A 56,735-nucleotide genomic window follows, 5' to 3' on the forward strand; every position below is an offset into this window, starting at 1 on the left:
TCGCCAACAATTCAAGCGGGTTCTTTTTATGGCGGGAACATTTACATGTACGGAACAAGTGCAACTATTAAAACCATGGATGATCCAAATGCGATAACCGAAATAACTCATATTTACAATGGTTCTATATCCCAAAGGAAATATGCTGCACCCGGTGACTACGAAAATGTCAGAGAAAGCAATATAAGATCCGGAAGGTTTGAGATTTCAAACGGAACAGGCATAAGGGAATCGCTGAGAGATAATGACATTGAATATCATATTGACGGAAGCCTTTTTCCTTATGAATACAAGTACGAAGCGGGAGATACAATCCTTGAATCTGGCCTATTGGCTTCTGACATTGTGGGTCTTAAAGATTCTATGGATGGAGACATAACGGGATGGCCTATGTATATTCATGCCGACAGGTTAGGAATCGGACTAAGTAAAGCAAACTCAACAGACCCTGAATATACCGGGCTTTTGCTTGATATTAGACAAGAACGTCTAACAACGACAAAACGAACACAGCTTTCTTCTCCAAACGGGATGAAATTTAACATTCTGAACTCAGGAGACTTTACTTTTCAAGGGAAAACCCATATTGATGCAGATAGCGATTTACTGCAACTTCATGGCGCTACACATTGTTATATTGAGTTTTTCAAAGGCACAACGACAAGAAGCGCTTATTTTGGATTTGGTAGCTCAACTTCTGATGAATTCGCATTTGTGAACGAAAGATCTGGCGGGAATATATTCATTAGAACAGCCACAGGCGCTCAATTATTGCTTACTGCTGACAATGAGCAGAGATTTCCGAAGTTATACAATAAAACAACAACAGGCGGGGCAAATGTTCATGTTAATTCCAGCGGTTATCTTTGGCGTTCTTCCTCTGCTCGGAAGTACAAGCTTCAGGAAGAAGCAATTGATCTTGAAGAAGCTAAAAAGATTCTGAATGTTGATCCTAAAACATGGTACGACAAATACTCGGCTGAAAAGTATGCGGATCTCCTAACAGAAGAATCCAAAGGGGCAGAGATTGATTGGGATGAAGTGGGCGTGTCTGACGTTATAAGAATTCCCGGATTGGTTGCTGAAGATCTTATTGAAGCGGGGCTTGAAAGATTTGCGGTATACGGCCCTCCAAATGAAAACGGTGAAAGAGAACTTGAAGAAGTTCAATATGACAGAATCCCTGTTTTATACATTCCTTTAATCAGAGAATTGTTTAACAGGGTTGAAGTATTAGAATCTAAAATTGCAAAGGATGGTATCCAATGAGCGAACAAAAACAAACAATTTCTATAGATCCTTATCTTCAAAATGAACTTGGAAAACTAAAATACGAAAATATAATCTTGAAGGCACAATTTGATAATGTGGTTTCTCAAAACAATGAATTGCAGCAGAAAATCCAGGAACTTGAAAACAAACTTATTGAATCCAAGGAAGTCAAGGATATAGAAGAACCTAAAAATTAAGGGTTCTTTTTTATTTCCTTCAAGGGAGGGAATATATGTGACACAAGAGGCGATACAAGTAAACACATATAATCAAGAACTTGCTGAATTGAAGGGTGATATAAAGGATATTGAGCTCCGTGTTAACAAATTGGAAAGAGTAACAGATCGGCATGATCAGCAGATTACTTCCATAAATGAAAAGCTCAATAAAATTGATGAAAATACAACATGGATCAAAAGAACAATTACAGGAGCTATTATTACAGCGATTTGCACCGGTATTATCGGGGGAGCAATCGCTATTTTTTATAACGTTTTAAGAGGAGGACAATAAATTGATAAATTGGAAGGTACGCTTAAAAAATCCTGTGTTTCTTGCACAATTATTTCTAGCTTTTTTTGCACCAATACTAGGATACTATGGTTTGACTGCACAGGACCTCACTACTTGGGGTTCTGTTTTTAATTTGCTGGTCGGAGCTTATTCTAATCCATATGTTTTACTGCTGATAGTGGTGAGTGTGTGGAATGCTTTAAATGATCCTACAACAAAAGGAATAGAGGATAGTCAACAAGCAAAACATTATCAATGGCCTAAATAAGGTGCCCTTTTGGGTGGCTTTTCTTATTCCTTAAAGGGGGTGAGGGTCATGTGAGTAAAGGACAGCAGTACAAGTAGTTAATAGATTTGTGAATAAAAATATTATTAGAGGTGATTTAAATATGGTAAAACTTTTTATTGATCCAGGTCACGGCGGCACTGATCCAGGTGCAGTAGGAAATGGTCTTCAGGAAAAGAATTTAACACTTCAAATCGCTACACGTATAAAAGATATTCTAACCCTTGAATATGATAATATTTCCATCCGTATGAGCCGAACTGGAGATCAAACAGTATCTTTATCTGAGCGTACAAATGCTGCCAATGCATGGGGAGCTGATTTCTTCTTGTCAGTTCATATTAATGCTGGTGGGGGAACAGGATATGAAGATTATGTTTATCCAGGAGTCGGGGCTCCAACAACCACTTATCAAAATAACATTCATGCAGAGGTAATGAAGCTGGTTGATTTTTATGATCGCGGTAAAAAGCAGGCAAACTTCCATGTCCTAAGGGAAACCAATATGCCAGCTTTATTAACTGAAAATGGCTTTATCGATAATGCCAATGATGCTGACAATTTAAAATCAAGCACCTTTATTGAGAATCTTGCACGTGGCCATGTGAATGGAATTGTTAAGAGCTTTAATCTTCCTAAGAAGAACTCAGCAGTTTACCATACTGTTGTTTCTGGAGATACAGTATATTCTCTAAGTAGAACTTACGGTAGTAATATCCAGCAGATTAGGGATTGGAATAACCTTGATGCAGACTATACTATCTATGTTGGTCAGCGCATACGTGTTAAATAATAAACAAACCCTTTTCAATCGAGAGAGGTTACGGAATATCATGCCCGTTGTGGTTTAGCTATTGATGGAATTGCAGACAAGAATACTTGGTGCAAGATATCTTAAAAGTAAGTGGAAAGATGAGCCTTGGATGTATAGTCCAGGGTTTATTTTATTTAGGAATATAAAAATGTGCCACTTTGGAACATCTTAATAATTCAAGAGCCCTTTGTGTTATTTTTAGCGTATTAGTTGTTTATAAAGGAGGCACGGGAGATGTTAAATCTTCTGTATACAGTTGCATGCCTGGCAGTAACAACATTTTTCGGCGTATTGGTGTGGTATTTGATCTCATTGGGGGAGAGCGGAGTTGCTGTGGTAGCTTCAATTATATGGTTTGGATTCATTGTCTGGTTCTTGACCTTGATAGAAAGAGAAGACCGGGGAAACGATAGTTCGCTTTTGGGCAATCAATATTAAAGGCCCTTCTCAATCGAGAGGGGCCTCTTAATCAAATGAAAATTTTTACAAAGTGTATTCACAATACATTGAAGCTTTTAGATTGGGAACAATATTATACAAGTTCATTCAAAGGAAGTGAGACTTTTGAGATTTTCTAAAACAACAGGCAACATTACATATTTAGGATATTCTGCGATAATTTTAACAACAATATATACCATCATTATTACAGTTTTAGGTCTTAAAACCATGCAGATGGTAAAGTGCATTTATGAAACTCAAAAAAGGAATGAATAGGATAAGTATTTGATACATGAGGTGATTTTGTGGAAGAGAATAAATTAAAACTCACATCTTCCGAGATAGGTACACTATGGGGAGAATATATGAATGGTACATTGGTAGACGTGGTAAATCGATATATGGTCACTATTATTGACGATGAAACAATAAAAAACATTTTTGAGGATGCTATTAATACATTTGAAAAACAGAAGAATCAAGTCGTAACCTTTTTGGAGAAAGAGGGGTTCCCAATTCCAATAGGATTTACTGAATCTGACCTCTATAAAGGCAAACAAAGATTGTTCACGGATATTTTTTGCTTGAATTATTTACATATCATGACGTTACATGGATTGCTAGGACACAGCACTGCATTAGGTGTTTCCGTTAGAAAAGACTTAAGGGACTTTTATGATTCTTGTGATACCGATGCAAAAATAATGTATCATCGAACAATTGAGTTATTGCTTGAGAAAGGAAACTTCCAAAGAGATCCTTTGTTTTATCCTGCTAAAAACCCTGAATATGTAACAAGCCAAGATTTTACTGATGGATATTTCGGAAAGGGCAGAAAATTAGCCTCTACAGAAATCATTAGCATTTCATTAAATCTTAAAAAAAGCATTATGGCTAAAACCCTTTCTATCGCTTTCAGTCAAGTTGCTCAATCGAAAGATGTTAGGAAGTTTTTAACCGATTCAGAGAAAACAGCTGATGCCCAAATAAAAACATTTTCAAAGATCATGCAAGGAGATAATTTACCCGTTCCGAAATCTTGGGAAACAGAAGTGACAACTTCAACGGATTCTCCTTTCTCCGATAAGCTAATGCTGTATCACATAGGATTCCTATATCAAGCTTCTCAAAACTACCATGGGGCAGGACTAGCTTCGGCTATGCGAACAGACCTTGTAACTACTTATGAAGCCACAATTCTCAAAAATCTTATGGTTACAAAGAAATGGTTTGATCTTATGGTTAAGAATAATTGGTTAGAACAGCCGCCACTTGCTCCAAATAGAAGTGAATTAGCAAAAGAAGTATAAATATAAAAGCCCTTCTCAATTGAGAGGGGCGTTAATTTCAGTGCATTATAACATGTTTAAATTGGCTATACCACTTTTGGTTCCTCATGACAACAGCCTCAAATTTCCCTCTATCTTCAATCTCACCTTGCGGCAGATAGTTACAATCTGCATGTATAATTCCTTTAAAGGTACCGTCCATCACAACATCAACACCTGTTTTAAATACGACATGGCAATGAGGATTAATGCTTTTTGAACTTTCAATTTTATCCCTCCCCTGACAATAATTGGCTAGGTATAAGGAAAGTCCTTGTGTCTAATTTGTGAAAAATTTCAAATAATTTCAATATTTTAACTCGAGTTTTCTACTACTGCGTATAAATTCTTCCCTGAAACAAAAACTAAAAGAAATGATTAAAGGGTAGGTCACAAATGAAAAGCAAAAATGTCTTCCTAGATTATCAGGAAATAAGAACCGTACTTAATGACTCGCCAGATTTGATGTGTAGAAAAATGGAATTGGGAAGGCAAACTATTCATATCGTTTTTATGAAGAATTTAATTAATCAGGAAGTCCTAAATGAATATGTTATTAAATACATGCAAACAATTCCAGAAAAACACTTAAATTACACTTATTTGGTTAATAACATACCAATTGAGGAAATAAAAACTGAAATTAAAGGGAATGAATTTATCTCATCTCTTTTAAAAGGGTTCTCTTATATTTATTTCTTGAATGAGAAAAAAGGTTTTATAGTTAATTGCAATAATACTCTTGAAAGATCCATTGAGAAGGCAGAAACAGAATCATTAGTATATGGACCTAAGATATCCTTTACAGAGTCATTGTCATCAAATATCAAGATTATCAGGCAAAACCTTAATGATTATAATTTGTGTACTGATAGCTTAACGATTGGGGAACGTGTTAAGAAGGAAGTAAGAATCGTATATATAAAAGATATTGCAAATGATGAAACACTAAATAACTTTAAAGAAAGATTAGAAAAAATAAAACCTGATAATATTAATGACAGTTCAGTTTTAGCGCAATGCCTAGAAGACGATCACTACACATTTTTTCCGCAGCTTCTATTAACAGAATTACCCGATCGATTTATTTACTCGATTTTGAACGGACGAATTGGTGTATTTATGGATGGCAGTCCAGTAGCTATTATTGGGCCAGCTAACTTTTTTTCGTTCTTTGAATCAACAGAAGATATCTATTTAAGATGGTCGCTAAGTACATTTATACGATTTACTCGAATTTTTGCTATGATAGTATCTTTATTTTTAACTGCATTCTATGTAGCTACAATGACCTATCATTTTGAACTGATACCTTCTAAATTGTTGATTATAATAGGACAATCGCGCTCACAAGTTCCTTTTCCACCTTTAATAGAAGCTCTTTTACTTGAATTATTAATTGAATTACTTAGAGAAGCTGGTGCACGACTCCCTTCTAAAGTAGGTCAAACAATGGGGATTGTTGGAGGAATTGTTGTAGGCCAAGCTACAGTTGAGGCAGGTTTAACAAGTAATATTTTAATTATTATTGTTGCCTTCAGTGCACTAGGGGCTTTTCTGGCTCCTATTTATGAAATGGGTACTGCTATTCGAATAGCAAGATTTCCATGTATTATTTTAGCTGGTTTATGGGGTTTGAATGGGATTATGATTAGTGTTTGTATACTAATGGTTCATTTGTTAAAGCTTACGTCTTTAAATAAGCCCTATCTTGCGCCATTATATCCGTTCAGAAAGGAGGATTTAAAATACTTTCTATTTCGGCTCCCCCACCATTCTTATACCAAACGCCCTGTAGTCAATCGCACAAAAGATACAATTCGAATAAGGGAGAGGTAATAAAAAGTTCATATTCACATGAAATTTGAGGTGGAAAATGAAGTCAAATGCCATTGTCAATGCCTTTATGGCCTTTTTTATTATACACACATCTCAATTTGGTATGGGTATCCTTGGTGCTCCAAGGATCGTTTACTTAGAATCTAAGAAAGATGCTTGGATTTCGGTTTTACTGTCTGGTATAGCAATTAGCTTTATAACTTGGATAATGATATCCATACTTAAACAGAATGAAAATCGTACGCTATTTGAAATACATGAAAATTTATTTGGACGTATTTTTGGCAGCATTATTAATGTCGTAATTGTCGTTTACTTTATGGCAGTTTATTATTCAATCACCATAAGTTATGTTGAACTATCACTTACTTGGGGTTATGAAGGTCTCTATGAATGGGTCGGTGTCCTGTCATTAGTTTTGATAACAATTTATGGTGTGTCTGGGGGATTCAGAGTTGTTGCTGGTATTTGTTTTTTATCTTTTATTATTGTCATATGGATGTTATTCGTATTGTATCAACCTCTTCAAAGTTTAAATCTCGATAGAATATTACCCATTTTATCGACTAGTCCGACTGAAATTATGAATGGAGTCTACAAAAGTACCTATACAATGTTAGGCTTCGAGGCGTTACTTTTTCTTTTTCCATTTTTCAAGGAGAAAAATAAAGTCCACTTATACAGTCAACTGGCAATATGGTTTACAACATTTCTTGTTTTAATCATTACCATTTTCTCTATATTGTTTTTTAGCTCAAAAGAATTAGAGGTAAATATCTGGCCATTTGTCAGCATTATCAGTACTATGCGTTTTCCGTTTATTGAGCGCTTTGAATTTATAGTAGTTCCAATATGGATAATCGTAATTTTTCCTAACTTGTGTATATCGTTATTTTTATCTTCTAATGGTGTTAAACAGATTTTTCGCATAAAGCAGAAATATGGAATATGGATAATTTCAATTATCATTTTTATCTGCAGTTTTTTTATCACCAAAAGAGTTGATAATGATTATTTTATAGATAAAGTTGCTCAAATTGGATTTTTTTTATGGTTTGTATACCCTGTAGTTTTATATGGCATCATTACCATTAAATCAAAAATCGTTGGTCGTTCATAAGGGGAGTTGAAATAATGAAATTAAGATTCTTTATTTTGGTTTGTACCCTTATCTGTACTTCATGTGTGCCCCCAAGCAAAATAATCGAGATGCAGGGTATTTCAACAATTCTTGGTTTTGACTTACTTGAGGATGAGACTTACAAAGGCACAATAAGTCTTTTGCAATTTGACCCTTCACAGGGAAAGACAAGTACTACCATTTCTGCTGAGGGTTCTACCAGTAAAGAAATTCGACAAAGGCTGGAGCAGCAAACAAGTCATGACATTTCCTCTGGACAATTAAGAACCATCTTATTTGATAAACAAATGGCAGAGGAAGGGATATTTTCATTTCTTGATACAATGCTAAGAGACACCAGCATAAATCCCCTTATATTCTTAGCGATCACAGACAAATCGGAGGAAACGATAAATAGTAAAGAATATGAAGAGTTTCCGGAAATGGGTTCCTATATGTATCAGTTACTGGACAAACATGAGAAAAAAGAAATGTTAATAAACTCTAACTTGCATGACTTTATTTCCGCATTATATGAGAGTGGCATTGATCCTACGCTACCTATTATAAAAAATATTAAAGGTGAAGCACCTTTTATAGAAGCAGTAGCATTATTCAGGGATGATAAAATGGTTGGTTCTATTTCTTTAATTAAAACCTTCTACATAAAATTATTCACTAACAAAAATGCTTTCTTAGGGGATTTAACCTTAACGATACCTTCTGATAAATTAGAGAAAACAGGAGTACTTATCTCTGAGAATGCAGAAAATGAAAAGTATAAAATTACCTTACACCCTATCAATTATCGCGGGAAAATTGAGGTAGTTAATAATGAAATAGTAAACTTAAACGCGTCTATTTCAGTTTCAATATTAGAAACTCAGCCATCCGCTTCCATAATTGATAAAGAATCAACAAGAAAATTAGAGCGCTTGATTGGTGAAGAACTTAATAATGAATTCGAGAAAATTCTTGAGGAATTAAAAATCTTAGAAACAGATCCAATAGGAATTGGAAGAAAAATAAAAAGTTTAAGGAAATATTCTCATTTAAGCAATGGAGAATTAAGTGAGAAGTATTCTGCACTAAAAATAAAGCCAAATATAACTGTAGAAATTAAGCGCCCTGGAGCAGTTAATTAGGAAAAAAATTCTTTCCGACCCCAAACCGACCCCAAACCGACCCCAAACTTAGAATTCTAAGGTTTGGAATAAACAATTTGAATAAAATAAAAAGCGCTAAACCCTTGATGTAAAAGGGTTTAGCGCTTTTCTTTTGTAGCGTCCCAGGCGAGATTCGAACTCACGACCTACAGCTTAGGAGGCAGTCTATGTCATTAATTAACTTTACCATTAGAACATCTTTATTAGGCAACTGTAATTATGTATTATTCAGGATTTGCAAGAGAGGTCTAAATTATGGGGTTTTAGACGAATTGTTTACGAAAACGGTCAACAACTTTCCGTTTTAAACCTACAAGAACATACTTCATTCCTGCTGAAGCCTTAATATGTAAGGATTTTCTTAATAACTTTATTGCTTCCGTGACTGTTTGCCACTTTGACAGGGAGAGGTCGGTGGTTCGATCCCAGCCGGAAGCAATAGGGTATTGGAAAGTCTGATTTAACTCTACCCACTTTTTGCCCATCTTTGCCCATATTTTCACTTCTTTATATATCGAATAGAATGTAAAAATATCAATATATCAATGTTTGATTTCTTTTATTTTCTTCTATTATATAGTCTGATTACTCCACTTATGAGATGGAGAAAATGTTTAAGAGGGTAATGTAGAAAAGAACGACGCTGAACCAGAGTGAACTGTGCCCCGATTTACGGACAGTTTAAAAAGCGCCTATGCGGCTAGTAAATGGCCCCGGTATTGCTCCGGGGTCATTTTATTTAAGCCCCATTGATAACGATGCTGGTTATATTCCTCAATCACTCGATCCACTTCTTTTCTAACATCTCCTAAATTATCTAATGATTTATACTCTGCTAAATCCTTAAAGTGCCCAAAGAAACTTTCCATTGGTGCGTTATCCCAACAGTTTCCCTTTCGGGACATCGATTGTATTAAGCCAAGTTCTTTTACTTTGCTTTGGAATTGGGGATGGGTATAGTGGAAACCTTGGTCAGAGTGCAGTATGGCTTCTGGATGAAAATGATCGCCAACAGCTTGTTTTAACTTTTTAAGCGTCTTATATACAATATCCATTTCTAACGAAGTGGATAGATGATAAGCGACAATTTCTTTGGTAGCTCCATCTTTTACGCAGGATAAGTATGCTTTTTGTCCCTTTCCGAAATAGAGATAAGTAATGTCAGTAAGCAGGACTTTTCCTGGTTCTTCTTGATTAAATTCTCGGTTAAGGAGGTTGGGACAAGATCGATGCTCATGGGTTGCCTTAGCCATTTTACGATAAGGATTGGCTTTCCTTACTTTTGTTACAAGATTATATTTTGCCATCAGACGCCTAATCTTTTTGTGGTTCATTACCGATGAATAATCATTCTCCATAATCATTTTGATCTGGAGGACACCTACTTTTTCTTTTTTACTTATGAATATTTCTCGAATTAACTCTATATCCAATTGATCCTTCTCGTCACGTTGTGCCCGTAATTGTGCTGCCTTCAGCCAATCATAGTAGCCACTTCGACTTACGCCTGCCAGTTCACACAGGTAGGAAACAGATTTTTTCAACTGATATGTTCTGATGGTTTTCTCAATTAAAGAAAACTTCTCAGCTGCCGTTAGAATCGTTTCTTCATCAACGCCTGCCTTTCTAGTTCTTCCAGCTTTTTTAAGAAGTCATTCTCTGCCTCAAGGAATTTAATCCTTGCCTCAGCCTTCCTTAGTTTCTCCTCAATGGAAAGTTGTTTAGAAGAAGGACGTCCAGTGCTCCCTTTACCTCGACGTTCCGTAAGGAAACCTTCCTCCCCGAACCTTTCGAATGTTTCTCTCCAACGCTTAAGACAACGTTTTGGCTGTTCCTTGCCAATCATCTCGAGATCAAAGCCTTGTTCAATAAAGATTTGCGATGGTGTTTTCCCACTTTTGTACTCCGCCACTGCTTTTATCTTAAATTCAGAACTATAGGAGATTGACCTCTCAGAAGCCCTCAAAACATTAGGATTCTTTTCAAGCTCTTTCATTTGGAATTCATTATAGATATTCTTACTCATAAAAAATCCTCCGCCTTATTCATTAAAACTATTGAAACACAAAAAACCCCAGAAAGGGGCACTTTTTTATCAGTGTCCACTATCTAGGGTATAGTTCAGAGTGGTTCGGCGTTTTTTTATACATAGACGACGATAATTATATTATGTAAACTAGATGGTGTTTGGTCCATAATTTTTTCTTTTTTCGCTCATAAAAACTTTATTTCGCTCAAAAGGTCAATATACAAAACAAAAAAGCATCCATTTCGCGGAATGGATGCTTTTCTTATAGCTTATCTCACTGCCGTATGCAGCTTATCAATAAATTGCAGGGCTTTTCCTGTTCCAACCGCTACAGATTCAAGCGGGCTTGGTGCAAGATGTACAGGGACTACAATTTCCTGTGAAAGCCATTCCTGCATGCCGTTTAAAAGGGCACCGCCGCCGGAAAGGATCACACCGCGGTCTACGATGTCTCCGCTGAGTTCAGCCGGGCTGTCTTCTAATGTTGCGCGGATTGCTTCAAGAATGTGAAGCAATGATTCTTTGATTGCATCACGGATTTCATAGGAAGTTAGAGTAATCGTCTTAGGCAGGCCGGTAACAAGGTCGCGGCCGCGCACTTCCATTGTCAGTTCTTCATGGTCAACCAGCGCGTAGCCGATTTCCATTTTAATATGTTCGGCTGTTCTCTCTCCGATCAGAACGTTGTATTCTTTACGTACATATTGAATAATATCATCGTCAAGTCTGTCGCCGCCAATCCGGATGGAATTGCAGGCTACCACTCCGCCGAAAGAGATGATGGCTACTTCTGTTGAGCCGCCGCCAATGTCAACAACCACGTTCGCAACAGGCTCATCGACAGGCATGCCTGAACCAATTGCTGCTGCTACAGGCTCTTCGATCAGATGTACTTTCTTCGCTCCCGCATTGCGGACAGCATCATGGATGGCTCTTCTTTCAACACTTGTCGAACCAGATGGCGTACAAACAACGACATTCGGCTTTCTGATTGCAAATCCTACTTTTTTCGATGCTTTTCGCATAACCTGGCGAAGCATTTCAGTAGTGGTGTCATAATCGGCAATAACCCCGTCTTTGAGCGGACGGATGGCAACGATGCGGCCTGGTGTTTTCCCGATCATTTCCTTTGCTTCTTTACCAACAGCTAACACTTTTTTCGTTTCTGTATCAATTGCTACTACAGAAGGTTCATTAAGGATGATGCCTTTTGTTTTGCTGTATACAAGGATATTAGCAGTTCCTAAGTCAATTCCAATTTCAGATGTATTTAACATGAATTCTTCACCCAATTTCAAATTTATATTGTAACAATATAACCTTCTAATAAATTAACATGATTTTGGGGGTTACCCTTTGTTTGTTATGGAATCGTTAATAAAATGTAATTTTATAAGAAAATTTTAGGAAACTTGTCGAATAGGATAGGTGAAACTTGTTCATAATGCATAAATGTTCTGTTTTTATAAAAAGAATGGTAAGATGATACCTGAAAAATTTTCCTGCTATATGGTAGGATAATAATTAGAATGGCAGTAAAGGCAGTGAACAGATGAGTGAAAAAGAAAAGCTTGCAGTGCTGATTGGCCCTACAGCTGTTGGAAAAACAAAATTAAGCATTCTTCTGGCGAAAAGATTTAATGCCGAGATCATCAGCGGAGATTCTATGCAAATATATAAAAGCATGGATATCGGCACGGCGAAAATTAAAGAAGAAGAAATGGAAGGAATTCCGCATCATCTAATTGACTTCAAAAATCCTGAAGATCCCTTTTCGGCAGCTGAATTTCAGGAACTGGTCCGCAGCAAAATCACAGAGATCACTTCAAGAGGCAAACTTCCAATGATCGTTGGAGGCACTGGATTATATATTCAATCCGTTATTTATGATTACCAATTTTCTGATGCCCCTTCAGATGAAGAATTCAGAAAAACTTTGGAGGAACGCGCCGAAAGGGAAGGGAACGATGCCCTTTTCAAGGAGCTTTTGGCCATAGACCCTGAAAGTGCGGAAAAAATTCACCCCAATAACATTCGAAGAGTGGTCAGGGCATTGGAAATTTACCATTGCACAGGGAAAACGATGTCTCAGTATCAGGAGAATCAGGATCCAGCACTTCTTTATGATACGGCGCTGATTGGGTTGACCATGGACCGGGATACCTTATATGAACGCATCAATCTCCGGGTTGAGATCATGATGAAGGAAGGCTTGCTTGAAGAGGTGAGAGCCCTGTATGATCTGGGATTAAAGGATTGCCAGTCCATACAGGCCATCGGATATAAAGAACTGTATGAATACTTTAATGGACGTGTATCACTGGAGGATGCCGTAGGAAATCTGAAGCAAAATTCAAGAAGATATGCAAAAAGGCAGCTAACATGGTTTCGAAACAAGATGAATGTGGAATGGTTTGATATGTCCGATACAGCCGACCCTCATGAGTTTGAAAAAAAATTCGCTGAAATTTCTGCTCATATTGAAGGAAAGCTGAAAATAAAATCGAATACATAATGATAGAGATAAAAGAGGAGGATTATAATGAAATCAGCAATCAATATTCAGGATCAGGTTCTTAATCAGCTACGCAAGGATAATATTAATTGTACTGTATTTTTGTTAAATGGATTCCAAATTAGAGGCCAAATCAAAGGCTTTGATAATTTCACGGTATTATTCGAGTCAGAAGGCAAGCAGCAGCTCGTTTATAAGCATGCCATTTCTACCTTCGTTCCACAGCGCAATGTTCAGCTGGATATGGAAAACCAGCAATAATATAAAAGTTGCACATGCACAAGAAAAGCCCGCTTTGATTGAAGCGGGCTATTTTCATATGCAAAGACAGCACAAATATTTTTAATGAAATGGAGGTTGGCTGAATACATATAGATATGAGAATTTATTGTAGATATGAGGGAGCCTGACTGCAGGGCTTGCTTCCCATGAACAGGCAGTATGCTCCCAGGTATCAGCAGCATCTTAAAGCGGAGGACAGCCCGAACAGGTGAAAATTTCACCTTATTTCTCGGGAAACCGCATGAACCGACACTCCTGCATCAGTGATTGCAGAAATGCGCGGGAATATGTCGGATTTTAGCCTAATAACCGTAAACTCGCGGATGCATATAGGCTTTTGTCACAACGATTACTTCTATGCGTATACTGTGCTAAGAATGTGAGGTGATAGCTTTTGGACCAGCCGATTCGCCTGAAGAATAACGGACAGATCAGCATCGTGCTCAATTCACAAAAGAGAAAAACATACACAAAAGAGCTTCCCGAATCCCAAGCGGCTCCAAAAGCCATTCCGCCTGAGCATACAGCTCTGAAAGAAATTGAAGAAGAACTTGGCGCTCTTGTGGGAATGGAAGAGATGAAGAAAATGATCAAGGAGATCTATGCGTGGATTTATGTGAATAAAAAGCGGGAGGAAGCCGGTCTCAAAGCTGGAAAGCAGGCATTGCATATGATGTTCAAAGGCAATCCCGGCACCGGTAAAACAACGGTTGCCCGATTAATAGGTAAGCTTTTTCAAAAAATGAATGTCCTGTCAAAAGGCCATTTGATTGAAGCTGAGCGGGCTGATCTTGTCGGTGAATATATTGGTCATACTGCCCAGAAGACAAGGGATCTGGTGAAAAAAGCGATAGGCGGGATCCTGTTCATCGATGAAGCATACTCTTTAGGAAGAGGCGGAGAAAAGGACTTTGGCAAGGAAGCCATTGACACTCTCGTAAAGCATATGGAAGACCGCCAGCATGAATTTATTCTGATACTGGCGGGCTACTCAAGAGAAATGAATCACTTCCTGACGCTGAATCCTGGTCTTCATTCCCGGTTCCCCCTGGTTGTTGACTTCCCTGACTACTCGATTGAGCAGCTGATGGAAATCGGCGAGCGGATGCTGAAGGAACGGGAATATACATTAAGCCACGAATCTGAAAAGAAGCTGAGAGAGCACTTACACTTTGTGAAAAATAATCTCAGTCCAAACAGTTTTTCGAATGGGCGCTATATCCGGAATATCATTGAAAAATCAATCCGGGCACAGGCCATGCGCCTATTAATGCAAAACAGCTATGACAAACATGATCTGATGACCATCAGAAGCAATGATTTGTTGTTTGAAGAAGCCGATTAAGGGGATATTGATATTGTAATAAAAAAGACAGTGTCAAAGAACATTGGCATTGTCTTTTTACTGAAGGAGGAATATAAAATGAATAATATTACGGTTTATACGACCAATACATGTCCTTACTGTACGATGGTGAAGAATTTTCTGGATGAGAAAGGGCTGGAGTATAAAGAGGTTAATGTGCAGAATGACCAGCGAGAGGCACAAAAACTGGTTGCAACCACTGAATGGCAATTGGGTCATTGGCTTTGATCCAAATACGATTATGGCGAATGTGAAGCAATAATATAAAGGGGGTCTGCTCGTGGATTGAGCAGGTCTTTTTTTTTTGAATTGTGAACTCTGCAAATAAAATTGCATACTAGCAAAAAAAGCAGCTGTATTCGCAAACTAATAGGAAATTTTGCAAAGAAAGTGCATGAACTTGCAAACAAACAGCTTAAACCGGCAAATAAATATCTATGTATAAGTTTAAAAATATATCAGGATAATCTGATGTTTTTGATTTTAAAGAAAGAATTTTCTAAAAACATTGACCGAACTTCCCGGGGGTGTTTTAATAATTATAGTGGTTGGGTCACCTAACCATTTATTCTGGAAGGAGCTTGAGAAAATGAAAATCCTAATTACTGAATTAATCTGGAAAGAAGGAATTGAAGAGTTAATAAACAATGGCTTCCAAGTGGATTATGACGAGAATCTGTGGAGTAAACGTGAAGAATTATTAAGAAAAATCAGCAATTACGATGGTTTAATTGTAAGAAATCAAACAATTGCAGATCAGGAATTAATGGCAGCTGGTCCTCAATTAAAGGTTATAGGCAGGCTTGGAGTTGGACTTGATAATATAGACACAGCATCAGCAAAGAAAATGGGAATCCCAGTGGTTTATGCTAAAAATGCCAATGCTACTTCGGTGGCCGAGTATGTGATGATGGCCATGTTAAGTGTTTCCCGGCCTCTTCATCTTGCTGATTATGATGTCAGGAACGGCAATTGGGATAGAAAAACATACACCGGCATGGAACTTGCGGGTAAAACGCTGGGCCTTATAGGATTAGGGGAAATCTCTCATCGCGTTGCTAAAAGAGCAATATCGTTTGGAATGAAAGTGGCTGGTTATGATCCCTTTATTGCGGATTATGATCACATTGTTTCTGAAACAGGGGTTCAAATAATAGAATCATTAGCAGATCTGCTTGCTGAATCTGATTTTATTTCATTGCATGTTCCGCTTACACCTTCAACCAAGTATTTAATCTCCGAGTCAGAACTTCATTCAATGAAGGTTTCTTCCTATATTATTAATACCTCCCGAGGCGGTATTATAAATGAACGTGATCTTGCAGCTGCTTTAACCAATGGTGCGATTGCAGGAGCGTTTCTGGATGTGCTTGAGACAGAACCAATCCTTCCGTCGAACAAACTATTGACATGCTCGAATGCTGTTATTACTCCGCACATTGCTGGTTTAACTGAAGAATCACAAATTAGAACTTCCTTATTGGTGGCAAAGGAAGTAGCAAAGGTTATGAAAAATCAGCCGTCATTATGTGTAATTTAAAAAAGTTTCCGAAAATTTAAATAAATAATTGACTTTAACATTTGGGAGTGGTTTAATTAACCTATAAATAGTGGTTGGGTCACCCAACCAAATACAAAAGGAGGCAATTGAATGAGTAATAACAGTCAATCTACAACTCTGGCAGACACGCATTCTCCTGAGTCTAAAGAGGTTAGCACACATAAGTTTTTAATTCATCATAAGGGAGATCATGTAGGGGTAGCGACTAGTCCAATAAAAGAAGGAGAACAGGTTATCGGAATCTTTATGGATGATAATTCTGAGGTGTCTGTAAAGTCTCGCGGGGATATTCCTTTAGGGCATAAAATTTCATTAGTAGACTTAAAGAGTAATCAGCCAGTCTTAAAATACGGAATTCAAATTGGCTTAACTACAACAGAATGGGCTGTAGGAGATTATGTCCATACTCATAATATTAAAACGGCGAGGTGGTAGAAATGAATAATACACTAATGGGTTACCGCAGAGAAAATGGAAAAGTTGGAATACGCAATCATGTCATCATTTTGCCTGTTGATGATATCTCAAATGCTGCCTGTGAGGCTGTTGCAAGACAAGTTCAAGGAACGATGGCACTTCCACACGCATATGGAAGACTCCAGTATGGACCGGACCTTGATCTTCATTTCAGAACAATGATAGGAACCGGCTCAAATCCAAATGTTGCAGCGGTTATTGTCATCGGCATTGAAGAAAACTGGTCCAAGAAGATCGCGGAAGGTATTGCAGAAACTGGCAAACCTGTATCCTATTTTTCTATCGAGGGAAATGGCGACTTTGAAACCATCCGTCAAGCATCATGGAAAGCAAAAGAGTATGTTCAATGGGCATCTGAACTGCAGAGAGAACCGATTGAACTAAAAGATTTAACGATCAGCATTAAGTGCGGGGAATCGGATACGACTACAGGACTGGGATCATGCCCAACAGTATCTCAGGCAGTTGACCGCCTGGTTGATGCCGGTGCGACGGTATTCTTTGGGGAAACATCTGAATTGACTGGTGGGGAGCATCTAATCGCACAAAGAATGGCAACTCCTGAACTTCATGAAAAGTTTATGGCTATTTATGAAGATTATGTTGGCGAAATCGAATCCAAAGGAGTAGATTTGCTAGGTTCACAGCCAACACAGGGAAATATTGCAGGAGGCCTATCAACTATAGAAGAAAAGGCTCTTGGTAATATCGCCAAAACAGGTACAAAGGAAGTAATTGGGGTCCTTGATCCGGCAGAAAATCCAGATAATGGCAATGGATTGTATTTTATGGATACTTCTTCTGCAGCCGCAGAATGCATTACGTTAATGGCAGCTGGCGGAGCAGTACTCCATCTTTTCCCAACAGGGCAGGGGAACATTATCGGAAATCCAATTGAGCCTGTTGTGAAAATTACCGCAAATCCCATAACTGCAGGAACAATGAGCGAGCATATTGATGTAGATGTACAGGGATTATTGTCCCGTCAGATTTCCCTGGAAGAAGCAGGCGACAAATTAATGGAAGTTATTTGCCGCACGGTAAATGGCCGCTTGACCAGTGCTGAAGCTTTGGGACATCGTGAATTTGTCATGACAAAACTATACCGAAGCGCCTGATTCAATTTCTCCCTGCACATTTTTGAGCAGGGAGAATCCTTTTTTAAAGAGAGTACAAAAAAAGGAGTTTAGACATGAACACATATAATGAGTCGGATCTAAAGGAATTCTGTGAAAAAGTTCTTGAAAAAATGGGAATGCCCAAAGATTATTCGGAAGTTGTCGCGGATTCACTGGTAAAAGCAAACCTAGAAGGCACGGATAGCCACGGGATCAGTAGACTTCCCATTTATGCCAAACGATTTATGGATAAAAGAATAAATGTAAATCCGGATATAAAAGTAACAAAAAAAGCCCCATCCGTGCTCCAGATTGATGGCGATAATGGCCTGGGCCATGTAGTCAGCTGGAAGGCAATTAGAGAAGGCATGGAAGCTGCAAAAGAAAATGGCACAGCAGCAATCGCAATTCGTAATAGCAATCATTTTGGGACTGCTGCGTATTTTTGCCAAATGGCATGCGAGCAGAATCTCGCATGTATAGGCTTTACTAATTCCCCGCCAGGGATTGCACCCTGGGGAGGGAAGGAAGCTTTCTTTGGCACCAACCCAATCGCCTTTGGCTTTCCAACTGGCAACGATCAGCCTGTAATTATTGATTTATCAACCAGTATAGTGGCCAGAGGGAAAATCATATTGGCCGCAAAGCAGGGGAATGAAATACCGGGTGACTGGGCAATTGATGAAGATGGGAATTCCACCAAGGATCCGGCGGCTGCCTTAAGAGGGTCTGTATTACCGCTTGGAGGAGCAAAAGGGGCTGCACTCGCGCTTGCTGTTGAGATATTAACTGGTGTACTTTCAGGAGCAGCATTTGGCCCCCATGTGAAAAATCTTTATGATGACAATGAAACAGAGAATGCGAATGTTGGACACTTCTTTTTGTTATTAGATATTAAAAAATTTATGGATTTAACACTGTTCTTTACCTCTATACAAAATCTGCTGCAGGAAATGAAAGAAGTTCCTAAGAAACCAGATGTAAGTGAAATACGCTATCCGGGAGAAAGAAGAAAAAGAGAAAGTGCCAGCAGGCTATTAACAGGTATTGAATTATCAGGCAATGTTGAACAGGAATTAAAAGATTTGGGGGAGAAGTTCAATATCCCGTTTCCTGAGGCAAGGTCACTTGATCATTCCAGTAAAAGCCTTTCTCTTTAATAAAAGCTGTATGGTGATTATTGACCCATCCAATTGGATGAGGCATATAAACACCATAACAGCTTTTTTTAGCTGGATAATGTATTTTGAGAAATCGAACATTCTACACTTTCAATATGGTCAATCATACGTTCCTGAGCCAACTCAATGTTGTTCTGTTTTATTGCCTCAAGAATCCTTTCGTGCTCCTGGACAGATTTTAAAGCACGGCCCGGAATGTTAATTGATTTTGTACGTGACTCTGACAGAAGATCGATTAAAAAGTGCATAATCCTTACTAGAACCACATTATTTGAATGATCAGCAAGCGTCATATGAAATTTATGGTCCAACTCAGCCAGACGGTCAAAATCCTGGTCACCGCTTACAATTTCGTTTGCTTCCTTTAGGATTTGATCTAATTGCTGAATAAGATCCGGGCTTGAATTCTCTATGGACCATTTTACTGTCCATTCCTCAAGAATTTTTCTGACGGAGAAGAAATCCTTAAATTGATCAGAGGATACAAAAAAAGCTTCAGTCATTTTTTGTATCTGCTGCTCAGGAGAAGCGACGAAGACCCCTGTTCCATGTTTGGCGGTTAAATAACCATATGCTTCGAGTATTTTATAGGCTTCCCTTACTGTATTTCTGCTGACAGAAAGCTCCATCCCCATTTCTCTTTCGCCGGGGATTTTTTCACCTGCTCTGTATTCGCCATTGTGGATCTTTTTCTTTATACTATCGGCTACCTGCTCCGAAATTCCTTTTCTATTAATGTCCAAATATACCCCTCCAAGCAAATTTACTGATGGGCTTTTTATATAGGAAAAATGGTTCAATGGCCCAACCTATTTTATTAAATCATTAACGGGTCAAGTAATCAACACCGCTATCTTAATTTTCTCAAAAAGGTAAATAGAGCTGCCTTCATAGGCAGCTTTAAATGAAATAAACGATTAAAAATCCCAAGGCTGCTAAGGCGGCAGCTCCGAAAGTTCCAGTAAAAATCACCTTGCTGTTTAACTTTTTAAATTCAGTATAATTAACTCCTAAACCTAAGCCTGCCATGGCCATGGATAATAAGAAGATACTTAGTGCGATCAGCATTTGGGTCATTCTATCAGATAATATGCCAGCCGTATTAACCAGGCACATAATCAGAAAGCCGAAGATGAACCAGGGGACCGGCAAATCTCTGAATCTTGTTTTTTGTTTCTTTAAGCTGTTCTTATTAAATATCACTCCAAGTATAATCGCTGCAGGAATTAATAATGCTACACGTCCCAGTTTTACCAGAATGGCAGTATCACTGCTCACATCTCCTCCTGGAGCAGAAGCTGCAATGACATGCGCAAGCTCATGCAAGGTTGCCCCTGTTAAAACTCCATAATCATAAGGGCTCAGGCCCAGTACGGGGAACAAAAAAGTATAAATGATTGTCACAATAGTACCCATAATGGCAATAAAAGCTACGGAGATAGCAGTAAACTCATTTTTAGCCCGGATCAGGGGGGCAACAGCAACTATGGCAGCAGCCCCGCATATTGCTGTTCCAACGGCAATCAGTGCTGATAAATGGCGGTCGATCGAGAGAAGTTTTCCGATATACATCATAAGGACAAGAGTGAAAGCGATTACAAGGATATCGACAATAATAAGAGAGAAACCAGCGGCAAAGATTTGTTCAACATTCAGTCTTAATCCCATCAGAATAATACCCGCACGAAGAAGAGTCTTGCTGCTGAATGTGATCCCTGCAGATGCATCGGCTGGTACATCCATTATTCCTTTCCAGCTCATGCCAAGCAGTATGGAAACAATCATAATTCCCATTACTGAAAAAACAGGCAATTTCGCTATGGAACCAGCTAATACAGCAAGTATTAAAGTTAGCAGGACTCCTTTTAGCCAGCCCTTTTGCAACTTTAGGGTTTTAATTTTTTTTCTTGTGTGAAGGGGAACTGTTTTTGCTTTATGCAGTTTTGTTGCTCCAGCATTGCTCAATCTTCTGCCTCCTTTTCCGCAAAATTGGTCCAATGGTCAGGAGACCCAACCAATATAATCTCATTTAAGCATTTTTAAAAAGAGTTATCAAGAAAAATATAAAAATTAAACAAAAAAATTTAGAAAGTATTGATTTTTTAGAAAATTATAAATAGAATATGGATAGTGGTTGGGTGACTGTACCATAACTTAAGTATTCTCCTTTAAGAAAAGTCAGTCCATAAAGATTTTAATAGATCAGCAGGCTAGTGAATAAAAAGGAGGAATTTTAAGTGAAAATCAATTTAGTCTAATCAATTAACAATATTAACAACTTATTTGTGTAGACCTGGCGGCGGTAAATCTGAGGATAATAGCAGTTTTTCAATCATGTATTTGTAAGGGCTTACAATATAGTGCGGGAGGCGAATTATATGAGAGTATACCTGTCTATCTTATCAATCCTATTGTTAATATTTGTGAGCGGCTGCTCCAGCAATGTTAATGGCAAAGAGCGGGATGCAGAATATGTTTTGAGACTGGGCCATCTTCAAACGGAAACTCACCCTTACCACAAAGGGGCATTGAAGTTTAAAGAACTGGTGGAAGAAAAATCTAACGGGAGGATAAGAATCGATATATTTCCAAGCAGCCAATTAGGAAATGGAAGAGACCAAATAGAAGGAGCGCAAATTGGCTCCATCCATTTTCATATTGGCTCAGTAGCACCAGTAACCAATTTCGCCCCTAAATTTAATTTGCTTAACCTTCCATATTTATTTGAAAGCCGGGAGCATGCTTTTCGGGTCCTGGATGGGGAGATCGGCAAAGAGATTGCTTCTGATTTAGAGAACAGGGGCCTTATCAACCTCGGCTATATGGAGAACGGCTGGAGGCATATGACGAATAATAAGAAACCCATTAAGACAAGTGCCGATGCAGCGAAATTAAAATTGAGGGTCCAGGAGTCACCTCCATACATCTCATTCATTAAAGCTCTTGGCTCAACTCCTGTTCCTGTTCCATTCGGTGAACTATATACTGCTTTGGAACAGAAAGTGGTCGACGGCCAGGAAAATCCCCTTGCGCAAATCTATTTAAATAAATTTCAAGAGGTGCAGAGCTATTTGACATTAACTGCCCATAACTATGATGCTGCTGTTTTTCTTATGAGTAAAACAACATTCGACACATTGCCTGAAGAACTGCAAAAGGCAGTATCTGAAGCCTCTGCAGAAGCAGTTGATTATGAACGCAAAGTAGCAATGGAGGATGAGAAAAAACTGTTGGAGGACCTTAAAAAGACGGAGATGGAAATTGAAGAAAATCCAGATTTGGATTCATTTAGAGAAGCAGTAAAGCCGGTTTATGAGGAATATGAAGAAACGATAGGAAAGGAACTGTTTGATAAGATAGAAAGCTTAAAATAAATGGCGGGGGTGTAGAAAAATGAGTGAATTTTTCAGGAAATTGAGTGACAAAGCGGATAAGATATCGAAAAAAATTGTTATCTTGTTTTTTGTCATTGCCTTTATCTCCACAGTGTATCAGGTATTTTCAAGATACGTCCTGCAAAGTGCGTTTGCAAAAAGTATACTCCCTTTTGCAGATTTCAGTATTTTCAACTTAACCTGGATTGAAGAACTTATCAGGTACATGTTTGTATGGATCGTGTTCTTAGGAATCGGAATCGTATATAAAAGCAAAGGGCATGCACAAGTAGAAATTCTCCATCATTATTTATCTGAAAAATGGAAAAGTAAAGTAATGCTGCTGGTTGAATGTATTAACAGTGCACTTTTTCTGTTTCTCATTATTTATGGATCAAGAATATTGAAGTTCTCCATTCAGCAGATTTCTCCTTCGCTTGGGCTGAATATGACTTTTATTTACGGAGCAGTCCTAGTCAGTTCAATTGTCTGTTTTGTTCACTCATCGGTCAATATTTTGGAGCTCCGCACTGCAAAAAGAGATGAAAGAGTGGTCGTTCAAGCAGAATCCCAAAATACAAATATGGGTTAGTTGAAAGGGAGGGAAATTGATGACGGTAGCAATAATAGTATTGGCTGTATTGTTTTTATTAATGATTCTGGGTGTGCCAATTGCAATATCTTTAATTATAGCTTCCATTTCCGGATTTATATCAAGCATATATTATATTCCTCTTGAAGTGGTTCCACAGCGTTTGATTACATCAGTTGATTCCTTTCCGCTGCTGGCAATTCCATTCTTCATGCTTACAGGGGAATTTATGATGTCAGGAAGCATGGGGAAAAGAATAGCAGCATTTGCTTTTGCTGCTGTGGGCTGGGTAAGGGCAGGTCTTGCACAGGTTTCAACCTTAACAAGTATGTTTTTTGCAGGGATATCCGGTTCAGGTGCTGCAGATACAGCTGCTGTAGGTAAAATGATGATACCGATGATGGAGTCAAAGGGATATGATAAAGGGTTTGCAGCTGCCACTGTTGCAAGTGCAGGAACAATAGCTGTGGTTATACCTCCATCCATTCCCATGATTGTATACGGTGTAACCGCAGGAGTATCCATAGGAGACCTGTTCACAGCAGGCATCATACCCGGGATATTAATAGGCTTGTCTTTAATGATGTTAAATTACTGGTTAACAAGGAAAAACAATTATTCTGAAGAAAAAAGGACATTCGAATTCACAACATTCCGGAAAACTTTATATGAAGGGATATTGGCTTTGCTCTTGCCGTTAATCATTATTTTTGGCATCAGGGGAGGGATCTTTACTCCTACTGAAGCCGGTGCAGTAGCAGCTGCATATGCTTTTATCATTAATAAGTTTGTTTATAAAGATATGGATTGGAAGGATATACCCGAAGCGTTTATAAACGCAGGAAAAATGTCTGCGATGGTTGTCTTTATTATAGCCGGGGCAAATTTATTCGGATGGTTATTAACGGCTGAACAAATTCCGCAGCAGCTTGCACAGCTTGTCATGAACGCAACAGAAAATAAATATTTGATACTATTTATCTTCAATATTATTTTCTTTATTGCAGGGTGCTTCCTGAACGCATCAGCAGCGATTACAATCCTAACGCCATTGCTTCTCCCGATTGCTCTCGGAGCAGGCATTGACCCGGTTTTCTTTGGATTAATCATGGTTGTTAACTTATCAATCGGTTTAATTACACCTCCAGTTGGATTGGATTTGTTTATAGTGAAGGGAATAGCTGAAGTTTCCTATGATAAATTAATAAAGGCTGTAATTCCTTTTATTGCTGTAATGGTTTTTGATTTATTTATTATTACTTATTTCCCTGCTATATCAATGTTTTTAACAACCCTATAAATATTAAAAAAAGCATCGGCTAGCCGATGCTTTTACTTGTTCCCAGCCTCTTAACCGGAAGCTTCCAATTATATGTGTAAGATAAAACCCGTAAAGCTGTAATAATAATGAACAAAGTGTAAAGTTCAAATGGTGCTGAGGCGATTCCGAGTCCGACTCCAAAACCGCAAAGGATAGCCCAGACCGCATAGATTTCAGACCGCAATACAAGCGGTTTTCTTCTTGCAAGAAGGTCACGGATGATGCCCCCTCCGCTTCCAGTCAATACAGCAGCCACAATTACGGCGCTTAAAGGATGGTTCATTTCCGTTGCGTACAGTGCTCCTTGGATGGCAAAGGCGGATAACCCGATTGCGTCAGTGAAATTGCCCCATCTTTGCCAGTGTTTGAGCAGGTTGTTCGGGAACAGCATTACTGCTGTGATGGATAAAAGGGCAATCTGAAAAAATAAACCCTGTTCCCAAAGGGCAGAGACAGGAACACCGATTAGCAGGTTTCGGATCGCTCCGCCGCCAAAAGCGGTGACAATCCCAAGGATATATACACCTAAAATATCATATTCTTCTTCCATCGCCACAATTGCACCGCTGACAGCGAAAGCAACAGTGCCGATCATACTTAAAACTTCCCATGTCATATGCCATTTCTCCTCTTGATGCAGATCTATAAATCTATTTAAGTTTAAGTTATTTAAAAACGTAAATTCTTTCCAAACAATATGATTTTAACACGGAAAAAAAGAAATACAACCATTTTTTTTATCATTTCAAATGGACGGTGCAAAGGCCTGTGATTAGCGGTAAAAATTAGTATTTGAATATGATTTTTGTTATGATGTTATCAATTAAAATAAGCATATGAAAGAGGGATGCTGGTTGGAACGTAAGCCAGATTATGAAAAAGTCATTCTTGTCGGCTGCCATACTGATGAAGATGACCAGCGGTTTGAATATTCAATGGAAGAATTGGAATCGCTGACTGAAACGGCAAACGGAAAAGTTTTAGCTTCGATTACTCAAAAAAGGGAACGAGTTCATCCGTCTACATATATAGGAAAGGGGAAAGTGGAGGAACTGGCTGCACTTCAGGAAGAAATGGAAGCAGATATTATCATTTTTAACGATGAGCTCTCACCAAGCCAGGTGCGCAACTTATCAGCAGATTTGGATGCCAGGATCATTGACCGCACACAGCTGATTTTAGATATCTTTGCGCAGAGGGCGCGCTCTAAAGAAGGGAAGCTGCAGGTCGAATTGGCACAGCTGCAGTATCTGCTGCCGCGCCTGTCAGGCCAGGGTGTTCAGCTTTCAAGACTTGGAGCGGGAATCGGCACAAGGGGACCAGGTGAGACCAAGCTTGAATCAGATCGCAGGCATATCCGCCGCCGTATTGATGATATTAAAACCCAGCTTTCCGTCATTGTGCAGCACCGTGACAGGTATCGTGAACGAAGGAAGAAAAACAAAGCATTTCAAATTGCACTTGTCGGCTACACAAATGCAGGTAAATCCACCATTTTTAACAGGCTGTCTGAGGCGGAATCCTATGAAGAGAACCAGTTGTTTGCCACACTTGATCCGATGACCCGCAAACTGATTTTGCCAAGCGGATTTATTACACTTGTGACAGACACGGTCGGTTTTATTCAGGATTTGCCGACTACTCTTATTGCAGCCTTCCGTTCCACTCTGGAAGAAGTTAATGAAGCAGATCTTCTTCTTCATGTGGTCGATATGTCCAATCCGGATTATTACCAGCATGAGCAGACAGTCAATAAACTGATAGAAGATTTGGAAAATGATAAAATACCGCAGCTGACGGTATATAATAAAAGAGATTTAAAGCATCCTGATTTTGTCCCGACTGCCAGAACAGAAACGATTCAGATCAGTGCCTTTGAAGAAGATGACCGCAATGAGCTGAAACGGAAAATCGAGCAGATGATTCTGGGAATGATGAAGCATTACCATGTGGAGGTGCCGTCAACAGAAGGAAAGCTGCTGTCGCAGCTCAAGAACGAAACCATCCTGCGGGAATTGACTTTCAACGAAGACAAAGAACTTTATGTTTGCAAGGGCTATTACCTCGAAGACCATCAGATTTCAGGGCCTTTAATGAAATATACCGTATAGTTAGGAGAACATCATGTTTCAACAGTTATCACAAGGGGAAAAGCTCCAGCCGATTGTAAAAGAAGTGGAGCAGCAAATTTCAGAGGTATTAAAGAGTATTGATGAGCGGATTGATGAGAATCAATTCCGTGTTTTAAAGAGCTTTCAAAATTTCAAAGTCAGCGATTCGCATTTCAATCCTTCAACCGGCTATGGTTATGATGATATCGGCCGGGATACGCTTGAGGGAATATATGCAGAAGTTTTCGGCGGGGAAGCAGGATTGGTCCGCCCGCAGATAATATCAGGCACGCATGCCATTTCCATTGCACTCTTTGGTGTACTGCGGCCAGGTGATGAATTGCTGTATATCACCGGCAAGCCATATGACACACTGGAAGAAATTGTTGGGATTCGGGGAACAGGTAACGGTTCGCTGAGAGAGTTCGGCATTGGATACAATAGCATCCCGCTGAACGAAGATGGAAGCATCGACTATCCTGCCGTTGAAAAAGCAATCAGACCGAACACGAAAATGATTGGTATCCAGCGTTCCAAAGGATATGCGACAAGACCTTCTTTTACAATTGAACAAATTGAAGAAATGATCCAGTTTGTAAAAGAAGTTAAGCCGGATACGATTGTGTTTGTTGACAATTGCTATGGTGAGTTTGTTGAAGACCGTGAGCCTTGCCATGTTGGGGCAGACTTGATGGCCGGGTCGCTCATCAAGAACCCTGGCGGCGGGATTGCAAAGACGGGCGGTTATATTGTCGGGAAGAAGGAATGGGTGGAAGCCTGCTCCTACCGAATGACTTCACCGGGAATTGGTGCAGAAGCGGGTGCGTCCCTTTACAGCCTTCAGGAAATGTATCAGGGCTTTTTCCTGGCTCCCCATGTTGTCGGCCAGGCGCTGAAAGGGGCTGTTTTTACAGCAGCGCTTCTTGAACGGCTTGGCATGAACTCCAACCCAAAGTGGGACAGTAATAGAACTGATTTAATCCAATCTGTTCAATTTGATGATAAAGAAAAAATGGTGGCGTTTTGCCAGGCAATTCAATTTGCATCTCCTGTTAATTCACATGTAACTGCCTATCCTGCTTATATGCCTGGATATGAAGACGATGTAATCATGGCAGCTGGGACTTTTATTCAGGGTGCAAGCATTGAACTGACCGCTGATGGTCCTATCAGGCCGCCTTATGTTGCTTATGTTCAGGGCGGGCTGACTTATTCACATGTGAAAATGGCTGTATGCATCGCGCTGGACCAATTGCTGGAAAAAGGTTTAGTCCAAATAAATTAGGTGAATATTAAAAAGGACAGCTACATAGTTAGTTGTCCTTTTCTGTTGCTTTACAGAGAATTATATGAAAATATGAAAGGCAAAAATTTTTTGAAAAAATCATGTTATAAAAGCTAACATATAGTTGACAGATTATCTGACATTACATATAATAATCTCAAGAAGTAATTGAAAAGGGGGAGAAATAGTTGACTGGAAGCGAAATTCGACGTTCTATGCCGCTTTTCCCGATTGGTACTGTCATGCAGCTGACTGACCTGACCGCCAGGCAGATTCGCTACTATGAAGAGCACCAATTAATTTCTCCAGCTAGAACTGACGGAAATAGAAGGCTTTTTTCCTTAAACGACATCGATGTCCTTTTGGAAATCAAAGATTTGATTGATCAAGGCGTGAACATGGCTGGGATCAAGCAGCTATTTTTCGTGAAAGAACAGCAAGCGATAACTGAAAACTTGAATAAGCAGGCAGAAAAAGCGAGACGCGATCTATCAGATGAAGAAATCCGGAAACTTCTTCGCAAGGAAATTGTGCAGGCAGGCCGGTTTAATCGCTCATCATTGAGGCAAGGCAACATGCACCGCTTTTTCCATTAAAAACGCCGTTTTTAAGCTCGTTGATATTGTCTTGGATTTCTGAGAGAAACATTAACAGAGCAAAAAATAAATCACTCATGTAATTTTTTAAGGGAGGAACTACCAGTGGCAAAGTTTACTAAAGAAGACATTAAGCGTATTGCAGAAGAGGAAAATGTAAAATTCGTCCGTTTACAGTTTACGGATATTCTTGGAACAATCAAGAACGTAGAAATTCCGATCAGCCAGCTTGAAAAAGCGCTTGATAACAAAATGATGTTTGACGGATCTTCAATCGAAGGTTTCGTGCGTATTGAAGAATCAGACATGAATCTATATCCAGACCTTGATACATGGGTGGTATTCCCTTGGACAGCAGAAAAAGGAAAAGTTGCACGTCTGATCTGTGATATTTACAATCCGGATGGAACTCCCTTCCTTGGCGATCCGCGCAGCAACTTAAAACGTATTTTGGCAGAGATGGAAGAGTTAGGATACTCTGATTTCAACTTAGGGCCTGAGCCGGAATTCTTCCTATTCAAGCTTGACCAGGCTGGAGAGCCAACTCTTGAACTGAACGATAATGGCGGATACTTCGATCTTGCGCCAACTGACCTTGGTGAAAACTGCCGCCGCGATATCGTGCTTGAGCTTGAAGAAATGGGCTTTGAAATTGAAGCTTCCCACCATGAGGTTGCACCTGGACAGCACGAAATCGACTTCAAATATGCGGATGCATTAACAGCTTGTGACCAGATCCAGACATTCAAGCTTGTTGTTAAAACAATTGCCCGCAAGCACGGCCTGCACGCGACATTCATGCCAAAACCGCTGTTCGGTGTTAACGGATCAGGTATGCACTGTAATGTTTCATTATTTAAGGATGGCAAAAATGCATTCTTCAACGAAACAAGCGATCTTCAATTAAGTGAAGATGCTCGCCACTTTATCGCAGGCATCATTAACCATGCGACAGCATTTACTGCTGTAACAAACCCAATCGTTAACTCTTATAAGCGCTTGGTTCCTGGTTATGAAGCACCTTGCTATGTTGCATGGTCTGCTCAAAACCGTTCACCGCTTATCCGTATCCCGGCTTCACGCGGTGTAAGCACACGTGTTGAAGTTCGCAGCGTTGACCCTGCTGCTAACCCATATCTTGCTATGGCTGTACTTCTAAAAGCTGGTCTTGACGGAATCAAGAACAAATTGACTCCACCGGCACCTGTAGACCGCAACATCTATGTAATGAACAAGCAGGAACGTGAAGAAGAAGGCATCAAGGATCTTCCGGCTACATTGGCTGCTGCCCTTGATGAGCTTAAGAAGGATGAAGTCATCGTATCCGCACTAGGCGACCATATCTTCGAACACTTCATTGAAGCGAAAGAAATTGAGTGGGATATGTTCCGTACGCAAGTGCATCCATGGGAGCGCGAGCAGTACCTGAGCATGTATTAAAAAATAAACCCCTTGACACCATTGGTGTTGAGGGGTCTTTGTTTTCGGGTAAATTATTTAAAAAATTACCACAAGAACCTTAGTTCATAGTAAGAAAAAAAATACAACAATCAAGCCTATCGATGTAATTCCGTAACCTTTTTTAATTCTATAATCGGTTCCAGGAATCTTAGTTATTAAGTAATAAATTGGAATTACAAGTAATATGGGAAGAAAAACCCTTGCATTAGCTGAGAGGTTTTCAAATCTTGAAATTATCGTACCAATAATCAAAAGAGGAATAAAAGTTAGCAAATAGGCAAGTGACACTCTTATCACACCTTTTTCTGAATTATACCAAATTTCCAAAATTAAGGGCATCAATTATTAAAGTAACATGGATTCCTAAAATGATGTAAAAAGAAACCAAATTTATACCTTCCCAAAAATAATCGTAAATTTCAGGCAACATTATGAGTAGTTTTATAACAGTGTGGAATGGAAGAAGCTACGAGTAGTAATCAAGAAGCGTGATAACTATGAATGCCAGGAATGTAAACGGAAGGGGCGCTTAAGCATTGAAACAAATGAATACAGTGAGAGTGGTAAGGGCAGGAAGATCCAGTTGCTTGTTCACCATATCAAGGAGCTCGAGCTTCATCCAGACTTAGCGTTTGGTGAAGATAACATGGATACTGTTTGTGTCGATTGCCATAACAAATAACATGGCCCAGACTTCAAAAATATGAAGCTAAACAAATGGCAGCATGATGAAAAGTGGAGTATCGATTTTTTTAATTATGTAAACAAATAGTATTAAATAGTTCTAATGAAAGGTGACTTAAATGAATCTTGAAAGATGGATTATAATGGGGGTATTAATACTAAGTATCATGTGTCTCAAGCTACTAGTACCGGGAGACAAGGTTAGAGAAGCGTGGGTTATCTTTTTATTTCTGCAGGTCATTACATGGCCAGCCGGTTTAATAGCAGTAGAAATGGGTTGGATTGAATATCCGATTCAATTGTACCCTAAGGCAAATTTATATAATAGGACTAGTTTTTCCTTTGAGTTCTTCCTATTCCCGGTAGTCGCCATTATTTTTAGTTTGTATTTTCCAAGGAACAAAAAAGGGTTTGGCTCACTATTGTATTATGTTTTCTTTGCTGGATTTTTTACCTTCTTAGAGGCTGTATTAGAATCTAAAACCAAACTGGTTGAGTACCATGAATGGAAATGGTATTGGACACTAGTAACAGTAATGATTGCTCTATATATAAATGATAAATTTTATCGATGGTTTTCTAAAAGATTAATTTTGGTGGACTTAAAATGACCAGAGAAGTCCTGATTTTAGTATGTTCGTGGATTTTATCATTGTACTTGTTGTTAAGATATATCCCAACCAAAAGTAAAAGGTTAGCTTGGATAACCTTTATATTTGTTCAATCAATAGCATGGATACTTGAATATATACAATTGGTATTTGGATTAGTTGAGTTTCCGTATAGAGAATTTAATAAAGCGACAAATATGAGCTTTTCATTGCATTATATAGTTTATCCTACAATTGCCGTGTTTTTTATACTTTTTTATCCAAAAGAAAAAGGGACAAGAAGAACATTTTTGTACTACTTACTATTTTCAATGGGGATAACAACTTACTCCTATCTTCTCGAAAAATTTAGTTCATTGTATCACTATATTCACTGGAACTGGTTCTTTGGATTAATTACCAACATGATTCTTCTTTATGTTGTAAAGATATATATATTTTGGTTTAAAAAAGGTCTGGTGTAACGAGTTGAAATATCTAGGTTCCCCCCCCCCGAGAAATATTAAGAGTAAGGATTCTGTGTTAGACGACTAATTTAACCAAGGCAGGGGGCGTAAATTAAGAATAAGAATTAAGAGCTCAGGCGATAAAGGCGTGGCAACAAATCATTTACTTAAAATAAACGCCAGTACAGTGCCCCATATGAAAATCACTAAATAGAATAACCTTTGCAATAGACCGGCGTGCATAGGGATGAAAATTATTAACATATTGAGTGTGACTATGACTAGTAATGTAACTAAACAGTATTGAGTCCAGCGTTTTCCAATTTCTAAAGATTTTGCGTATAGCCAAAGACCGGGCAAAACAGTTATCATGTCAAGTTGAGCTGCTATTGAATGCCAAAATAGATTTATATCTGCTGGTATAAAGCCAGACACAATATTCCCTAAAGCTAAGATAAGAATAAATATTGTTGCTAGCCGGTTTAGTCCTGTCTTCTCAAGGGTTTGTGAAAGATATAAAACACCAAATGAAAAAGTTAATCCGTTTATAATAAACAATACATTCATCCAAAAATAGTAAGGAGAACAAATCTCATGAGGTGCAATTGAATAGGTGTATTCCCCGCAAGAAGTAACGCCAAGGTCGCTCATTGCATGATTAAAAAAACTGTACGGAGCTGTAGAGGTCAAAATGAAGAATGGTTCAATTAGAAAATACAAGCAAGTAGCGAACCAACTTAAAATACCGAGTCTTTTTGATATGTTCAGACGACTCATCCTTTTCAAAAGTGTTATACGTGAATTATATATCCAAAAAATGTAAAAAGGGATAGTCTTGGAGACTATATTTGAATAGGGCTAGAGGCTGATAAAGGTATTTTAAAAAACACAAGCTGAATCAGTTAATTAGGAGGTAAAGGCGCCGGATAAGAATAAAAGATATTTAATTTGAAATATTAAGCATTAGACGCGAAGCAAGGAATGTAAAAGGCGGGTGAATCATGACATTCCAAGAAGGATTGAATCAACTAGATAAGGCTAATAAGATCATTACCGATGCAAACAAATTGATTACCGATGTTAATTTAAACACTTTCTTATTTACTCTAAGTTGGTGGGTAGCCTTAGCGATGTTACTTGTCCCATGGATTTTATGGGCATTTTTTCGGGAAAAAGAGAGTTCTGCCCGTTTGTTATTTGCAGCTTTTATAACGATGATAATCTCTACAACCATTGATGGATTAGGTGTTGACTTTGGTAAATGGGCCTATCCGATAAAGGTTATCCCAATACCAACGATCAGCTACTCATTTCGATATGGAACTGTTCCAGTAGCTATAATGTTATTAATTCAATTCAAACCAAATATTAATCCAGTAGTAAAGGCTGTATTGTTCGGTGGGTTTGGTGCTTTTGTAGGAATGCCTATCATGGCAATGCTGCACTTATATAAAAAAATCGATTGGGCCTTTACTTATTCCTTTTTTATCTTAGTTTCACTATACTTAATTGCCCATTGGTTTAGCAGAAGGAGCAGTTTTGAACAAATAGTTAAAGAGTAAAAAAAGCAGGATTTCGCCCGGCAATGGTCTGTATATATGTCTTGATCGCAAGTGCATCCCTGGGAGCAAGAACAGTACAAGTGCACTTATTAAGAAAATCCGAAATCCCCTGTTTGCTTGAGCAGGGGGGTTTTATAAAAATCAAATACAAAAACCCCGTTTCTAAGTGAACGAGGTTTTAACTAATTTGTATTTCCCTGCATCTCTATTCTTTATGTCTGATCTTTAGGAAATCGAGACATGTCAGCAGTGCATCTCCTCCAAATCCTGCAATCACCGCAAGGAGCACTACCTTTAAGGCAGAGTCAGGATCTGAAGATACGACCAAAAAAACAGCCGCTAAAGCCCCCATGATTACTTCTTCAAAGACCCCCAGATAGATGAATTTTTTTGTCCTTCTGGGTTTGACCATTTTGCCTTCTTTCCGAATATGTCCAACGACACCGACCAGCCCACCAATCAACAAAGCGAAGGTAATGTTCAAAAACATTTTTTCTTCACACTCCTAAAGTCGAGATTTTGGACAAGCGACCTTAGGTTGATTCTCGGTGTATTACCATTATATAGAAAGTGGCTATAAAATAATATGCATAAAAATACCGAATTTTCTGAATAATAAAATAGTCATACATGACTGTAACTTAGTACCAACAGAAAAGGTATCAGTTACTTTCGTATGATTTCGCTAATAGCATCAGGTAATAGGAACTGATAACCTTCTTAAAATTGGAAAAAATAAAAAGCAGGCAGTGGCTGCCTGCTTTTTATTATTCTATTAATGCATATGGCGGTATACACCTATAACTTTGCCAAGGATGGAAACATTTCGAAGGATGATAGGTTCCATTGTAGAGTTTTCCGGCTGAAGCCGGATATAGTCTTTTTCTTTAAAGAATCTTTTGACAGTTGCTTCATCTTCCTCTGTCATGGCAACCACGATATCTCCATTATTAGCAGTGCTCTGCTGTTTGACGATGACATAGTCGCCATCAAGGATTCCGGCTTCAATCATACTTTCACCCATGATTTCAAGCATGAATACATGCTCATCAGCTGGTGCCATTTTTTCTGGAAGCGGGAAGTATTCTTCAACATTTTCAATGGCTGTTATCGGCTGCCCTGCAGTTACTTTACCGACGATCGGAACATTGACTGCACTGACCTTATGGATGTGAGAAGACTCGTCCAGATCTAAAATTTCAATGGCGCGCGGTTTAGTAGGATCCCTGCGGATCAGCCCTTTGCTTTCAAGACGGGCGAGATGGCCGTGAACTGTTGAGCTTGAAGCCAGGCCGACTGCTTCCCCGATTTCCCTTACAGAAGGCGGATAGCCTCTCAATTTAACTTCCTCTTTAATAAACTCTAATATATCTTGCTGCCTTTTTGATAATTTCACCATCTTTACGCACCTCGTATGTTTTTGTTGTCTCAATTATAGCATCAATTACCATATGATACAAACATAAGTTCGAATTTTTATTGACACAAAACAAATGTTCGGTCTATAATAAAAACATCAAATACGAACATACATTCTTTTAGAGGTGGTATATCATGCTGAAAAAATTGTGGAAATCATATTCTTATGCTATTATTCTCTTCGTTTTAAGCCTGGCAGCATCGTTTATTATGCTCATTCAGATAGAGACACCTGATACGGAAAAGTTTGTGAAAGTCACTGTTGCAGAAGGTGACTCTTTATGGGAAATTGCTGAGAGTTTTTCGGCTGAACATTCGCTGTCTACAGATCAATTTATTAATTGGGTCGAACAAAATAATGAGATAGCGGCAGGCAGGATTTTTCCGGGCGATGAAATTGTTATTCCAGTAAAAGCACTGGATGACGAGCCTTATAAAGAGCTTGCCAGTTCAGACCTTTACGAATAAGGAGAAGTTATGAAAGCAATTATTTACTGCAGGGTTAGTACAACAAAGGATACTCAGGAAACGTCCCTTTCAAGACAGGAAGAAGAGCTGGTGAATCTGGCGAAAAAGCATGATTTTGAAGTAGTCAAGGTGATACGCGAACAGGCCAGTGGATATGACCTTGAAAGAGACGGTATATTGGAGCTTTTAGACTTAATTAAAGAAAAGGATATCAAGGTTGTCCTCATTCAGGATGAAACCAGGCTGGGGCGGGGTAATGCAAAGATAGCGATACTCCATTGCATCCTAAAGGAAGAAGTTCAGCTGTACAGCATTTCGAATAACGGCCAGCTCGAGCTTTCGGAATCAGATTCGATGGTGCTGAACATTGTGGGGATGGTAGAAGAATATCAGAGGAAGCTTCATAACATCAAAATTAGACGCGGCATGCAGCGGGCTGTTGATAAAGGATACCGCCCCGAGAAGAACTTAAGCAATCAGGGAGCAAATGGCGGCAGGGAAAGAATAGAGGTACCGATAGAGGAAATTGCCCGGCTAAGGAAAAACGAGTTAACATTTGCAGAGATTGCTGCAACACTCAGGGGCTTTGGCTATAATATCTCAAAAGCAACAGTCCATAGAAGGTATAAAGAGTATATGGAATCACTTGCTGAATAGAGCACTTTTCTTGTCAAAAGTGTTCTTTTTTAGTATGATGGCAGTTGAGTTTCAGATTGTTCCATATCTGAAGCTATTGTATAATAAAAACTTCTATTAGAACATCCAAAGGTAAACTTTTGATATAAAGGAGCTTTAATATATGCTGCCAAAACAAAAACTTGCCCGAATTAATGAACTGGCAAAGAAGGCAAAGGAATCAGGTTTAACAGAAGCAGAAGCAAAAGAACAGACTTCTCTCCGCAAAGAGTATTTGGAGACTTTTCGCTCTGGCATGCTGAACACGCTTAAAGGTGTTACAATCGTTGACCCGAAAGGAAATGACGTAACTCCGAAAAAACTAAAAGAATTCCAAAATAAAAACCGCCTTCACTAATATTATAATTGCAAGGGATACACAATGCTGTATTCCTTCTTTTAATAGAAAGCGGAGATGACTTCTATTACCGGCTATCTCCGCTTTTTTTACATACGCCGGGTCTTTTTGTGTCAATATAGTAACAAACCGGCTTTTTTGTCCTTTTCCTGACCCTATTGGTTGTGAAAAAAAAGGACACCCGATAATATTAAAAGAGTAAAGAATTACTACTCGAAAGGATGTATTGAATGTTTAATCACACAGATGAACTATCCATCAGTTCCATTCGTACTTTATCAATCGACGCCATTGAAAAGGCGAATTCCGGCCATCCGGGGATGCCGATGGGTGCAGCGCCAATGGCTTATACGCTTTGGACACGCTTCATGAACCATAACCCGAAAAATCCTGAATGGTTCAACCGTGACCGTTTCGTCCTTTCTGCAGGACATGGCTCCATGCTTTTATACAGCCTTCTTCATCTTTCTGGCTATGATGTTTCCATGAATGACATTAAAGAGTTCAGACAGTGGGGAAGCAAGACGCCAGGTCACCCTGAATATGGCCATACTCCAGGTGTTGACGCAACAACAGGCCCATTAGGACAAGGTATTGCAATGGCTGTTGGTATGGCAATGGCTGAACGCCACCTGGCTGCAACATACAACAAAGACAACTTCAATGTTGTTGACCACTATACATACAGCATCTGCGGTGACGGAGACCTTATGGAAGGCGTTTCGGCTGAAGCTGCTTCCCTTGCTGGCCACTTAAAGCTTGGAAGACTGGTTGTTCTATATGATTCAAATGATATCTCACTTGATGGTGACCTTGATAAGTCTTTCTCTGAAAGTGTTGAACAGCGATTCAAGTCATACGGCTGGCAGTATATCCGCGTAGAAGACGGCAATGATCTTCACGAAATTGCAAAAGCAATTGAGGAAGCGAAGCAGGATGAAAACCGACCAACAATGATTGAGGTTAAAACAGTCATTGGCTACGGTTCTCCAAACAAATCAGGTAAATCTGATGTTCACGGTGCGCCACTGGGTGCTGATGAATTGAAATTAACGAAAGAAGCCTATAAGTGGACTTTCGAAGAAGATTTCCATGTTCCTCAGGAAGTATATGATCACTTCAAGCAGCAGGTTGTAGAAAGCGGCTCTAAGAAGCAGCAGGAATGGGAAGACCTTTTTGCACAGTATAAAGAAGCGCATCCTGAGTTAGGAAAACAGCTGGAGCAGGCAATCAATGGCGAGCTTTCAGAAGGCTGGGATAAAGACATCCCTGTTTATGAAGAAGGAAAGAGCCTTGCAAGCCGTGCATCTTCCGGAGAAGTGCTAAATGCAATCGCACAAAACCTGCCTTCTTTCTTTGGCGGTTCTGCAGACCTTGCAGGCTCCAACAAAACAATGATTAAAGGTACAGGCGACTTTACAGCTGAGTCATTTGACGGCCGCAACATCTGGTTTGGTGTACGTGAATTTGCAATGGGTGCTGCACTTAATGGTATGGCCCTTCACGGCGGATTAAAAGTATTCGGCGGAACATTCTTCGTGTTCTCTGATTACCTGCGCCCGGCAATCCGTCTGGCTGCACTTATGAACCTGCCTGTTACGTATGTATTCACACATGACAGTATCGCTGTAGGTGAAGACGGACCTACACATGAGCCTGTAGAACAGCTTGCTGCATTGCGTGCAATGCCAAACCTATCTGTTGTCCGCCCTGCTGACGGAAATGAAACAGCAGCTGCATGGAAAACAGCAATTGAATCAACAAACAAGCCAACTGCATTAGTATTGACCCGTCAAAACCTTCCTACATTAAAAGGAACGGATTCAGCGGCATACGAAGGCGTACAAAAAGGTGCTTATGTTGTTTCACCAGCTTCCAACAGCAACGCGGATGTATTATTGCTTGCTGCAGGATCTGAGGTTAGCCTGGCTGTTGAAGCACAAAAAGCGCTTGAAGGCGAAGGCATCCATGCATCTGTAGTGAGCATGCCTGCTTGGGACCGGTTCGAAGCTCAATCAAAAGAGTACAAAGAAAGCGTAATTCCTAAGACAGTCAAGAAGCGTCTTGCCATTGAAATGGGATCTTCACTTGGATGGCACCGCTATGCAGGAGACGAAGGCGATGTTCTTGCAATCGATACCTTCGGCGCATCTGCACCAGGTGAGAAGATCATGGAAGAATACGGATTCACAGTTGAAAACGTTGTGGCACGCGTAAAAGCATTGCTGCAGGGATAATATTTACCGGAAAGGGAGAGCTGAGAGGCTCTTCCTTTTTTGTGAGATAGGTTTATATTTAAAAAAACAGGATTATATTTCAGTAAAACCGGGAAAATGACGAAGTAAATATTTTGAGCAGCTATTATAGCAGTTCTCCCAGCAAGAATCCTCATAATTAACTGAATTCTTCGTTTTCGACAAAATTAGTGAAAGTTTTTAACATCTTCAGACACATTCCTTATTTTTGGTTGCTTATAATTGAAAGAAATGGATTGTCCCGGAAGGAGGGGCCAGATGAGAGCTTATCAATTGTATTTAATAGAAGATGAATTTGCGGCCCATTATTTTGGCAGAGAGCGAATGTTTTTTCAGTTGTTTGAAGAGTATGAGCATTCGTCAGGTGAAATGAAGTCTATTCTATCGAAGCAAATTGATTTTGTGACTAAGCCAATCCCGGGTTTGAAAGTGCATCAATACATCCATCAGCAGCTGCAGCGAAAAAAGGACTTTATAATAGAAAAAAGTGCATACTATATAGAGATGAGCAAAAGAAGCAGGGCGAAGCTTGAAGTATTTGAACGGAGCCTGGTTTTAGAAGCGGCCGGCAGCTATGAGGCAGAGACGGTATTTTTCGAAGTACTGCGAAAAAGCGAGTCCTCCTTCCTGGCTGTTGACCTCAAGCATAAGCGCTATGGGTGGCTAAAACCGATAAAAGAGAGAAAATTCGTCTAAAATATGAGAAAAAATGAAGCAAATATTGTATAATAACCTTTGGTCTAGTACACTGTATGATAGACAACATGAAGGAGGAAGTTAGTATGGGTATGTACATTCTAGTTGGTGTACTGGCGCTTCTTGCCGGTGTAGCACTAGGATTTTTCATTGCTCGAAAATATATGATGAGCTACCTGGAGAAAAATCCGCCAATTAATGAACAAATGCTTAAAATGATGATGATGCAAATGGGCATGAAGCCATCTCAGAAGAAGATCAACCAAATGATGAATGCCATGAACAAGCAGACTGGCAAGTAATCAGGGACAAGCATCCCATCTGAAACCACTTTTCTGTTACAATACAAGGAAGGTGGTTTTTTTATATCCAAAATGAAACCTTCTTTGAAACAGAGCGTATTTATACTATGACAAATCATGAAAGGAACGAGCAAATGAAAAAAGTAATTCTTATAGGGCTCCTTACCGTTTCCATGTTATTAAGCGGCTGTTCCGTTCTGGGAGAAGTGAATAATTCCATTGACTATGTTAATGAAGCGACTGAGCATATCAATACATTAAGCGACTTTGCTGAAGAGGCGCCGCAAATGATTCAGGAGGCGGCAGCGGATCCGGCATTAAAGCAGGAACTTGAAGACAGATTGACGACACTTAAGCAGGAAGTTGAAGAGTTTATCGCCCTTCAGGATATCCCGACGCTGGCAGAGGGTGTTCATCAGGAGCTGGTTACACAGAATGAAGCGCTTCTGGCTGAGATCAATAAAGTATTGGAGAACGGCAGCCTAGCATTGGATCAGCTGGAGAACTCAGAGCTATTCACTACCATTAATGAAGCAACAAGCCTGATCAACCGAATAGAAGCATTAGGGCAATAAAGCATCCAAAGGGGTGCTTTTTTCTTGCGAGAAAAAATCTTCCTTATTTTCTTAATATTTGATAAACTATTTAAGCTATTATGTTTCGAATTTCGGAGGATGGGGTATGAAGGTTTTTTTTGATTTGATGTGGTTTTTTAAGCAGGAGAAAAAGGCTTATGTAAACGGGATTATTCTGCTGTTATTTGTGGCAATGCTTCAGCTGGTTCCGCCAAAGGTGGTCGGCATTGTGGTCGACTCGATTAAAAATGGCGAGCTGACTGCAAAAGCCTTATTAATGTGGATAGGAATACTTGCTGTTACAGCCCTCATGATGTATGTGCTCCGCTATTATTGGCGCATCATGATTTTTGGATCAGCGGTTAAGCTGTCCAAACTCCTGCGCAACAGGCTTTATCAGCATTTTACGAATATGTCACAGTCCTTCTACCAGAAAAAGCGGGTGGGGGACTTGATGGCCCATGCAACAAATGATCTGCAGGCGATTCAGCAGACGGCAGGAGCGGGGGTCCTCACATTTGTCGATTCACTGGCGACAGGCGGGTTCGTTATCATCGCCATGGCGACAACAATCAGCTGGAAGCTTACACTTATCAGTCTGATTCCGATGCCGTTCATGGCACTTTTGACAAGCTGGTATGGAACACTTCTTCATAAACGGTTCCACAAAGCACAGGAGGCTTTTTCTTCACTAAATGACAAAACTCAGGAAAGTGTTTCAGGAATTAAAGTGATTAAGACATTCGGCCAGGAAAAAGAAGATATTGAAGATTTCCGCAGGCAGTCTGAAGATGTAGTGCAAAAAAACATTTCTGTTGCACGTGTTGATTCTTTGTTTGATCCGACGATCAGCATTATTGTAGGGATCTCTTTCTTCCTATCTATTGCATTTGGATCAAGATATGTGATTGCAGGAGAGCTGACAATCGGGCAGCTGGTTTCATTTACTACCTATCTAGGTCTCCTGATTTGGCCCATGCTCGCATTTGGCTGGCTGTTCAACATTGTTGAGAGAGGCCGCGCCTCCTATGATCGAGTCTCTGTGCTTCTAGCAGAAGAAATCGATATTAAGGATGATGAGACTGGCATCAATGAAGTTCCTAGCGGAGATATTGAGTACAGGATTGAGGAGTTCGCCTATCCGGGTGAACAGGAAGCGCTTCTTAAGGATATTCATTTTAGGCTGGAAAGAGGAGAGACTCTCGGCATAGCAGGTAAAACGGGTGCGGGCAAAACCACACTGCTGAAGCTATTGATCCGTGAGTTTGAAGGCTATAAAGGGGAAATTCTTTTTGCCGGACATCCTATTAACCGCTATAAAATCGATAAGCTGAGGGAAGCAGTTGGCTATGTCCCGCAGGAGCACTTCCTGTTCTCGGCCACCGTTGCTGAAAATATAGCTTTCACGAGACCGGATGCAGACCTTGAAGATATTTATACGGAGGCGAAACTGGCCAATATCCATGAAGATATTCTCGAATTCACAGATGGCTATAAAACCGTTGTGGGTGAAAGAGGGGTCTCTCTTTCCGGAGGACAGAAGCAGCGTATTTCTATTGCACGAGCCCTTCTGGTGAAACCGGAGGTATTGATTTTGGATGATTCCCTTTCTGCCGTTGATGCGAAAACGGAGGAAGCGATTCTCACTTCATTGCGTGGTGAGCGGGCAGGCAAGACAACGATCATAACCGCTCACAGGCTGAGCGCCATTCAGCATGCGAATCTGATATTGGTGCTGGATGAAGGGAAAATTGTTCAGCGGGGTTCACATGATGAACTGATGGCTGAAGAAGGCTGGTATAAGAATATGTATCTGCGCCAGCAGCTGGAAGAGCTTGTGGAGCATGGGGGATAAGACGATGGAAAAGACACCGATTATGAAGGGGAAAGAGCAGCGGATGGTCCTTTTCCGGCTGCTTTCCTATACAAAACCGCATAAGAAAACAATCATACTTGCCTTCAGTCTGCTTCTGTTAACGACGATTGGAGACATACTGGGGCCGATTCTTGTCAAAATTTTTATCGACGATTATTTAACACCAAGGAACCTGGTTTTCGAGCCGTTAATTGCTCTTGGTGCAGCATATCTGGGCATTCAGATCATGAATGTGCTGGTATCCTATTTTCAGCTGCTGAAATTTCAGGAAATTGCCCTTAAAATCATTCAGCAGCTGCGTGTGGATGTCTTTTCAAAAGTTCAGTCACTGGGCTTGAAATACTTTGATAAAACGCCTGCCGGAAGCATTGTATCCAGGGTTACCAATGATACAGAGGCGATTAAAGATATGTTTGTCAGTGTCCTGGTTACCTTTATTCAGGGTGCCTTCCTTTTGACAGGGATCTTTGTGGCGATGTTTATCCTGAATGTGAAGCTGGCTCTATTCTGCCTGGTGATTCTCCCGATTCTTTTTATGATCATTCGTACGTACCGTAAATACAGTTCTGTATTTTATAAGGACTTAAGGGAAAGACTGAGCCAGCTGAATGCAAAGCTGAGTGAATCACTGCAGGGAATGTCCATCATACAAGTTTTCAGGCAGGAAAAAAGGCTGCAGAAGGAATTTGGTGATATCAATAAGCAGCATTACCAAGCAGGTATGCGCAATATCAAAATGGATGGATTGCTGTTAAGGCCGGCCATTGACCTTGTGTATGTTCTGGCACTTATTATTGTATTGAGCTTCTTTGGTATTTCTTCTTTTAACAGTCCGATCGAAATCGGTGTGCTGTATGCCTTTGTCAGTTTTCTGGACCGCTTTTTTGAGCCTGTGAATCAGATCATGATGAGGCTTTCCATGTATCAGCAGGCAATCATTGCGGCTTCAAGAGTGTTTGCGCTGCTGGACGAAAAGGAGCTTGCTCCTGCACAGGAGGATAACCTGTCTGATGGAATTAAGGAGGGAGAGATTGAGTTCAGGAACCTCAGCTTCTCCTATGACGGCAAACGGGATGTGTTGAAAAATATTTCTTTTACAGCCAAGCCGGGTGAAACCGTTGCCCTGGTTGGACATACCGGAAGCGGCAAGAGCTCAATCATTAATTTAATGATGCGATTCTATGAATTTGAGCGCGGTGATATTTTCATTGACGGAAAAAGCATTAAGTCTTATCCAGCGGAAGAATTGCGCAAGAAGATGGGGCTCGTCCTACAGGATCCTTTCCTATTTTACGGGACGATTAAAGATAACATCAGACTTCATAATGAGAAAATGACAGATGTAGAGATTAAAGCTGCAGCTCAGTTTGTTCAGGCCCATGCATTCATAGAAAAGCTTGACGACGGATATGAGCATGCGGTAGTTGAGCGCGGCTCGACTTTTTCGAGCGGGCAAAGACAGCTTATTGCCTTTGCAAGAACGATTGCTGCCAATCCGAAAATTCTTGTGCTCGATGAAGCAACAGCCAATATTGATACAGAAACAGAGGAAGCGATTCAAACCGCACTGGAAAAAATGCGGAAGGGCCGGACGACGATTGCGATTGCTCATCGATTGTCTACGATACAGGATGCAGAATTGATTCTCGTTCTTCATCAGGGGGAAATAGTAGAAAGAGGAACGCATCAGGAATTGCTTGCAAAGCGGGGCTTGTATCATAAAATGTATCTGCTGCAGAATGGGTCTGCTGAAAAAGTGGAGGATGCAGTAGGGTAATAGAAAAGACGTGTGAATGGCCACACGTCTTTTCATCTCTTAAAAGGAGTAGGATTCTCCATCTTCAGGCTCTAATAGTTGATCGGAAAAGCCGTTTTCTTTACTATAGCTTTTTAACTCTTCCTTTGATAGTGTCCAATGGTTGACTGCCTCCATATGGACAGAAATAATCCTGGCATCCGGGGCAGCTTTGGAAACTTCATAGATATCCTTCTTCCCCATAACAAGCGAGCCGCCTTCAAGAAACTGGTTATCTCCGCCATTTACAACAATGACTTCAGGGCTGTGTGTTTCAATAACTTCCTGAACAGCATCATACCAAACTGTATCTCCTGCTACATAAAGTGTTTTTTCACTGTGATGTTTGAAGACTACTCCACAAACGAGACCGGCCATTTTTAGAATTTCGCCCCTGCCATGTTCGCCCTTTGTTTTTATTAGTTGGATATCTTCAAAAACAGTATTCTCATGGAGGACTTCAATATTATTAAAACCAGCATTTTTCACTTCAGCAGCATCTACTTCATTTTGCACAAACATGTTAATGTCCTTTGGCAATGCCTGTTTGGCTGCATCATCAAAGTGGTCTAAATGCAGGTGGGTAACAATCACTGCATCCACATTATGAATAATTTCATCAATGGAGATTGGAAGCTCTGTTAAAGGATTGTTTTCATCTTGTCTTAATGAATTTGGAAAAGGCGGGTAAGTCCCTTTTTCGGCTAAAAAGGGATCAATTAAAAACTTTTTCCCTGCATAATTGACGACTAGTGTAGCGTTGCGGATTTGCTGTATATTCATATAAATGTACTCCTTTTCTTTGATTTACGTATAGTTTATACTAAGACCCATTGGTACTTACATAGATAAAATCAAGTCTTTTTGCCGTTTAACTTGAAAAGTGAAAGGAGTTGAAAAAATGCTGGATCACACGGATCAGCGTATTTTGGAGGAACTCTCCAAAAACAGCCGGATCACCATGAAGGAGCTGGGGGAGAATGTCCATTTAACTGGCCAGGCGGCCGCATCAAGAGTGGCAAAATTAGAAGATCAGGGCGTAATTGAGGGATACACAATCAAAGTGAACCAGGAGAAATTAGGGTATTCCATCCATGCTTTTATTACGGTTATTACTCAAAGTATGAATCATCAGCCGTACCTGACCTTCGTAAAAACACAGCAGGAAATCATACATAATTTTAAAATCAGCGGGGATGGCTGTTATATACTTGAATGCAAATTTCCGTCCAATGAGCGGTTAAGTCAATTTTTAACAGATTTAAATAAGCATGCAAATTATAAATTATCGATTGTTATTAATAGATAGTACAATTAGGTTTCTGTACAAAAATAGGCGCGTTCTTATTTTAACCAGAATGGATATGCAATACTGTTCCAGCAGAATGTGTTTTGATAAACTGATATTAAGTTTCTAAAAACTATAGATAAAAACTGGATAGGTGAAATAAATGAAAAGTGAAAAAAAAGCAGGAGAACAAGAAGTTTCTTTGGCCCATTCGGGGTTGGATAAAGAGATTGAGTTTCTTGTTGCTAATCTTGAAGGCATTGATAAATATAGACTGCCTCAGCGTGCCTATCATATCGCCAGGACGGCGATTCGTGAGTTAATTCTGTCTCCCGGCCAGACAATTCTTGAACGGGAATTAGCTGAAATCTTACAAATGAGCAGAACTCCAGTGAGAGAGGCTCTTGTTCGATTAGAAACAGAAGGGATGGTCCGCCTGATTCCGCGAAGAGGTTTTATAGTTGAGCCTATTGAAAAAGAAGATCTTAATGAGATTTATGAAATTGCAGAAAAAATGGATGGTTTGGCAGTTGAGAAGGCTACCCGGAAAATTGGTAACATGGAGTTTGAACAGCTTGATTTATTAATAGTGGAGCAAGAAAAAGCACTTGAGGAAAAAGATCTGAAAAAATGGGCTGTCTTGGACGACGAGTTTCATAGCATGCTCATCAAATTTGCGGGGAGTAAGCGCATGAGTGCGGTTGTCGATATTCATTCGGATCAGTTATATCGAGCACGTTTATTTTCCATTAACCATCGTCCTATACCAAATATGTCCATTGTTGAGCATAAGGCCATTATCTCTTGTATGAAAGCAAAAGATGGAGCTGCTGCCCGGATGGTTATGCAATCACATAGGAATCGGGCCCGTATGGAAATTATTGCGGCGATAGAAAAACTAAATCAAACAGGCAAAAAGCCAGTATCCTAGATACTGGCTTAGTTTTTCAGGTTTTATGGGATCAATCCATCAAAGATAGGAGGGACAAGAAAGGAAACTATAATAATTGATAGAATGATAGCACCAAGGTTTAACCATATCCCAGTTTTAGCCATTGAACTCATTTTTATATATCCAGTAGCAAATACAATGGCATTTGGCGGAGCTGCAACAGGAAACATAAAAGCAAAGGTGGCCCCCATACAAGCAGCAACCATTAGAATAATTGGGTCCGTTCCCAATGCAGCAGCTGCTGCAGCAACAATCGGATAAACCATTGTTGATGTAGCCGTATTAGATGTGAACTCAGTGAGGAGAGTAATTACACCTATGATAAGAGCCAATGTTATCCACATTGGAACATCTGTAAAATTTATAAGCTGGCTGCCAATCCACTGATCAAGTCCTGAGTTCGATATTCCAGCTGCAATGGCCAATCCTCCTCCGAAAAGCCATAAAATTCCCCATGGCAGTTTCATTACAGTATCCCAATCCAAAATATTGCCCGCTTTATTTTTTGCAGGAACCAAAAATAAAATAAATGCACCTATTAAAGCGATGATCGTATCATCAATTCCAGGTATATAGTTTTTTAATATGAAACTGCGTGTAATCCAAGCGAGAGCAGTAAGAGTAAAGACAGTTAAGACTACTTTTTCTTCAAAACTCATTTGCCCAAGGTTTTTCTGTTCTTGTCTTATGATCTCCCTTCCGCCAGAGATTTGCTTGACCTTCATTGGAAAAGCTATTTTTACGAGATATAGCCAAACCAGGGGAATTAGGATTACCACTAAGGGAACGCCAAATAACATCCAGCGTGCGAAAGAAATTTCAACACTGTACAAACTTTTGACCGTAGCGGCCAAAATGGTGTTAGCGGGTGCACCTATCAAGGTTCCAAATCCGCCTAAAGTGGCGGCGTATGCCGTTCCTAACATTAATGCTGTACCAAATGGGAACTGACCTGGTGTGGTATTAACATTTATATTATTATTTTCAAGAGAATCAGAGACTTGTTTTGTCACAGCAAGGGCCATGGGCACCATCAGCATAGTAGTTGCCGTGTTTGAGATCCACATCGATAAGAAGCCGGTGGCAACCATAAAGCCAAGAATGATCATGCTGGGATTCGTTCCTATTAATGAAATGATGCCAAGAGCAATTCTTCTATGAAGGTTCCACTTTTCCATTGTCAGAGCAATCATAAAGCTGCCGGCAAACAGAAAAATTAATGAATCACCGTAAGATGCAGATACCTCCCCAGTCTCCATGATTCCAAAAAGAGGGAATAAAATGATTGGCAATAAAGAGGTAAGCGGAATAGGGATCGCTTCTGTCACCCACCAGGTAGCTACCCATGCGACAATGGCAAGGACTTTGGCAGCTTCAATTGGCAGCTCTTCGGGAGATACAAAAAAACTAATAAGTAGGAATAGCGCTGGACCAGTGAATAGTCCAATGAGTTGAGATCTGTTATAGTTGGTTTTCTTGTTCTGTTCAGGTTCAAGATTAGCACCGTTCTGAGAAGTTATTTTCGTTTTTTCTGTGACTGCAAGCTTTTCTGCGGCTGAAGAATTTCCGCTTGTTAATAAGCTCAGTAAGCTTTTGGGCAATACCTTGACTTGATCATTCCAATGCCACATTTGACTCCAAAATGATTTTAGGTATGTCATACCTTTTCCCCCTTTTAAAATTAAGTTTGTTACCGCTTTCAAAAAACCTCCAAAAAATAATTATGGTGTACTATTGTCTGAATATTACATTAATAAATACATTAATGTCAATAAAAAAGATAAAAATAACAAAAATTCGAATAATAATTGACAATAATGTATACGTTATTTAAGATTGGTTTAAAGATTTAAATACTTCACTCCCAAATTGGGAGAATTAACGGAGGAGGATATTGATCATGACTGAAACAAAAAAATACCGAATTGCGGTCATACCTGGAGATGGCATTGGGGGAGAAGTAGTAGAGCAAGGGTTAAGAGTTCTTGAGCATCTCTCAAAACAATCAAATGGAAAGTTTTCATTTGAAAATGATTTTTTTCCATGGGGATGTGAATATTATCTAAAGACCGGAAGAATGATGGATGACGATGGTGTTGATAGGTTAAGAGACTATGATTCTATTTATTTTGGTGCAGTAGGATTTCCTGGAGTTCCTGACCATGTCAGTCTTTGGGGCCTTCGACTGGCAATCTGTCAAGGGTTTGATCAGTGGGCTAATATCCGTCCAATAGAATTTTTGCCAGGTGTACCTAGAAGGCTAAACCACCCGAATGTAGATTCATTAAATTGGATTCTGATCCGCGAAAATTCTGAAGGTGAGTATTCAGGAATTGGCGGGCGAAACTTTAGCGGGCGTGGTGCTGGAAAAGAGGTAGCGGTACAATCGGCACTATTTACCGAACATGGATGTGAACGAATTATACGCTTTGCATTTGATATGGCACGGACGCGCAAGCGGAAGAAAGTAACCAGCGTGACAAAAAGCAATGCTCAGCAATATGGCATGGTCTTATGGGATGAAGTGTTTGCCAGAGTTAGTAAAGATTATCCTGATGTTGAGACGGATCAATGGCTAGTAGATGCTATGGCAGCGAACTTTGTATTGCGCCCTGAAGAATTAGAGGTTGTTGTAGCTTCAAACCTTTTCGCTGATATCCTTTCCGATCTAGGGAGCGCACTCGCTGGGAGCTTAGGGTTAGCGGCAAGCGCGAATCTAAATCCAGAAAAGCGCACTCCTAGCATGTTTGAGTCGGTACACGGTTCCGCACCTGACATTGCAGGAAAGGGAATTGCCAATCCAATCGGGGCAATAGGAAGTGCAGCCTTAATGCTGGACCACCTTGGGTTAAAGGAAGAAGCGGAACTTGTGAATAAAGCTATTCGGGAAACTACACGCCAGGGCATTCTGACCCGTGATATCGGCGGAACATACAATACGGTTGAAATCACAGATGCTATTATTGGAAACCTTGCAAATATTAAGGCTGAAGTATAAAAAGAAAAGCTGCAGACAATTGTAATAATTGTGTGCGGCTTTTTATTTTTAACTATTTAATAAGATGGCTATCACGTTTCCTATAAAGCTGAACATAATTTTTAGAGAAAGAAAGCCATAAAAAAACTGCATTCCTCATTGTTAGAAGATGTCCAACAATGAGGAATGCAGTTCACATATGTAAGTTATTCTTCTGTTGATTGTTTATTAGTTTGAATAGCGTAGAGTGATCAAATTTAAAAGAATCCTTATTATTTTTCGGCTGTTTTCTAATGTGTCTGCACTTTTTTTATAAAGGTTCGGTTATATTCATTTAATAGGGCATCCAGTTCCTGGCTGTACCGGATTGCTGCGGCAGAGCTTAAGCCGCTTTTCATGGCCACTTGAATTAACTCTGTTCTTTTTTGTTCAATCAATGTAAGCAGTTCCTGTTTACACATGGCCAATAGTTCCTCTCTGATAATTTCTTATATGTAGGCTTTACTCTGCCAATTCGATTCCATGTCAAAAGCTGAAAGATAATAACAGAATTTGTTAAGTCCTATCCTAGTATATCGAATAATGGTAATTAATTCAAAAGAAACTTGTTTTAAACTTTATTAACATTTACATTAAAAATACATGTTTTAGGTTGAAATCTAATATAAATTAATATAATAGCAGGTGGTTTACTCAGAAATGTGTGTAATATTCGGGACACAAAATGTTCACATTCTATCCATTATCTTTTCTACATGGGATTTGTTAGAATGAAATGGGAATGAATGAGTATCAGGAGTTGTGACTATGACAGATTTGAATGTATTTATTGCATTAGGGGCAGGGTTTTTAAGCTTTGTATCGCCTTGCTGCCTGCCATTATATCCGGCGTTTTTATCGTATATTACCGGAATGTCTGTAGGGGAGATTAAAGAAGAGAATGCAATGCTGCAGAGAAGAAGCATGCTTCATACGCTATTCTTCCTGATCGGATTTTCGGCGATTTTTATCGCAATTGGGTTTGGCACGACTTTGCTTGGCCAATTCTTTCAGCAATACCAGGATTTAATCAGGCAAATTGGCGCTATCTTTGTATTCATCTTTGGATTATTGATCGTAGGTATCATTAAACCGGAATTTCTTATGAAGGAAAGGCGTTTTGAATTTAAGAACCGTCCATCTGGCCTTTTTGGCTCAGTTTTGATCGGAATGGCCTTCGCAGCAGGCTGGACTCCGTGTACGGGTCCAATATTAGGGGCGGTGTGGTCATTAGCTGTCACAAATCCTAATTCTGCCATGGTTTACATGTTTGCCTATATTCTTGGCTTTGCTATTCCATTCTTTGTTCTCTCCTTCTTTATCGGAAAAATGCAATGGATCAGGCGAAACAGCGCCAAGATCATGAAAATCGGCGGTGTTTTGATGATGATCATGGGTGTCGTCTTATTCTTTGACTGGATGACAAAAATAATCATATTCCTTTCACCGTTTTTTGGCGGATTTAGAGGTTTTTAAAAGCAGGAGCACATTCAATTAGGGAATGTGCTCCTTTTTTGCTATAAGTAAAAAGGGCTATGCAATCTGGTCGAAATTTGTCATATTCTTTCAATTGCTATTTATCTGATACTTCGATATATTGTAATATGTGTTCTTTGAGCGTGGAAGAGTGTTTTTCACAAAAGGAAATGAATTTCTTTCCCAAGATGTTTATTATTTGTTATTATGGGTATTTTTTACTATTATTATAGTATAATAGAGATATAGCTTCCAATGCACTACAAGGGGGAAACAGCGGTGGCGAGAATATTAATAGTAGATGATGCAAAGTTTATGAGGGTTACCCTTGGCAGCATTTTGAAAAAAGCAGACCACGAAATTGTGGGAGAAGGGGAAAACGGAAAAGAAGCCGTGAACCTATTCGAAAATCTGAAGCCTGATCTGGTGATGATGGATATCACAATGCCTGAAATGAGCGGACTTGAGGCTGTCAGGGAAATTAAGAGGGACAACCCTAATGCAAAAGTAATCATGTGTTCAGCCATGGGCCAGCAGAAGGTAGTGGTTGAATCCATTGAAGCCGGCGCGAAAGACTTTATCATAAAACCATTTGATGAAGGCCGTGTATTAGAAGCAGTGAATCGGGTATTAAGCTAGGAGCTGACTCAGGGTACCCTGGACATACGGATGTGTCCGGGTATCAGCTGAAGTGGCTTTTTTTAATGAACTTTTATCCTTCTGAGTACCTAAATCAAGCCTATTAAGATATAATATGGGTAGTAATCAAATGAAATAGAGGATGAAATCGAATGGACTTTGTATTAATTTCATCAATCGGTGCCGTTATTATGGCGATCTTCGTGATGTTCATCCGCATGAAGGCTGCAAAAAAGCCGGCTACCGCCAAGAAAATCATCTTGCCACCGATTTTTATGAGCACAGGTGCTCTTATGTTTGTCGTTCCTTATTTTCGCGTAACTCCAATGGAGATCTTAGAAGCAGCCACAGTTGGAATGCTGTTTTCCATCCTTTTAATTAAGACTTCTTCCTTTGAAATCAGAGACAGCGACATTTACCTGAAGCGTTCCAAAGCTTTCGCTTTTATATTGATAGGATTGCTTGTTATCCGGATTATTGGGAAAATGGTCCTTAGCTCAACGATTGATTACGGTCAGCTGAGCGGCATGTTTTGGATTCTCGCGTTTTCAATGATCTTACCGTGGAGGATAGCGATGTATATGAATTTCCGGAAGCTTCATCAGGAGCTGCATGGATCGGGGAATCCGAAAACAACTTGATAGAATGAAAGCCGCCGGGCATTGCGCTCGGCGGCTTTTTGCGTTTGCGATTAATGGACTCCATTCTTAGGGTCCCAAAGTCCATACATTTTCCGTATTTCGACGATCTGTCCGATATGATAGGCGTTGTGGATGGTTAGGTTGGAAATGACAGACGACCAGGGTTCAAATGGTTCTTTATAAGCGGATAAGAGAAGCTTTTCTTCACTGCATTCTTCCAGGGCTTTGATCCACTCAGACAATACGTTTTGAAGAGCTTTTATGGCAGACTGCCAATCCTCTTCCGTAACGGATTCATTGGTGCTGAATGTTTCGTCATTGGCGATATGGGTTTGGGCGAGCGGCAATTCTTTGAATCTTGTTAGATACCGGCCATTCCAGAAGGTAAGGTGGGCGATGATCTGCCAGACCGAATTGGCGGTACCTGACTTGAATGATGCTTCTTTTGCTGATAGTCCTTCTATGGCAGCGGATAACGGGACAAACCAATTGGGCTGGTCTAGGCAGGCGGATAGTTGTTTTAATAAGACTTCTTTTATGGTCATTGGATTTCTCCTTTTTTGGATAGAGTACTCTTCATTTCTATTCATTAGATATTCAGACTATCCTATTTAATTTCAAGAATTGAATTAAGCATGTGTGGATTTCCGTTCCAGACACTCGCTTTCCGCGGGGCTACCGGGAGCCTCCTCGACGCATTCGCGTCTGTGGGGTCTCCCTCTTGGTATGCTACTCCGCAGGAGTCGAGTGACTTCCATTCCAATCCACCCGTGCTGAAACTATGTGTGGCTTTTAAAAGCCCGTATAATAAAAAACCATTCCGATGATACGAAATGGCCTAAAATAAGTGCTCGTATGGAGTCATATTTATCTGTTTTTCCGTCAATTTCTTGCGGAGAAATTTGTGATCTCTTTTTGGAGTGGCTAAAATATAGCCGCGAATCAGGAGGTCCTGATCGATTTGTGCTGCCTTTTCCTTTAGGGCAAGTTCGCCGATTTTGCCGGCTATTTTCATTCTTGCTACATCTCTGAATAGCTCCGGCACTGGACTTACTAGATCCTCAAGCAGATCTTTTTCCTTCTGCTGCCATAGATGGCGTGTTTCATTGACGTAATGCTCTTCCCAATCCAAATCCGATTTGCCATCTTCTTTCGGCATGCGCTTTAAGAATTTACGGAACATAAAAAAGCCGCCGATCGCGAAGAAAGAAATCAAAACAACAACCCAAAACAATATAAAATACATAAACCAGCCTTCTAGCATTTCCTTCACCTACACACATATTTTCCTGTCTTTATTATAAGCCTTGTGCCGCGATACGACAAGAAAGGAAGCATTAGTCTTGAAAACAGCACCATTTGCCCTTATAATAGGAAGAGTCTTTACGGGGCTGATTGGGGTGCTGGTGCCCTCCACGGTCTTCAAAACCGCTTGTGACCACCGTGTGTGGTCAGCTGGGTTCGATTCCCAGGCGGTCCCGCCATTACGCTATTTATCCGGACTATGTATCCGGTGATTGATACGATGACCTACACGGTTTTCGCCCGGTCTAAGGAAAGACCGTACAGGACCGGAAAGGAAGACCGTATTAATAGTCGATAAAAACCGTTTGTCCTCTTACGCAGATTATTGCGGAAGGGGATTTTTTTATGCGCAAAGGAAACCTACGAAGATTTAACCGCAAGAAAACGATTGAGATACCGATGACCATAACGGAAATGTTCGAGGAATTTATGATCGTTAAAAAGGGCGAAGGCTTGACGAAAAGAACCATTAAGGAGCACTACGCCCATTTCGGCTATTTTAAGGACTACATAAACCGTGAGATTGTTGCGGAAGAGATGACAACGGAGCTCTTTGTCGGTTGGATAACGCACATGATTGAAGAATTGGACTACGCGCCTGCAACGGTTAATATCCGCGTCCGTACAATTCGGACATTTTTGCGGTATTGCTATGAGGAAAAGGCGTGGATTAGTGAGCCGATTCATAGACGCTTCAAGCCGATTAAAGCGCCAGTTGACGTTGTAGAGTCTTTAACGCCGGAAGAGTTTCGGAGGTTAATCGGAGCCATTGACGATACTACTTATAGTGGTTTTCGTACGAAGGTCATAGCGTTTACTTTGCTTGACACAATGGTTCGTGTTTGCGAACTGGTCGACATTAAGAGGCAAAATGTTGACTTTAAGACGCTGACAATTCGCTTGGAGGCTGCGGACACAAAGACCCGGCAAGGTAGATACGTGCCTATCAGCGCAAGAACAGCGAGATTATTAAGCGAGTATATGGCAGAGACGGTAGACCTTGCAAATGAATATGTATTTCTAACTCACGAAGGGCAGAGGATTAGCGAGCATACTGTCCGTGATAATCTGCGCCTTTATGGGCAGGTTGCGAAAATAACTAATAAACGTGTAAGCCCGCATACACTACGGCATACGGGCGCTCTTTTCTATATTCTTAACGGTGGTGATCCGTTTAGTTTACAGAAGATACTCGGCCATTCACACATGAATATGGTCCGGCGATATGTTCAAATGACAAACATGGACGTGCGTAACCAACATAGCGTACATTCACCGTTAAATTTCGTATTCAAATAAAAAACACAAAAAAAGAGCGCCCGACTGCTGGAACAGTCGAACACCCACACTTATAGTCTAATTACATAATATCGAAAAAAACAGGTTGATTCAAGTCTTATTTACTTATGTCTGTATAATCGAACATATGTACGAGTTCTGGCGCTCTCGAAAGGGAGAATACCGCAATGAAACGCAAGAAATCCATAGATATAGTGGCTTCGGAAGCTACTTTCGAAACGCTCGGAACCTTCGAAACACTCGAAGGGCTTAACGAAGCAGTCCGCGAATATAAGTGTAAATTTAAGGAAATGCTTTCAAATACGGAAATTAGCGTCCTTAATATCCTCCACAGATACTCAGCTAAGTATAAGGGCGTTAGTTTCCTATGCAAAAATACAATTGGCAAGCTAGTCGGCAAGTCCAGGCGCACGATTATCCGTGTCTGCCAGCGTCTTGAAGAGTTGGGCATCATTCGCCAATACGCAATGAAACGGGCCAGGGACATGCAGCAGACGTCTAATGCTATCGTTATATTGCCGGCAAGTTATGACGTCGCATCTCCGGAAGCTGAACCGTATGTCACACAAGAGCCCGTGGAAAATGTCACACCAAGAAAACCACTTCCGTCTAAAACAAATACTAATACTAAAGAACGTACGGCCAAGCCGGCATGGATTCCACAAGGATTCTTCCGGTTATTAGATTCGCATATTCATAGCGTCAAAGAGATCGAGGAATACTGGCGGTCTGTTTACGCAATTACATACCGCATGAACCTGGCGCAAGAGGAACGGGCAGCAGTCGGCATAGAGGCGTTCTTTGCGATGAAATCAAAACGCAAGAAGCTACGGAAACCTATTGCGTATTTTACTGGCGCGGTTAAACGGCTGGCTAAACAGCGATATGTTACCGGCTTATTTGCGGACGTATTCAATGTGCAAAGCGAATAAGTAACGAATACAGACGCTGAAAAAAGAATCATAGACGGAGTTTACACGCTTTTTACTTCGGATAATTTGAAACAAAGGAGGTGATTTCGTGACAAATAAAGATGAAATGACAGTAGATAACGAGAAAGTGATGCTTGACGCTAACGACATAATGAGGTTGACTGGCGTAGGGAGAGATAAGGCTTACGGTTTGTTGCATAGTAAGCAATTTCCGGTAAAAATGATCGGTAGAAGGCGCATGGTACATAGGGATATATTTAACGAATGGCTAAAAGGCAAGGAGTTTAAGGTCCGTTGATGATGGAGTAATGTATATAAAATAGTGAAATGCGTTATATCAACGACGGTTAGTTTTCCCGATACACTGTGTTGATATAACGCTGCTATGGAATGCGGCTATCTTTATACAGAGAATTATCCTTCGAATGAACATCTCTTCTCTCGAGTCAATTTAAAAAGATGTTGAATATTGCAAGGAGGTTTAAACATGTGCGAAAAAGTGATGCTTGATGTTGACGATATTATGAAACTCACTGGCATTGGGAGAAATAAGGCGTATGGGCTACTTCAAAGTAAGCAATTCCCTGTAAAAACGATTGGAAAAAAGAGGATGGTTCATAAGGATATTTTCAATGATTGGCTAAAAGGTAAGGAGTATAAGGTTCGTTGAGCCTTATTTCTTCTTCTTTTTAAATTCTTTTGCTATCCTTATCAACGCTGGCTTTACTGCCTCATAAAATTTTCGCATTGCTTCCTCAGATGGTCCTTTGCTCATATCTAATCCCCCTTTCGCCTCCTAATTATTAGCCTCTCTTTTAATTCTATATAAAACCTTTGATAATTCCCGGTTAATTTGTCTACCACTAAATCGTAAAACGCGCCATCCGTTTTTTCTTAAAAAAGCGTTTTTCCGTCTATCGTGTGCTTTTTGTGTAGGAGAGCTATGATATGCTTTACCGTCACACTCTATGGCTAATTTGAGCGACGGTATGGCTAAGTCAATCGAATATCTTCCGCAAGGTACTTGCGTTCTTACCACGTAGCCCTGAGATACTAATGCATCATACAAAATTCGTTCGATAGGGCTCTGGCATCTAATTCTTTCAGCTGCAACAGGAGTTAATATAGGATCACCGGGTTTGTGGAATAAATATGCTAAAAAACCAGCGATCAAAATGCCTATAAAAACGATATACTCAACCATAAATTACACCTCCCTAAAAGGAATTATCGCCAAAATGGAGAAATATTAGGCGAGGTGATAGAGATGGCTGTCAAAAATACTTTGAAGGAGCTACGTCATGATCATCGTATGAATCAGACGGAGTTTGCTGAGTTTCTTCAGATCAGCGTTCATCAATATAATCGCTATGAAAAAGGAGTTAGGCAACCAACGCTTGAGATTGCGCTTCAAATA

63 protein-coding genes, 1 tRNA gene and 1 pseudogene (2 of these 65 cut by a window edge) are annotated in these 56,735 nt (G+C 39.9%); 50 read left to right on the plus strand and 15 right to left on the minus strand.

Translation table 11 applies throughout. The features are described 5' to 3' along the window. From AC0VZ9_RS10710 to AC0VZ9_RS10755, 10 genes are all read left to right on the plus strand, one after another. Window positions 1-1,269, plus strand: partial view of a phage tail spike protein gene (locus AC0VZ9_RS10710; protein ID WP_386849826.1) — the final stretch only. Its footprint begins 2,472 nt before the window's first position; 1,269 of the gene's 3,741 nt are visible here — the last part of the coding sequence; its start codon lies off the left edge, out of view; it ends in the stop codon at window positions 1,267-1,269. Further along, window positions 1,266-1,469, plus strand: a complete 204-nt coding sequence (locus AC0VZ9_RS10715; protein ID WP_386849827.1) for a hypothetical protein — start codon at window positions 1,266-1,268, stop codon at window positions 1,467-1,469. Before AC0VZ9_RS10710 ends, AC0VZ9_RS10715 begins: the two co-directional genes overlap by 4 nt. Window positions 1,470-1,506: 37 nt before the next feature. Continuing rightward, window positions 1,507-1,785: a hemolysin XhlA family protein gene (locus AC0VZ9_RS10720; protein WP_386849828.1), complete on the plus strand. Its 279-nt coding sequence runs from the start codon at window positions 1,507-1,509 to the stop codon at window positions 1,783-1,785. A gap of 1 nt (window position 1,786) precedes the next feature. Next, on the plus strand, window positions 1,787-2,053 hold the full coding sequence (locus tag AC0VZ9_RS10725) for a phage holin (protein WP_386849829.1): 267 nt from the start codon (window positions 1,787-1,789) through the stop codon (window positions 2,051-2,053). Between the two features lie 121 nt (window positions 2,054-2,174). Next, on the plus strand, window positions 2,175-2,864 hold the full coding sequence (locus tag AC0VZ9_RS10730; protein WP_386849851.1) for an N-acetylmuramoyl-L-alanine amidase: 690 nt from the start codon (window positions 2,175-2,177) through the stop codon (window positions 2,862-2,864). A gap of 255 nt (window positions 2,865-3,119) precedes the next feature. After that, a complete protein-coding gene (locus tag AC0VZ9_RS10735) occupies window positions 3,120-3,323 on the plus strand; it encodes a hypothetical protein (RefSeq protein ID WP_386849830.1) in 204 nt (67 codons plus the stop codon). Between the two features lie 308 nt (window positions 3,324-3,631). Continuing rightward, window positions 3,632-4,636, plus strand: a complete 1,005-nt coding sequence (locus tag AC0VZ9_RS10740) for a DUF3231 family protein (protein ID WP_475397337.1) — start codon at window positions 3,632-3,634, stop codon at window positions 4,634-4,636. 414 nt (window positions 4,637-5,050) lie between these two features. Continuing rightward, on the plus strand, window positions 5,051-6,493 hold the full coding sequence (locus AC0VZ9_RS10745) for a spore germination protein (protein ID WP_386849831.1): 1,443 nt from the start codon (window positions 5,051-5,053) through the stop codon (window positions 6,491-6,493). 37 nt (window positions 6,494-6,530) lie between these two features. After that, on the plus strand, window positions 6,531-7,613 hold the full coding sequence (locus tag AC0VZ9_RS10750; protein WP_386849832.1) for a GerAB/ArcD/ProY family transporter: 1,083 nt from the start codon (window positions 6,531-6,533) through the stop codon (window positions 7,611-7,613). Between the two features lie 14 nt (window positions 7,614-7,627). Then, a complete protein-coding gene (locus AC0VZ9_RS10755) occupies window positions 7,628-8,758 on the plus strand; it encodes a Ger(x)C family spore germination protein (protein WP_386849833.1) in 1,131 nt (376 codons plus the stop codon). Between the two features lie 284 nt (window positions 8,759-9,042). Here AC0VZ9_RS10755 and AC0VZ9_RS10760 read toward each other — a convergent pair whose 3' ends face one another. The 3 genes from AC0VZ9_RS10760 to mreBH form a co-directional block, all read right to left on the minus strand. After that, a complete protein-coding gene (locus AC0VZ9_RS10760) occupies window positions 9,043-9,264 on the minus strand; it encodes a hypothetical protein (RefSeq protein ID WP_386849834.1) in 222 nt (73 codons plus the stop codon). A gap of 207 nt (window positions 9,265-9,471) precedes the next feature. Then, window positions 9,472-10,805 (minus strand): IS3 family transposase gene (locus AC0VZ9_RS10765; RefSeq protein WP_099049178.1). Its coding sequence is split into 2 segments (ribosomal slippage): window positions 9,472-10,433 and window positions 10,433-10,805, totalling 1,335 coding nucleotides; the frame shifts between segments, so codons are not numbered across the junction. A 272-nt stretch (window positions 10,806-11,077) separates the two neighbouring features. Beyond that, on the minus strand, window positions 11,078-12,085 hold the full coding sequence (gene mreBH, locus AC0VZ9_RS10770) for a rod-share determining protein MreBH (RefSeq protein WP_009330587.1): 1,008 nt from the start codon (window positions 12,083-12,085) through the stop codon (window positions 11,078-11,080). Window positions 12,086-12,360: 275 nt separating this feature from the next. On the opposite strand from mreBH, the gene miaA reads away from it, so the two are divergent. The 8 genes and pseudogenes from miaA to AC0VZ9_RS10810 all read left to right on the plus strand — a co-directional run bounded on the left by miaA (window position 12,361) and on the right by AC0VZ9_RS10810 (window position 19,287). Beyond that, complete coding sequence (miaA, locus tag AC0VZ9_RS10775) at window positions 12,361-13,323, plus strand: tRNA (adenosine(37)-N6)-dimethylallyltransferase MiaA (protein ID WP_475397338.1); 963 nt, start codon at window positions 12,361-12,363, stop codon at window positions 13,321-13,323. Window positions 13,324-13,350: 27 nt separating this feature from the next. Next, complete coding sequence (hfq, locus tag AC0VZ9_RS10780; protein ID WP_009330585.1) at window positions 13,351-13,584, plus strand: RNA chaperone Hfq; 234 nt, start codon at window positions 13,351-13,353, stop codon at window positions 13,582-13,584. 415 nt (window positions 13,585-13,999) lie between these two features. Continuing rightward, window positions 14,000-14,950, plus strand: a complete 951-nt coding sequence (spoVK, locus tag AC0VZ9_RS10785) for a stage V sporulation protein K (protein ID WP_009330584.1) — start codon at window positions 14,000-14,002, stop codon at window positions 14,948-14,950. 78 nt (window positions 14,951-15,028) lie between these two features. Further along, a pseudogene (locus tag AC0VZ9_RS10790) lies at window positions 15,029-15,233 on the plus strand (glutaredoxin family protein). Window positions 15,234-15,560: 327 nt separating this feature from the next. Continuing rightward, on the plus strand, window positions 15,561-16,511 hold the full coding sequence (locus AC0VZ9_RS10795; protein WP_475397339.1) for a hydroxyacid dehydrogenase: 951 nt from the start codon (window positions 15,561-15,563) through the stop codon (window positions 16,509-16,511). Between the two features lie 111 nt (window positions 16,512-16,622). After that, window positions 16,623-16,967, plus strand: coding sequence for a UxaA family hydrolase (locus tag AC0VZ9_RS10800; RefSeq protein WP_019381820.1), 345 nt, complete (start codon window positions 16,623-16,625; stop codon window positions 16,965-16,967). Window positions 16,968-16,969: 2 nt separating this feature from the next. Beyond that, on the plus strand, window positions 16,970-18,127 hold the full coding sequence (locus tag AC0VZ9_RS10805) for a UxaA family hydrolase (protein WP_009330580.1): 1,158 nt from the start codon (window positions 16,970-16,972) through the stop codon (window positions 18,125-18,127). Between the two features lie 74 nt (window positions 18,128-18,201). Further along, complete coding sequence (locus tag AC0VZ9_RS10810) at window positions 18,202-19,287, plus strand: Ldh family oxidoreductase (RefSeq protein WP_252246244.1); 1,086 nt, start codon at window positions 18,202-18,204, stop codon at window positions 19,285-19,287. A 68-nt stretch (window positions 19,288-19,355) separates the two neighbouring features. On the opposite strand, the gene AC0VZ9_RS10815 is transcribed toward AC0VZ9_RS10810, so the two are convergent. Continuing rightward, a complete protein-coding gene (locus tag AC0VZ9_RS10815; RefSeq protein ID WP_009330577.1) occupies window positions 19,356-20,051 on the minus strand; it encodes a FadR/GntR family transcriptional regulator in 696 nt (231 codons plus the stop codon). 157 nt (window positions 20,052-20,208) lie between these two features. Continuing rightward, window positions 20,209-21,273 (minus strand): YeiH family protein, encoded by a 1,065-nt coding sequence (locus AC0VZ9_RS10820; RefSeq protein ID WP_475397340.1) that lies wholly within the window; start codon window positions 21,271-21,273, stop codon window positions 20,209-20,211. Between the two features lie 413 nt (window positions 21,274-21,686). On the opposite strand from AC0VZ9_RS10820, the gene AC0VZ9_RS10825 reads away from it, so the two are divergent. From AC0VZ9_RS10825 to AC0VZ9_RS10835, 3 genes are read left to right on the plus strand one after another with little or no spacing between them, the layout of a single operon-like run. After that, window positions 21,687-22,682: a TRAP transporter substrate-binding protein gene (locus tag AC0VZ9_RS10825; protein ID WP_475397341.1), complete on the plus strand. Its 996-nt coding sequence runs from the start codon at window positions 21,687-21,689 to the stop codon at window positions 22,680-22,682. Window positions 22,683-22,701: 19 nt separating this feature from the next. Next, on the plus strand, window positions 22,702-23,274 hold the full coding sequence (locus tag AC0VZ9_RS10830) for a TRAP transporter small permease (protein WP_009330574.1): 573 nt from the start codon (window positions 22,702-22,704) through the stop codon (window positions 23,272-23,274). 19 nt (window positions 23,275-23,293) lie between these two features. Continuing rightward, the gene (locus tag AC0VZ9_RS10835) at window positions 23,294-24,574 is read left to right on the plus strand and encodes a TRAP transporter large permease (RefSeq protein WP_009330573.1); all 1,281 of its coding nucleotides are present in this window, start codon (window positions 23,294-23,296) and stop codon (window positions 24,572-24,574) included. A gap of 19 nt (window positions 24,575-24,593) precedes the next feature. Here AC0VZ9_RS10835 and AC0VZ9_RS10840 read toward each other — a convergent pair whose 3' ends face one another. After that, complete coding sequence (locus AC0VZ9_RS10840; protein ID WP_009330572.1) at window positions 24,594-25,211, minus strand: trimeric intracellular cation channel family protein; 618 nt, start codon at window positions 25,209-25,211, stop codon at window positions 24,594-24,596. Window positions 25,212-25,449: 238 nt separating this feature from the next. Between AC0VZ9_RS10840 and hflX the strand changes: the two genes are divergently transcribed. From hflX to AC0VZ9_RS10875, 7 genes are all read left to right on the plus strand, one after another. Beyond that, entirely contained in the window at window positions 25,450-26,706 is a 1,257-nt protein-coding gene (gene hflX, locus AC0VZ9_RS10845; RefSeq protein ID WP_251175378.1) for a GTPase HflX, read from the plus strand. A gap of 13 nt (window positions 26,707-26,719) precedes the next feature. Then, a complete protein-coding gene (locus AC0VZ9_RS10850; protein ID WP_009330570.1) occupies window positions 26,720-27,991 on the plus strand; it encodes a methionine gamma-lyase family protein in 1,272 nt (423 codons plus the stop codon). 188 nt (window positions 27,992-28,179) lie between these two features. Continuing rightward, window positions 28,180-28,587, plus strand: a complete 408-nt coding sequence (locus AC0VZ9_RS10855; protein ID WP_009330569.1) for a MerR family transcriptional regulator — start codon at window positions 28,180-28,182, stop codon at window positions 28,585-28,587. A 105-nt stretch (window positions 28,588-28,692) separates the two neighbouring features. Further along, window positions 28,693-30,027: a type I glutamate--ammonia ligase gene (gene glnA / locus AC0VZ9_RS10860; protein WP_009330568.1), complete on the plus strand. Its 1,335-nt coding sequence runs from the start codon at window positions 28,693-28,695 to the stop codon at window positions 30,025-30,027. Window positions 30,028-30,499: 472 nt separating this feature from the next. After that, window positions 30,500-30,730 (plus strand): HNH endonuclease, encoded by a 231-nt coding sequence (locus tag AC0VZ9_RS10865; RefSeq protein ID WP_019381829.1) that lies wholly within the window; start codon window positions 30,500-30,502, stop codon window positions 30,728-30,730. A gap of 121 nt (window positions 30,731-30,851) precedes the next feature. After that, window positions 30,852-31,343 (plus strand): CBO0543 family protein, encoded by a 492-nt coding sequence (locus AC0VZ9_RS10870; RefSeq protein ID WP_448897247.1) that lies wholly within the window; start codon window positions 30,852-30,854, stop codon window positions 31,341-31,343. Next, entirely contained in the window at window positions 31,340-31,807 is a 468-nt protein-coding gene (locus tag AC0VZ9_RS10875) for a CBO0543 family protein (RefSeq protein WP_475397342.1), read from the plus strand. The genes AC0VZ9_RS10870 and AC0VZ9_RS10875 overlap by 4 nt, the downstream gene beginning before the upstream one ends. Window positions 31,808-31,948: 141 nt before the next feature. Here the strand turns inward: AC0VZ9_RS10875 and AC0VZ9_RS10880 are convergent, their stop codons facing one another. Continuing rightward, on the minus strand, window positions 31,949-32,566 hold the full coding sequence (locus AC0VZ9_RS10880) for a DUF998 domain-containing protein (protein ID WP_475397343.1): 618 nt from the start codon (window positions 32,564-32,566) through the stop codon (window positions 31,949-31,951). 224 nt (window positions 32,567-32,790) lie between these two features. On the opposite strand from AC0VZ9_RS10880, the gene AC0VZ9_RS10885 reads away from it, so the two are divergent. Further along, window positions 32,791-33,351, plus strand: coding sequence for a CBO0543 family protein (locus AC0VZ9_RS10885; RefSeq protein WP_475397344.1), 561 nt, complete (start codon window positions 32,791-32,793; stop codon window positions 33,349-33,351). 205 nt (window positions 33,352-33,556) lie between these two features. Here the strand turns inward: AC0VZ9_RS10885 and AC0VZ9_RS10890 are convergent, their stop codons facing one another. Next, a complete protein-coding gene (locus AC0VZ9_RS10890) occupies window positions 33,557-33,841 on the minus strand; it encodes a DUF4257 domain-containing protein (RefSeq protein ID WP_009330566.1) in 285 nt (94 codons plus the stop codon). 285 nt (window positions 33,842-34,126) lie between these two features. Next, window positions 34,127-34,750, minus strand: coding sequence for a transcriptional repressor LexA (gene lexA / locus AC0VZ9_RS10895; RefSeq protein ID WP_475397345.1), 624 nt, complete (start codon window positions 34,748-34,750; stop codon window positions 34,127-34,129). A 155-nt stretch (window positions 34,751-34,905) separates the two neighbouring features. Between lexA and yneA the strand changes: the two genes are divergently transcribed. The 9 genes from yneA to AC0VZ9_RS10940 all read left to right on the plus strand — a co-directional run bounded on the left by yneA (window position 34,906) and on the right by AC0VZ9_RS10940 (window position 43,752). Beyond that, window positions 34,906-35,238: a cell division suppressor protein YneA gene (gene yneA, locus AC0VZ9_RS10900; protein WP_475397346.1), complete on the plus strand. Its 333-nt coding sequence runs from the start codon at window positions 34,906-34,908 to the stop codon at window positions 35,236-35,238. A gap of 9 nt (window positions 35,239-35,247) precedes the next feature. Next, window positions 35,248-35,895, plus strand: coding sequence for a YneB family resolvase-like protein (locus tag AC0VZ9_RS10905; protein ID WP_475397347.1), 648 nt, complete (start codon window positions 35,248-35,250; stop codon window positions 35,893-35,895). A 142-nt stretch (window positions 35,896-36,037) separates the two neighbouring features. Continuing rightward, a complete protein-coding gene (locus tag AC0VZ9_RS10910; RefSeq protein WP_009330562.1) occupies window positions 36,038-36,271 on the plus strand; it encodes a DUF896 domain-containing protein in 234 nt (77 codons plus the stop codon). Window positions 36,272-36,501: 230 nt separating this feature from the next. Next, a complete protein-coding gene (gene tkt / locus AC0VZ9_RS10915) occupies window positions 36,502-38,508 on the plus strand; it encodes a transketolase (RefSeq protein ID WP_071156563.1) in 2,007 nt (668 codons plus the stop codon). A 276-nt stretch (window positions 38,509-38,784) separates the two neighbouring features. Continuing rightward, a complete protein-coding gene (sirA, locus tag AC0VZ9_RS10920; RefSeq protein WP_009330560.1) occupies window positions 38,785-39,222 on the plus strand; it encodes a sporulation inhibitor of replication protein SirA in 438 nt (145 codons plus the stop codon). A gap of 86 nt (window positions 39,223-39,308) precedes the next feature. Further along, window positions 39,309-39,524 (plus strand): YneF family protein, encoded by a 216-nt coding sequence (locus tag AC0VZ9_RS10925; protein WP_009330559.1) that lies wholly within the window; start codon window positions 39,309-39,311, stop codon window positions 39,522-39,524. 134 nt (window positions 39,525-39,658) lie between these two features. Further along, the gene (locus AC0VZ9_RS10930) at window positions 39,659-40,099 is read left to right on the plus strand and encodes a DUF6376 family protein (protein WP_026041711.1); all 441 of its coding nucleotides are present in this window, start codon (window positions 39,659-39,661) and stop codon (window positions 40,097-40,099) included. 106 nt (window positions 40,100-40,205) lie between these two features. After that, window positions 40,206-41,954, plus strand: a complete 1,749-nt coding sequence (locus tag AC0VZ9_RS10935) for an ABC transporter transmembrane domain-containing protein (RefSeq protein ID WP_475397348.1) — start codon at window positions 40,206-40,208, stop codon at window positions 41,952-41,954. 4 nt (window positions 41,955-41,958) lie between these two features. After that, complete coding sequence (locus tag AC0VZ9_RS10940) at window positions 41,959-43,752, plus strand: ABC transporter ATP-binding protein (protein WP_475397349.1); 1,794 nt, start codon at window positions 41,959-41,961, stop codon at window positions 43,750-43,752. 39 nt (window positions 43,753-43,791) lie between these two features. Here the strand turns inward: AC0VZ9_RS10940 and AC0VZ9_RS10945 are convergent, their stop codons facing one another. Then, complete coding sequence (locus tag AC0VZ9_RS10945; protein WP_475397350.1) at window positions 43,792-44,553, minus strand: MBL fold metallo-hydrolase; 762 nt, start codon at window positions 44,551-44,553, stop codon at window positions 43,792-43,794. Between the two features lie 118 nt (window positions 44,554-44,671). Between AC0VZ9_RS10945 and AC0VZ9_RS10950 the strand changes: the two genes are divergently transcribed. After that, window positions 44,672-45,079, plus strand: a complete 408-nt coding sequence (locus AC0VZ9_RS10950) for an Lrp/AsnC family transcriptional regulator (protein ID WP_475397351.1) — start codon at window positions 44,672-44,674, stop codon at window positions 45,077-45,079. A 142-nt stretch (window positions 45,080-45,221) separates the two neighbouring features. Beyond that, window positions 45,222-45,989, plus strand: a complete 768-nt coding sequence (locus AC0VZ9_RS10955; RefSeq protein ID WP_475397352.1) for a GntR family transcriptional regulator — start codon at window positions 45,222-45,224, stop codon at window positions 45,987-45,989. A gap of 23 nt (window positions 45,990-46,012) precedes the next feature. Here AC0VZ9_RS10955 and AC0VZ9_RS10960 read toward each other — a convergent pair whose 3' ends face one another. Further along, window positions 46,013-47,671: an SLC13 family permease gene (locus AC0VZ9_RS10960; protein ID WP_192908508.1), complete on the minus strand. Its 1,659-nt coding sequence runs from the start codon at window positions 47,669-47,671 to the stop codon at window positions 46,013-46,015. 239 nt (window positions 47,672-47,910) lie between these two features. On the opposite strand from AC0VZ9_RS10960, the gene AC0VZ9_RS10965 reads away from it, so the two are divergent. Continuing rightward, window positions 47,911-49,008 (plus strand): tartrate dehydrogenase, encoded by a 1,098-nt coding sequence (locus tag AC0VZ9_RS10965; RefSeq protein WP_192908509.1) that lies wholly within the window; start codon window positions 47,911-47,913, stop codon window positions 49,006-49,008. A gap of 269 nt (window positions 49,009-49,277) precedes the next feature. Here AC0VZ9_RS10965 and AC0VZ9_RS10970 read toward each other — a convergent pair whose 3' ends face one another. Further along, entirely contained in the window at window positions 49,278-49,448 is a 171-nt protein-coding gene (locus AC0VZ9_RS10970) for an aspartyl-phosphate phosphatase Spo0E family protein (protein ID WP_009330553.1), read from the minus strand. Between the two features lie 346 nt (window positions 49,449-49,794). On the opposite strand from AC0VZ9_RS10970, the gene AC0VZ9_RS10975 reads away from it, so the two are divergent. From AC0VZ9_RS10975 to AC0VZ9_RS10985, 3 genes are all read left to right on the plus strand, one after another. Next, complete coding sequence (locus AC0VZ9_RS10975; protein WP_009330552.1) at window positions 49,795-50,502, plus strand: cytochrome c biogenesis CcdA family protein; 708 nt, start codon at window positions 49,795-49,797, stop codon at window positions 50,500-50,502. 279 nt (window positions 50,503-50,781) lie between these two features. Further along, window positions 50,782-51,141, plus strand: coding sequence for a response regulator (locus tag AC0VZ9_RS10980; protein WP_019381896.1), 360 nt, complete (start codon window positions 50,782-50,784; stop codon window positions 51,139-51,141). A 152-nt stretch (window positions 51,142-51,293) separates the two neighbouring features. Next, window positions 51,294-51,782 (plus strand): CcdC family protein, encoded by a 489-nt coding sequence (locus tag AC0VZ9_RS10985; protein ID WP_475397353.1) that lies wholly within the window; start codon window positions 51,294-51,296, stop codon window positions 51,780-51,782. Window positions 51,783-51,832: 50 nt separating this feature from the next. On the opposite strand, the gene AC0VZ9_RS10990 is transcribed toward AC0VZ9_RS10985, so the two are convergent. Both AC0VZ9_RS10990 and AC0VZ9_RS10995 read right to left on the minus strand, forming a co-directional pair. Next, a complete protein-coding gene (locus AC0VZ9_RS10990; protein WP_192908510.1) occupies window positions 51,833-52,327 on the minus strand; it encodes a DinB family protein in 495 nt (164 codons plus the stop codon). A 293-nt stretch (window positions 52,328-52,620) separates the two neighbouring features. Then, window positions 52,621-53,046 carry a DUF2621 domain-containing protein gene (locus AC0VZ9_RS10995; RefSeq protein ID WP_019381898.1) on the minus strand — a complete coding sequence of 142 codons (426 nt, stop codon included), beginning with the start codon at window positions 53,044-53,046 and terminating at the stop codon, window positions 52,621-52,623. A gap of 123 nt (window positions 53,047-53,169) precedes the next feature. On the opposite strand from AC0VZ9_RS10995, the gene AC0VZ9_RS11000 reads away from it, so the two are divergent. The 5 genes from AC0VZ9_RS11000 to AC0VZ9_RS11020 all read left to right on the plus strand — a co-directional run bounded on the left by AC0VZ9_RS11000 (window position 53,170) and on the right by AC0VZ9_RS11020 (window position 55,988). Further along, a tRNA-Sec gene (locus AC0VZ9_RS11000) sits at window positions 53,170-53,266 on the plus strand. Window positions 53,267-53,432: 166 nt separating this feature from the next. Continuing rightward, on the plus strand, window positions 53,433-54,386 hold the full coding sequence (locus AC0VZ9_RS11005) for a tyrosine-type recombinase/integrase (protein ID WP_475397354.1): 954 nt from the start codon (window positions 53,433-53,435) through the stop codon (window positions 54,384-54,386). 167 nt (window positions 54,387-54,553) lie between these two features. Beyond that, on the plus strand, window positions 54,554-55,318 hold the full coding sequence (locus AC0VZ9_RS11010; RefSeq protein WP_475397355.1) for a helix-turn-helix domain-containing protein: 765 nt from the start codon (window positions 54,554-54,556) through the stop codon (window positions 55,316-55,318). Window positions 55,319-55,406: 88 nt separating this feature from the next. Continuing rightward, window positions 55,407-55,616 (plus strand): helix-turn-helix domain-containing protein, encoded by a 210-nt coding sequence (locus AC0VZ9_RS11015; protein ID WP_475397356.1) that lies wholly within the window; start codon window positions 55,407-55,409, stop codon window positions 55,614-55,616. A gap of 189 nt (window positions 55,617-55,805) precedes the next feature. Further along, window positions 55,806-55,988 carry a helix-turn-helix domain-containing protein gene (locus AC0VZ9_RS11020; RefSeq protein WP_475397357.1) on the plus strand — a complete coding sequence of 61 codons (183 nt, stop codon included), beginning with the start codon at window positions 55,806-55,808 and terminating at the stop codon, window positions 55,986-55,988. A gap of 126 nt (window positions 55,989-56,114) precedes the next feature. On the opposite strand, the gene AC0VZ9_RS11025 is transcribed toward AC0VZ9_RS11020, so the two are convergent. Continuing rightward, window positions 56,115-56,522 carry an endonuclease domain-containing protein gene (locus tag AC0VZ9_RS11025; protein ID WP_475397358.1) on the minus strand — a complete coding sequence of 136 codons (408 nt, stop codon included), beginning with the start codon at window positions 56,520-56,522 and terminating at the stop codon, window positions 56,115-56,117. Between the two features lie 63 nt (window positions 56,523-56,585). Between AC0VZ9_RS11025 and AC0VZ9_RS11030 the strand changes: the two genes are divergently transcribed. Then, window positions 56,586-56,735 carry the 5' portion of a helix-turn-helix transcriptional regulator gene (locus tag AC0VZ9_RS11030; protein WP_475397359.1) on the plus strand. It continues 66 nt past the right edge of the window, so only the first 150 of its 216 coding nucleotides appear in the window; it begins with the start codon at window positions 56,586-56,588; its stop codon lies off the right edge, out of view.

Source organism: Cytobacillus sp. QJM3NY_8, from assembly GCF_056173585.1.

Excerpts from the sequence above, each read along its gene's own strand:
- AC0VZ9_RS10715 (WP_386849827.1), top strand. The coding sequence starts at position 1,266 with ATGAGCGAACAAAAACAAACAATTTCTATAGATCCTTATCTTCAAAAT.
- AC0VZ9_RS10730 (WP_386849851.1), top strand. The coding sequence starts at position 2,175 with ATGGTAAAACTTTTTATTGATCCAGGTCACGGCGGCACTGATCCAGGT.
- AC0VZ9_RS10735 (WP_386849830.1), top strand. The coding sequence starts at position 3,120 with ATGTTAAATCTTCTGTATACAGTTGCATGCCTGGCAGTAACAACATTT.
- AC0VZ9_RS10745 (WP_386849831.1), top strand. The coding sequence starts at position 5,051 with ATGAAAAGCAAAAATGTCTTCCTAGATTATCAGGAAATAAGAACCGTA.
- AC0VZ9_RS10750 (WP_386849832.1), top strand. The coding sequence starts at position 6,531 with ATGAAGTCAAATGCCATTGTCAATGCCTTTATGGCCTTTTTTATTATA.
- AC0VZ9_RS10755 (WP_386849833.1), top strand. The coding sequence starts at position 7,628 with ATGAAATTAAGATTCTTTATTTTGGTTTGTACCCTTATCTGTACTTCA.
- AC0VZ9_RS10760 (WP_386849834.1), bottom strand. The coding sequence starts at position 9,264 with ATGGGCAAAAAGTGGGTAGAGTTAAATCAGACTTTCCAATACCCTATT.
- mreBH (WP_009330587.1), bottom strand. The coding sequence starts at position 12,085 with ATGTTAAATACATCTGAAATTGGAATTGACTTAGGAACTGCTAATATC.
- miaA (WP_475397338.1), top strand. The coding sequence starts at position 12,361 with ATGAGTGAAAAAGAAAAGCTTGCAGTGCTGATTGGCCCTACAGCTGTT.
- hfq (WP_009330585.1), top strand. The coding sequence starts at position 13,351 with ATGAAATCAGCAATCAATATTCAGGATCAGGTTCTTAATCAGCTACGC.
- AC0VZ9_RS10795 (WP_475397339.1), top strand. The coding sequence starts at position 15,561 with ATGAAAATCCTAATTACTGAATTAATCTGGAAAGAAGGAATTGAAGAG.
- AC0VZ9_RS10800 (WP_019381820.1), top strand. The coding sequence starts at position 16,623 with ATGAGTAATAACAGTCAATCTACAACTCTGGCAGACACGCATTCTCCT.
- AC0VZ9_RS10805 (WP_009330580.1), top strand. The coding sequence starts at position 16,970 with ATGAATAATACACTAATGGGTTACCGCAGAGAAAATGGAAAAGTTGGA.
- AC0VZ9_RS10810 (WP_252246244.1), top strand. The coding sequence starts at position 18,202 with ATGAACACATATAATGAGTCGGATCTAAAGGAATTCTGTGAAAAAGTT.
- AC0VZ9_RS10825 (WP_475397341.1), top strand. The coding sequence starts at position 21,687 with ATGAGAGTATACCTGTCTATCTTATCAATCCTATTGTTAATATTTGTG.
- AC0VZ9_RS10830 (WP_009330574.1), top strand. The coding sequence starts at position 22,702 with ATGAGTGAATTTTTCAGGAAATTGAGTGACAAAGCGGATAAGATATCG.
- AC0VZ9_RS10835 (WP_009330573.1), top strand. The coding sequence starts at position 23,294 with ATGACGGTAGCAATAATAGTATTGGCTGTATTGTTTTTATTAATGATT.
- AC0VZ9_RS10840 (WP_009330572.1), bottom strand. The coding sequence starts at position 25,211 with ATGACATGGGAAGTTTTAAGTATGATCGGCACTGTTGCTTTCGCTGTC.
- AC0VZ9_RS10850 (WP_009330570.1), top strand. The coding sequence starts at position 26,720 with ATGTTTCAACAGTTATCACAAGGGGAAAAGCTCCAGCCGATTGTAAAA.
- AC0VZ9_RS10870 (WP_448897247.1), top strand. The coding sequence starts at position 30,852 with ATGAATCTTGAAAGATGGATTATAATGGGGGTATTAATACTAAGTATC.
- AC0VZ9_RS10875 (WP_475397342.1), top strand. The coding sequence starts at position 31,340 with ATGACCAGAGAAGTCCTGATTTTAGTATGTTCGTGGATTTTATCATTG.
- AC0VZ9_RS10880 (WP_475397343.1), bottom strand. The coding sequence starts at position 32,566 with ATGAGTCGTCTGAACATATCAAAAAGACTCGGTATTTTAAGTTGGTTC.
- AC0VZ9_RS10885 (WP_475397344.1), top strand. The coding sequence starts at position 32,791 with ATGACATTCCAAGAAGGATTGAATCAACTAGATAAGGCTAATAAGATC.
- AC0VZ9_RS10890 (WP_009330566.1), bottom strand. The coding sequence starts at position 33,841 with ATGTTTTTGAACATTACCTTCGCTTTGTTGATTGGTGGGCTGGTCGGT.
- lexA (WP_475397345.1), bottom strand. The coding sequence starts at position 34,750 with ATGGTGAAATTATCAAAAAGGCAGCAAGATATATTAGAGTTTATTAAA.
- yneA (WP_475397346.1), top strand. The coding sequence starts at position 34,906 with ATGCTGAAAAAATTGTGGAAATCATATTCTTATGCTATTATTCTCTTC.
- AC0VZ9_RS10905 (WP_475397347.1), top strand. The coding sequence starts at position 35,248 with ATGAAAGCAATTATTTACTGCAGGGTTAGTACAACAAAGGATACTCAG.
- AC0VZ9_RS10910 (WP_009330562.1), top strand. The coding sequence starts at position 36,038 with ATGCTGCCAAAACAAAAACTTGCCCGAATTAATGAACTGGCAAAGAAG.
- tkt (WP_071156563.1), top strand. The coding sequence starts at position 36,502 with ATGTTTAATCACACAGATGAACTATCCATCAGTTCCATTCGTACTTTA.
- sirA (WP_009330560.1), top strand. The coding sequence starts at position 38,785 with ATGAGAGCTTATCAATTGTATTTAATAGAAGATGAATTTGCGGCCCAT.
- AC0VZ9_RS10925 (WP_009330559.1), top strand. The coding sequence starts at position 39,309 with ATGGGTATGTACATTCTAGTTGGTGTACTGGCGCTTCTTGCCGGTGTA.
- AC0VZ9_RS10930 (WP_026041711.1), top strand. The coding sequence starts at position 39,659 with ATGAAAAAAGTAATTCTTATAGGGCTCCTTACCGTTTCCATGTTATTA.
- AC0VZ9_RS10935 (WP_475397348.1), top strand. The coding sequence starts at position 40,206 with ATGAAGGTTTTTTTTGATTTGATGTGGTTTTTTAAGCAGGAGAAAAAG.
- AC0VZ9_RS10940 (WP_475397349.1), top strand. The coding sequence starts at position 41,959 with ATGGAAAAGACACCGATTATGAAGGGGAAAGAGCAGCGGATGGTCCTT.
- AC0VZ9_RS10945 (WP_475397350.1), bottom strand. The coding sequence starts at position 44,553 with ATGAATATACAGCAAATCCGCAACGCTACACTAGTCGTCAATTATGCA.
- AC0VZ9_RS10950 (WP_475397351.1), top strand. The coding sequence starts at position 44,672 with ATGCTGGATCACACGGATCAGCGTATTTTGGAGGAACTCTCCAAAAAC.
- AC0VZ9_RS10955 (WP_475397352.1), top strand. The coding sequence starts at position 45,222 with ATGAAAAGTGAAAAAAAAGCAGGAGAACAAGAAGTTTCTTTGGCCCAT.
- AC0VZ9_RS10960 (WP_192908508.1), bottom strand. The coding sequence starts at position 47,671 with ATGACATACCTAAAATCATTTTGGAGTCAAATGTGGCATTGGAATGAT.
- AC0VZ9_RS10965 (WP_192908509.1), top strand. The coding sequence starts at position 47,911 with ATGACTGAAACAAAAAAATACCGAATTGCGGTCATACCTGGAGATGGC.
- AC0VZ9_RS10970 (WP_009330553.1), bottom strand. The coding sequence starts at position 49,448 with ATGTGTAAACAGGAACTGCTTACATTGATTGAACAAAAAAGAACAGAG.
- AC0VZ9_RS10975 (WP_009330552.1), top strand. The coding sequence starts at position 49,795 with ATGACAGATTTGAATGTATTTATTGCATTAGGGGCAGGGTTTTTAAGC.
- AC0VZ9_RS10985 (WP_475397353.1), top strand. The coding sequence starts at position 51,294 with ATGGACTTTGTATTAATTTCATCAATCGGTGCCGTTATTATGGCGATC.
- AC0VZ9_RS10990 (WP_192908510.1), bottom strand. The coding sequence starts at position 52,327 with ATGACCATAAAAGAAGTCTTATTAAAACAACTATCCGCCTGCCTAGAC.
- AC0VZ9_RS10995 (WP_019381898.1), bottom strand. The coding sequence starts at position 53,046 with ATGCTAGAAGGCTGGTTTATGTATTTTATATTGTTTTGGGTTGTTGTT.
- AC0VZ9_RS11005 (WP_475397354.1), top strand. The coding sequence starts at position 53,433 with ATGCGCAAAGGAAACCTACGAAGATTTAACCGCAAGAAAACGATTGAG.
- AC0VZ9_RS11010 (WP_475397355.1), top strand. The coding sequence starts at position 54,554 with ATGAAACGCAAGAAATCCATAGATATAGTGGCTTCGGAAGCTACTTTC.
- AC0VZ9_RS11020 (WP_475397357.1), top strand. The coding sequence starts at position 55,806 with ATGTGCGAAAAAGTGATGCTTGATGTTGACGATATTATGAAACTCACT.
- AC0VZ9_RS11025 (WP_475397358.1), bottom strand. The coding sequence starts at position 56,522 with ATGGTTGAGTATATCGTTTTTATAGGCATTTTGATCGCTGGTTTTTTA.